Origin of the sequence: Pseudoalteromonas sp. S4741, from assembly GCF_005886135.1 — a bacterium.
Taxonomy (GTDB): Bacteria; Pseudomonadota; Gammaproteobacteria; order Enterobacterales; family Alteromonadaceae; genus Pseudoalteromonas; species Pseudoalteromonas tetraodonis.
Genome location: NZ_PNCN01000085.1, coordinates 1 through 57,671 on the forward strand (window position 1 = coordinate 1; position 57,671 = coordinate 57,671).

The 57,671-nt window shown below is 40.8% G+C and carries 50 protein-coding genes, 1 tRNA gene, 1 pseudogene and 1 riboswitch; of the genes and pseudogenes, 16 read left to right on the forward strand and 36 right to left on the reverse strand.

Annotated elements, in window-relative coordinates; genetic code table 11:
• Positions 1 to 118 precede the first annotated feature (118 nt).
• Together CWC30_RS12505 and orn are read right to left on the reverse strand one after the other, a co-directional pair.
• A tRNA-Gly gene (locus tag CWC30_RS12505) sits at positions 119 to 194 on the reverse strand.
• 147 nt (positions 195 to 341) lie between these two features.
• Positions 342 to 887 carry an oligoribonuclease gene (gene orn / locus CWC30_RS12510; RefSeq protein WP_028834530.1) on the reverse strand — a complete coding sequence of 182 codons (546 nt, stop codon included), beginning with the start codon at positions 885 to 887 and terminating at the stop codon, positions 342 to 344.
• Positions 888 to 1,009: 122 nt separating this feature from the next.
• Here orn and rsgA point away from each other — a divergent pair, with 122 nt between their 5' ends.
• Positions 1,010 to 2,068, forward strand: coding sequence for a small ribosomal subunit biogenesis GTPase RsgA (gene rsgA / locus CWC30_RS12515; protein ID WP_138627246.1), 1,059 nt, complete (start codon positions 1,010 to 1,012; stop codon positions 2,066 to 2,068).
• 14 nt (positions 2,069 to 2,082) lie between these two features.
• Positions 2,083 to 2,949, forward strand: a complete 867-nt coding sequence (gene asd, locus CWC30_RS12520) for an archaetidylserine decarboxylase (RefSeq protein WP_171034716.1) — start codon at positions 2,083 to 2,085, stop codon at positions 2,947 to 2,949.
• 106 nt (positions 2,950 to 3,055) lie between these two features.
• Here asd and CWC30_RS12525 read toward each other — a convergent pair whose 3' ends face one another.
• The 8 genes from CWC30_RS12525 to CWC30_RS12560 all read right to left on the reverse strand — a co-directional run bounded on the left by CWC30_RS12525 (position 3,056) and on the right by CWC30_RS12560 (position 10,668).
• Positions 3,056 to 3,811 carry a HesA/MoeB/ThiF family protein gene (locus tag CWC30_RS12525; protein WP_171034718.1) on the reverse strand — a complete coding sequence of 252 codons (756 nt, stop codon included), beginning with the start codon at positions 3,809 to 3,811 and terminating at the stop codon, positions 3,056 to 3,058.
• A gap of 4 nt (positions 3,812 to 3,815) precedes the next feature.
• Entirely contained in the window at positions 3,816 to 5,342 is a 1,527-nt protein-coding gene (gene thiE / locus CWC30_RS12530; RefSeq protein WP_138627247.1) for a thiamine phosphate synthase, read from the reverse strand.
• 12 nt (positions 5,343 to 5,354) lie between these two features.
• Positions 5,355 to 6,146, reverse strand: coding sequence for a thiazole synthase (locus CWC30_RS12535; RefSeq protein WP_069438876.1), 792 nt, complete (start codon positions 6,144 to 6,146; stop codon positions 5,355 to 5,357).
• A 4-nt stretch (positions 6,147 to 6,150) separates the two neighbouring features.
• Entirely contained in the window at positions 6,151 to 6,345 is a 195-nt protein-coding gene (thiS, locus tag CWC30_RS12540) for a sulfur carrier protein ThiS (protein WP_138627248.1), read from the reverse strand.
• 7 nt (positions 6,346 to 6,352) lie between these two features.
• Positions 6,353 to 7,354, reverse strand: coding sequence for an FAD-dependent oxidoreductase (locus CWC30_RS12545; protein ID WP_036981187.1), 1,002 nt, complete (start codon positions 7,352 to 7,354; stop codon positions 6,353 to 6,355).
• 103 nt (positions 7,355 to 7,457) lie between these two features.
• Positions 7,458 to 9,410 carry a phosphomethylpyrimidine synthase ThiC gene (gene thiC / locus CWC30_RS12550; protein WP_138627249.1) on the reverse strand — a complete coding sequence of 651 codons (1,953 nt, stop codon included), beginning with the start codon at positions 9,408 to 9,410 and terminating at the stop codon, positions 7,458 to 7,460.
• A 140-nt stretch (positions 9,411 to 9,550) separates the two neighbouring features.
• Positions 9,551 to 9,657: riboswitch (TPP riboswitch) on the reverse strand.
• Between the two features lie 98 nt (positions 9,658 to 9,755).
• On the reverse strand, positions 9,756 to 10,154 hold the full coding sequence (locus CWC30_RS12555; RefSeq protein ID WP_283956818.1) for an META domain-containing protein: 399 nt from the start codon (positions 10,152 to 10,154) through the stop codon (positions 9,756 to 9,758).
• Positions 10,155 to 10,269: 115 nt separating this feature from the next.
• Entirely contained in the window at positions 10,270 to 10,668 is a 399-nt protein-coding gene (locus tag CWC30_RS12560) for an acyl-CoA thioesterase (protein WP_138627250.1), read from the reverse strand.
• Between the two features lie 84 nt (positions 10,669 to 10,752).
• Here CWC30_RS12560 and CWC30_RS12565 point away from each other — a divergent pair, with 84 nt between their 5' ends.
• Positions 10,753 to 12,876, forward strand: a complete 2,124-nt coding sequence (locus tag CWC30_RS12565) for a TonB-dependent receptor (protein ID WP_249929865.1) — start codon at positions 10,753 to 10,755, stop codon at positions 12,874 to 12,876.
• A 223-nt stretch (positions 12,877 to 13,099) separates the two neighbouring features.
• On the opposite strand, the gene epmA is transcribed toward CWC30_RS12565, so the two are convergent.
• Both epmA and efp read right to left on the reverse strand, forming a co-directional pair.
• Positions 13,100 to 14,074: an elongation factor P--(R)-beta-lysine ligase gene (epmA, locus tag CWC30_RS12570; protein WP_069438847.1), complete on the reverse strand. Its 975-nt coding sequence runs from the start codon at positions 14,072 to 14,074 to the stop codon at positions 13,100 to 13,102.
• A 60-nt stretch (positions 14,075 to 14,134) separates the two neighbouring features.
• A complete protein-coding gene (efp, locus tag CWC30_RS12575; RefSeq protein ID WP_010390517.1) occupies positions 14,135 to 14,701 on the reverse strand; it encodes an elongation factor P in 567 nt (188 codons plus the stop codon).
• 40 nt (positions 14,702 to 14,741) lie between these two features.
• On the opposite strand from efp, the gene epmB reads away from it, so the two are divergent.
• Positions 14,742 to 15,755, forward strand: a complete 1,014-nt coding sequence (gene epmB, locus CWC30_RS12580) for an EF-P beta-lysylation protein EpmB (RefSeq protein WP_138627251.1) — start codon at positions 14,742 to 14,744, stop codon at positions 15,753 to 15,755.
• Here epmB and CWC30_RS12585 read toward each other — a convergent pair.
• Positions 15,752 to 15,961, reverse strand: coding sequence for a hypothetical protein (locus CWC30_RS12585; protein ID WP_036981174.1), 210 nt, complete (start codon positions 15,959 to 15,961; stop codon positions 15,752 to 15,754). The two genes, epmB and CWC30_RS12585, sit on opposite strands and share 4 nt — an antisense overlap.
• A 116-nt stretch (positions 15,962 to 16,077) precedes the next feature.
• On the opposite strand from CWC30_RS12585, the gene CWC30_RS12590 reads away from it, so the two are divergent.
• Complete coding sequence (locus CWC30_RS12590) at positions 16,078 to 16,368, forward strand: hypothetical protein (protein ID WP_010390514.1); 291 nt, start codon at positions 16,078 to 16,080, stop codon at positions 16,366 to 16,368.
• Between the two features lie 55 nt (positions 16,369 to 16,423).
• Here the strand turns inward: CWC30_RS12590 and CWC30_RS12595 are convergent, their stop codons facing one another.
• Positions 16,424 to 16,909, reverse strand: a complete 486-nt coding sequence (locus CWC30_RS12595) for a DUF3016 domain-containing protein (protein WP_138627252.1) — start codon at positions 16,907 to 16,909, stop codon at positions 16,424 to 16,426.
• A 251-nt stretch (positions 16,910 to 17,160) separates the two neighbouring features.
• On the opposite strand from CWC30_RS12595, the gene galE reads away from it, so the two are divergent.
• Positions 17,161 to 18,177 (forward strand): UDP-glucose 4-epimerase GalE, encoded by a 1,017-nt coding sequence (gene galE, locus CWC30_RS12600; RefSeq protein WP_069438844.1) that lies wholly within the window; start codon positions 17,161 to 17,163, stop codon positions 18,175 to 18,177.
• A gap of 72 nt (positions 18,178 to 18,249) precedes the next feature.
• Here galE and zapE read toward each other — a convergent pair whose 3' ends face one another.
• Positions 18,250 to 19,359, reverse strand: coding sequence for a cell division protein ZapE (gene zapE / locus CWC30_RS12605; RefSeq protein ID WP_138627253.1), 1,110 nt, complete (start codon positions 19,357 to 19,359; stop codon positions 18,250 to 18,252).
• Between the two features lie 58 nt (positions 19,360 to 19,417).
• Here zapE and rsuA point away from each other — a divergent pair, with 58 nt between their 5' ends.
• A complete protein-coding gene (gene rsuA / locus CWC30_RS12610) occupies positions 19,418 to 20,116 on the forward strand; it encodes a 16S rRNA pseudouridine(516) synthase RsuA (RefSeq protein WP_036981158.1) in 699 nt (232 codons plus the stop codon).
• A gap of 134 nt (positions 20,117 to 20,250) precedes the next feature.
• On the opposite strand, the gene CWC30_RS12615 is transcribed toward rsuA, so the two are convergent.
• Positions 20,251 to 21,024, reverse strand: a complete 774-nt coding sequence (locus tag CWC30_RS12615; RefSeq protein ID WP_008115461.1) for a YggN family protein — start codon at positions 21,022 to 21,024, stop codon at positions 20,251 to 20,253.
• A 140-nt stretch (positions 21,025 to 21,164) separates the two neighbouring features.
• Complete coding sequence (locus CWC30_RS12620; RefSeq protein ID WP_138627254.1) at positions 21,165 to 23,594, reverse strand: zinc-dependent metalloprotease; 2,430 nt, start codon at positions 23,592 to 23,594, stop codon at positions 21,165 to 21,167.
• A 155-nt stretch (positions 23,595 to 23,749) separates the two neighbouring features.
• On the opposite strand from CWC30_RS12620, the gene CWC30_RS12625 reads away from it, so the two are divergent.
• On the forward strand, positions 23,750 to 24,718 hold the full coding sequence (locus CWC30_RS12625) for a class 1 fructose-bisphosphatase (RefSeq protein ID WP_008115459.1): 969 nt from the start codon (positions 23,750 to 23,752) through the stop codon (positions 24,716 to 24,718).
• Between the two features lie 119 nt (positions 24,719 to 24,837).
• Here CWC30_RS12625 and CWC30_RS12630 read toward each other — a convergent pair whose 3' ends face one another.
• Positions 24,838 to 25,158: a hypothetical protein gene (locus CWC30_RS12630; RefSeq protein WP_036981155.1), complete on the reverse strand. Its 321-nt coding sequence runs from the start codon at positions 25,156 to 25,158 to the stop codon at positions 24,838 to 24,840.
• Positions 25,159 to 25,201: 43 nt separating this feature from the next.
• On the opposite strand from CWC30_RS12630, the gene CWC30_RS12635 reads away from it, so the two are divergent.
• Positions 25,202 to 25,552, forward strand: a complete 351-nt coding sequence (locus CWC30_RS12635; protein ID WP_069438840.1) for a DUF5522 domain-containing protein — start codon at positions 25,202 to 25,204, stop codon at positions 25,550 to 25,552.
• Between the two features lies 1 nt (position 25,553).
• Here CWC30_RS12635 and CWC30_RS12640 read toward each other — a convergent pair whose 3' ends face one another.
• A complete protein-coding gene (locus CWC30_RS12640; RefSeq protein ID WP_138627255.1) occupies positions 25,554 to 26,384 on the reverse strand; it encodes a sulfurtransferase in 831 nt (276 codons plus the stop codon).
• Positions 26,385 to 26,558: 174 nt separating this feature from the next.
• Here CWC30_RS12640 and CWC30_RS12645 point away from each other — a divergent pair, with 174 nt between their 5' ends.
• Positions 26,559 to 27,302: a glycosyltransferase family 25 protein gene (locus CWC30_RS12645; protein ID WP_138627256.1), complete on the forward strand. Its 744-nt coding sequence runs from the start codon at positions 26,559 to 26,561 to the stop codon at positions 27,300 to 27,302.
• A gap of 41 nt (positions 27,303 to 27,343) precedes the next feature.
• Here CWC30_RS12645 and CWC30_RS12650 read toward each other — a convergent pair whose 3' ends face one another.
• The 5 genes from CWC30_RS12650 to CWC30_RS12670 form a co-directional block, all read right to left on the reverse strand.
• The gene (locus CWC30_RS12650; RefSeq protein ID WP_138627257.1) at positions 27,344 to 27,763 is read right to left on the reverse strand and encodes a group I truncated hemoglobin; all 420 of its coding nucleotides are present in this window, start codon (positions 27,761 to 27,763) and stop codon (positions 27,344 to 27,346) included.
• Positions 27,763 to 28,593: a DUF3034 family protein gene (locus tag CWC30_RS12655; RefSeq protein ID WP_138627258.1), complete on the reverse strand. Its 831-nt coding sequence runs from the start codon at positions 28,591 to 28,593 to the stop codon at positions 27,763 to 27,765. Before CWC30_RS12655 ends, CWC30_RS12650 begins: the two co-directional genes overlap by 1 nt.
• Positions 28,583 to 30,898: a bifunctional diguanylate cyclase/phosphodiesterase gene (locus CWC30_RS12660; RefSeq protein ID WP_138627259.1), complete on the reverse strand. Its 2,316-nt coding sequence runs from the start codon at positions 30,896 to 30,898 to the stop codon at positions 28,583 to 28,585. The genes CWC30_RS12655 and CWC30_RS12660 overlap by 11 nt, the downstream gene beginning before the upstream one ends.
• On the reverse strand, positions 30,888 to 31,553 hold the full coding sequence (locus CWC30_RS12665) for a methylamine utilization protein (protein WP_138627260.1): 666 nt from the start codon (positions 31,551 to 31,553) through the stop codon (positions 30,888 to 30,890). Before CWC30_RS12665 ends, CWC30_RS12660 begins: the two co-directional genes overlap by 11 nt.
• A 137-nt stretch (positions 31,554 to 31,690) precedes the next feature.
• Positions 31,691 to 32,794 (reverse strand): phosphoribosylaminoimidazolesuccinocarboxamide synthase, encoded by a 1,104-nt coding sequence (locus CWC30_RS12670; protein WP_138627261.1) that lies wholly within the window; start codon positions 32,792 to 32,794, stop codon positions 31,691 to 31,693.
• A gap of 217 nt (positions 32,795 to 33,011) precedes the next feature.
• Here CWC30_RS12670 and CWC30_RS12675 point away from each other — a divergent pair, with 217 nt between their 5' ends.
• The 4 genes from CWC30_RS12675 to CWC30_RS12690 are packed head-to-tail and all read left to right on the forward strand — an operon-like array spanning position 33,012 to position 36,495.
• Positions 33,012 to 34,043 carry a CDP-glycerol glycerophosphotransferase family protein gene (locus tag CWC30_RS12675; protein WP_138627273.1) on the forward strand — a complete coding sequence of 344 codons (1,032 nt, stop codon included), beginning with the start codon at positions 33,012 to 33,014 and terminating at the stop codon, positions 34,041 to 34,043.
• Between the two features lie 6 nt (positions 34,044 to 34,049).
• Positions 34,050 to 34,736: an ABC transporter ATP-binding protein gene (locus tag CWC30_RS12680; protein ID WP_138627262.1), complete on the forward strand. Its 687-nt coding sequence runs from the start codon at positions 34,050 to 34,052 to the stop codon at positions 34,734 to 34,736.
• The gene (locus CWC30_RS12685; protein WP_138627263.1) at positions 34,733 to 35,980 is read left to right on the forward strand and encodes an ABC transporter permease; all 1,248 of its coding nucleotides are present in this window, start codon (positions 34,733 to 34,735) and stop codon (positions 35,978 to 35,980) included. The genes CWC30_RS12680 and CWC30_RS12685 overlap by 4 nt, the downstream gene beginning before the upstream one ends.
• A 14-nt stretch (positions 35,981 to 35,994) precedes the next feature.
• The gene (locus tag CWC30_RS12690) at positions 35,995 to 36,495 is read left to right on the forward strand and encodes a DUF3299 domain-containing protein (protein WP_028834506.1); all 501 of its coding nucleotides are present in this window, start codon (positions 35,995 to 35,997) and stop codon (positions 36,493 to 36,495) included.
• A gap of 61 nt (positions 36,496 to 36,556) precedes the next feature.
• On the opposite strand, the gene tldD is transcribed toward CWC30_RS12690, so the two are convergent.
• The 9 genes and pseudogenes from tldD to CWC30_RS12735 form a co-directional block, all read right to left on the reverse strand.
• Complete coding sequence (gene tldD, locus CWC30_RS12695) at positions 36,557 to 37,996, reverse strand: metalloprotease TldD (RefSeq protein WP_036981136.1); 1,440 nt, start codon at positions 37,994 to 37,996, stop codon at positions 36,557 to 36,559.
• Positions 37,993 to 38,832: a carbon-nitrogen hydrolase family protein gene (locus CWC30_RS12700; protein WP_138561375.1), complete on the reverse strand. Its 840-nt coding sequence runs from the start codon at positions 38,830 to 38,832 to the stop codon at positions 37,993 to 37,995. The genes tldD and CWC30_RS12700 overlap by 4 nt, the downstream gene beginning before the upstream one ends.
• On the reverse strand, positions 38,829 to 42,677 hold the full coding sequence (locus tag CWC30_RS12705; RefSeq protein WP_138627264.1) for a YhdP family protein: 3,849 nt from the start codon (positions 42,675 to 42,677) through the stop codon (positions 38,829 to 38,831). Before CWC30_RS12705 ends, CWC30_RS12700 begins: the two co-directional genes overlap by 4 nt.
• Positions 42,677 to 44,149, reverse strand: coding sequence for a ribonuclease G (rng, locus tag CWC30_RS12710; protein ID WP_013463925.1), 1,473 nt, complete (start codon positions 44,147 to 44,149; stop codon positions 42,677 to 42,679). The genes CWC30_RS12705 and rng overlap by 1 nt, the downstream gene beginning before the upstream one ends.
• A 1-nt stretch (position 44,150) precedes the next feature.
• Positions 44,151 to 44,720: a Maf family protein gene (locus CWC30_RS12715; protein WP_069438829.1), complete on the reverse strand. Its 570-nt coding sequence runs from the start codon at positions 44,718 to 44,720 to the stop codon at positions 44,151 to 44,153.
• Entirely contained in the window at positions 44,720 to 45,199 is a 480-nt protein-coding gene (mreD, locus tag CWC30_RS12720; RefSeq protein WP_036981128.1) for a rod shape-determining protein MreD, read from the reverse strand. Before mreD ends, CWC30_RS12715 begins: the two co-directional genes overlap by 1 nt.
• Positions 45,192 to 46,034 (reverse strand): rod shape-determining protein MreC, encoded by an 843-nt coding sequence (gene mreC / locus CWC30_RS12725; RefSeq protein ID WP_171034717.1) that lies wholly within the window; start codon positions 46,032 to 46,034, stop codon positions 45,192 to 45,194. The genes mreD and mreC overlap by 8 nt, the downstream gene beginning before the upstream one ends.
• Positions 46,034 to 47,077, reverse strand: coding sequence for a rod shape-determining protein (locus CWC30_RS12730; protein ID WP_036981126.1), 1,044 nt, complete (start codon positions 47,075 to 47,077; stop codon positions 46,034 to 46,036). Before CWC30_RS12730 ends, mreC begins: the two co-directional genes overlap by 1 nt.
• Positions 47,078 to 47,211: 134 nt before the next feature.
• Positions 47,212 to 49,135: pseudogene (locus CWC30_RS12735) on the reverse strand (SUMF1/EgtB/PvdO family nonheme iron enzyme).
• Between the two features lie 337 nt (positions 49,136 to 49,472).
• Between CWC30_RS12735 and CWC30_RS12740 the strand changes: the two are divergent.
• Positions 49,473 to 50,381: a 1-aminocyclopropane-1-carboxylate deaminase/D-cysteine desulfhydrase gene (locus tag CWC30_RS12740; RefSeq protein WP_036981123.1), complete on the forward strand. Its 909-nt coding sequence runs from the start codon at positions 49,473 to 49,475 to the stop codon at positions 50,379 to 50,381.
• A 29-nt stretch (positions 50,382 to 50,410) separates the two neighbouring features.
• On the opposite strand, the gene CWC30_RS12745 is transcribed toward CWC30_RS12740, so the two are convergent.
• The 3 genes from CWC30_RS12745 to CWC30_RS12755 all read right to left on the reverse strand — a co-directional run bounded on the left by CWC30_RS12745 (position 50,411) and on the right by CWC30_RS12755 (position 54,523).
• Positions 50,411 to 52,057, reverse strand: coding sequence for an EAL domain-containing protein (locus CWC30_RS12745; RefSeq protein ID WP_138627265.1), 1,647 nt, complete (start codon positions 52,055 to 52,057; stop codon positions 50,411 to 50,413).
• 376 nt (positions 52,058 to 52,433) lie between these two features.
• Entirely contained in the window at positions 52,434 to 53,135 is a 702-nt protein-coding gene (gene ssb, locus CWC30_RS12750) for a single-stranded DNA-binding protein (RefSeq protein WP_138627266.1), read from the reverse strand.
• Positions 53,136 to 53,155: 20 nt separating this feature from the next.
• On the reverse strand, positions 53,156 to 54,523 hold the full coding sequence (locus CWC30_RS12755) for an MFS transporter (protein ID WP_138627267.1): 1,368 nt from the start codon (positions 54,521 to 54,523) through the stop codon (positions 53,156 to 53,158).
• Positions 54,524 to 54,686: 163 nt separating this feature from the next.
• Here CWC30_RS12755 and uvrA point away from each other — a divergent pair, with 163 nt between their 5' ends.
• Complete coding sequence (uvrA, locus tag CWC30_RS12760; RefSeq protein WP_138627268.1) at positions 54,687 to 57,512, forward strand: excinuclease ABC subunit UvrA; 2,826 nt, start codon at positions 54,687 to 54,689, stop codon at positions 57,510 to 57,512.
• The last annotated feature ends 159 nt before the right edge of the window (positions 57,513 to 57,671 follow it).

The following is a 57,671-nucleotide window of genomic DNA, read 5'->3' on the forward strand; positions in this document are numbered from 1 at the left end:
TCTGGCAACTGAGCTAGTGCCTCATTCTAGGTTCTAGGTTCTAGGTTCTGTCAAAATTAAACCTTGTTCCTTTCATCTTGAATCTTTATTTCTACTACAATTTCTTTTGGTGAGAAATTGGAGCGGCACACGAGGCTCGAACTCGTGACCTCGACCTTGGCAAGGTCGCGCTCTACCAACTGAGCTAGTGCCGCATTCTAGGTTCTAGGTTCTATCAATATTAAACCTTGTTCCTTTAACCTTGAATCTTTAACTTAAGCTCAAACACACTAACCCCGCGGGGGTTATCGTCTTGAGCGGGGCAGGATTCTACAATAATTAGGGTGCTTTGCAAGTATTTTTTATAAATTAAAAAACTTTTCTCGGTAAACCTTTAATTCCATAATCGAATCTTTAATGTCGTCTAACGCTAAATGTGACCCTTTTTTATTCACTTGAGCCAATACATCTGGTTTCCAACGACGAGCAAGTTCTTTAATGGTACTTACATCTAAATTACGGTAATGAAAAAAGTCTTCAAGCTCACGCATATACTTATTCATAAAACGGCGATCTTGGCCAATCGAGTTACCACACATAGGTGAAGCACCCGCTGGCACCCATTGCTTTAAAAACGCGAGGGTTTGATCAACGGCATAAGCTTCATCGAAAGTACTTGCCTTACAACGCGCTGTAAGCCCTGATTTGCCATGCTGAGTTGTACACCACTCATCCATACCATCAAGTAGTTCATCACTTTGATGAATGGCAATGGTTGGACCTTCGGCTAATATATTCAGATCAGCGTCAGTGACAACAGTTGCAATTTCAAGTATTTTGTCAGTCTCTGGTTCAAGTCCGGTCATTTCCAGATCGAGCCAAATTAAATTTGATTTATTAATAGTCATAATTACCTTAAACGGTGCTTTTCTTTAGATCCAACGCATTTCGATATATCATATTAGCATCAACCGTCGAGCTAAAGCTTTTTTTGGCAAACTCGGCATTTAACTCAGGTTATAGGCCTCAAGTGGCAAAACAGAAAAAATTAAGTAAAGGCCAATCCCGAAGGATCAAGGCCAATCATCAAAAGCGCTTATCGAATGCCGATACAAAACCGGCAAAAGTCGGCGCGCAAGAATGGCAAACAGATAATTTAGGTCAACTGGAAAATGCGATTGTTATTAGCCGCTTTGGACAACATGCCGATGTAGAAACACAAAACGGTGATGTATTACGTTGTAATATTCGTCGTACCGTATCGAACTTGGTTTGCGGCGATGAAGTATTGTTTCGCCGTGCAAAAGTAAGTGCAGGTGATTTAGCGGGTGTTATTGAAGCAACTCAAGAGCGCCGTTCACAACTCACGCGCCCCGATTTTTATGATGGGGTTAAAGTGATTGCCGCTAATATTGATCAAATTTTAATGGTTTCAGCGGTACTGCCAGAGTTTACCCCGAGCATTATTGACCGCTATTTAATTGCCTGTGAAGACATGGGTATCGAACCCATTTTAGTACTGAATAAAATTGATTTAATTGATGAGGCTAGTTTAAACGAAATACAACAAATCCTCGACATTTACCGTAAGCTTAATTATCAGGTGCTGCTAGTTAGTAATATAACTGGCGAAGGCATTAATGAGTTAAAAGAAGTACTTGCGGGCAAAAACAATATTTTTGTTGGTCAAAGTGGCGTGGGTAAATCTACCTTAGTTAACACTGTACTGCCGGATGCTGAAATTTTGACTAAAGAAGTATCTGAAAACAGCGGGCTTGGCCAGCACACCACCACGGTATCACGCCTTCATCATTTACCGAGCGGGGGTAATTTAATTGACTCACCGGGGATTCGTGAATTTGGCCTATGGCATTTAGATGTTGAACGCGTCACTTGGTGCTTTAAAGAATTTAGAGAATTTATAGGCGGATGCCGGTTTAGAGATTGTAAACATTTAAACGATCCGGGCTGTATAATTAAACAAGCGGTAGCCGATGGCGATATTTCAAAATTACGCTTTGAAAGCTACCACCGTATTTTAGAAACTATGGCCGATGGCCGTGCAGGCGCTCGTGCGCCCCGCGTATAATAAGGGAATAACCTGTGAGTTTAGATAAATTTAAAATCGCCATGCAGTATGCCATGCCAAAACACTTTATTTCTCGTGTGGTAGGTAAACTTGCTGCAGCAAAAGCCGGTGTGTTAACAACCACATTAATTAAATTATTTATTAAACAATATAAAATAGATATGAGCGAAGCTAAATATTCAGATCCGGCTCATTACAAAAGCTTTAATGAATTTTTTACCCGTCCGTTAAAAGACGGTGTGCGTCCTATGGTTGAAGATGACGATATTATTATTCATCCAGTAGACGGCGCAATTAGCCAGCTAGGCGACATTGTTGATGGTCAACTTATTCAAGCTAAAGGCCACGATTACAGCTTACAAGCATTGTTAGGTGGATCACAAGACGACACAACCCCGTTTTTAGGCGGTAAATTTGCAACTATTTACTTAGCCCCAAAAGATTACCACCGTATTCATATGCCAATTGATGGCACGCTAAGCAAAATGATTTATGTACCGGGCGATTTATTTTCAGTAAACCCACTTACCGCTCAAAACGTACCAAATTTATTTGCCCGTAACGAGCGTGTAGTGGCTATTTTTGAAACTGAAATTGGTCCTTTAGCTATGGTCTTGGTAGGCGCAACCATTGTTGCCAGCATAGAAACTATTTGGGCTGGCACAGTGACTCCACCAGCTGACAGTGATGTGTTTAGCTGGAACTACCCAACTAAAGGCGAAAACGCGATCACCCTTAAGAAAGGGGAAGAAATGGGTCGCTTTAAATTAGGCTCAACGGTTGTACTTGCATGGGGTGCGAACAAAGCAGAAATATTAGACGATCAATTCCCAGAGGTAGTTACTCGTTTAGGCACTGCCTTTGCAAAAATTGATGATTAATAGGTAGTGTCAGTTCGAGCTTAAAAAAACACCGCGTTTATTTTCAATAACCGCGGTGTTTTCTTGTAAACGTAGAGCTTACTCACGTTAAAAGCCAAGCTTTTCATTACTCATACCCGCCACACTCTTTACACGCTAAATCCTTAGTCATCTTAAAATGCTGTTGCTTTAAGCTTAATGCGTCAAACGTTATAAACACATTCCCCTTAAAATGACCTAACAACATATTGAGGGTTAATTGTGCCTGCATTGACCCAACAATCCCAAGTAAAGGGCTAATTACCCCGGCATTACTACAATTTATAACCGGTGCATCGCTACTTTGAGGGAAAACACAGCCGTAACATGGGCTGTCACTTTGTCTAAAATCAAACCCCATTAATTGCCCTTGAGTTGCCAGCGCAGCCCCTGTAATTAAGCGAGTGTTTTTAGCAATGCAATAGCGATTAACCGCATAACGGGTACTAAAGTTATCAGAGCAATCAAGCACTATGTCGGCGTTTTTTAAGAGCAACGCACTGTTGGTATCATCCAGCTTTTGAGTGTGGGTTATTATATTTATTTGATTGTTAAGGCTCGCAAGCACTTTTCTAGCCGCGCGAACTTTGTTTTGCCCCAAATGATTTACTTTATAGAGCACTTGGCGCTGCAAGTTAGACAGTTCAACTACATCGTCATCAATTAAAATAAGCGACCCAATGCCAGCTGCCGCTAAATACAGCAGCGCAGGACTACCTAAGCCACCTGCACCAACTACGGCAACCGTTGAACGTTTCAGCATTAACTGCCCGTTAAGCCCCACTTCATCAAGTAATATATGGCGGCTATAACGCAAGGTTTCTTTGTCATTTAACGTTTGCAACGTATCAGTCATGTTTTGTATTAATCGCGGTTTGCAGTGATCGAATTGCTGAAACATGATCAGACGCTTCACTAATGGCACGTACCACAGCTACGCTACCAACCCCCGTATTTGCTACTTCAGTTGCGCGGCTTAAATCAATACCGCCAATAGCGACTGTAGGGTAACTCTGCATAAGCGGTACAAATTTATTGAGCTTTTCAAGCCCTTGTATTTGCCCTGTCATGTCTTTGGTCGTCGTTGGGTAAATAGCACCAAACGCCATGTAGCTTGGGCGATAATTATGCGCGCGTAGCATTTCATAAAACCCATGGGTAGAGAGACCAAGTCGCAGGCCTGCTTCTTTTATAGCAACTAAGCTTGCACTCTCTAAGTCTTCTTGCCCTAAATGCACCCCATAGGCGCCATGTTTGATGGCAAGTTGCCAGTAATCATTTATAAATACCTGCGCATTATACTGCTCACCCAAGGTGACCGCTTTGGCAATCAGTTCATCTAGCTCATTCTGCGTTTTATTTTTAACACGAAGCTGAGCTGTTTTAATTCCTTGCTGTAAGCACTTTTCTAGCCATTCAATGCTATCAACCACGCCATAGAGGCCAAGCTTTTTACTTTCACAGGCTGCAAAATCAGCAGCCATATTAAAATCAAGCGGCACATCAAAATCCAACTCATCACCTAACCAGCTACCCGGTTCAATCACCTGAGGGTAATGCGCTAAATCGGTAGGAAACTGCGTTTGTGCGACGGGCCCTATACCCTCGCCATAGCGAACTGATTGCTTTAAACCTTGGTTTATATAGGCTTTAGCTAAAATAAACGCATCTTTTAACGGGTAGTCTTTTGCAAGACACGCAGCAATTACCGACGCCATACTGCACCCTGTACCATGGCTATGAGGAACTTGAATTTTTTCATTACCTAGCCAATAGTCTTCACCGTTTTGTGTGCAGTAATCAATGCAATACCCGCTTGGGTAATCCCAATGTCCGCCTTTAATCACCACCGCTTTTGCGCCCCACGCCATCAGCTTACTCGCCGCTTCTTTAATCGCTGCAGGGCCAATTAAATACACACCCGTTAATAACTGTGTTTCGTGGGTATTTGGGGTAATTACATCCACCAGCGGTAATAAACATTCTTTTATTGCGCTTACGGTGTCTTCTTCTGTTAGTAAGTCACCGCTTGAGGCAATAGCCACAGGGTCATACACAATAACCGGCGGGGTTGGCCATTTGGTTTTGTAGTGGCTTATGTGCTCACTAATTAACTGAATTTGCTGCACATTAGCAAGCATGCCAATTTTTATCACTTTGGCTTTCATGTCTTTTTCAAGTGCAAGCAACTGAGATTCAATAATATCGGTAGACACTGCATTAATGGCCTCTACACCTAAGCTATTTTGAGCGGTAAGCGCGGTGATTGCTGTACAAGCATGTACACCAAAACTTTGCATTGCCTTGATATCGGCTTGAATACCCGCGCCGCCGCCAGAATCAGAGCCAGCAATTGTCCACACTACGTTTGTCATATTTTTATTTCCTTACTGCTGATGCCAAAATGGCATACCCATTGTTGGGGTTGAGGGGGTTGCAACGTCTTTTTCGGGCATTGCTTTGGCATTGTATGCAAAGCGCCCTGCTTCTACCGCAACTTTAAATGCACGGCTCATAGTCACTGGGCAACCCGCTCCTGCAATGGCTGAATTTAATAATACCGCATCATATCCTAATTCAAGTGCTTGGCAGGCATGCGATGGTAAACCTAACCCGGCATCAACAATTAATGTTGTATTAGGCAGGCGCTCTCTAATGGTTTTTAAATTATAACTATTTAACAATCCTTTACCGGTGCCAATAGGCGCGCCCCAAGGCATTAGCACCTCACAGCCTAATTCATTCAAGCGCTGACACAGCACTAAATCATCAGTGCAATAAGGCAGTACTTTAAACCCATCATCAATCAATATTTTTGTGGCTTCAAGTAATGCAAATGGATCGGGCTGTAAATTATAATCATCGCCTATTAATTCAAGTTTTATCCAATCGGTAGCAAATACTTCTCGGCACATTTTAGCTAGGTTAATAGCCTCTTTGACACTGTGGCATCCGGCAGTATTAGGCAGTATTTTTAAACCGGTGTTTTTAATTAATTGCCAAAAATCATTCCCTGCTGCCGCATTTTGCTGTCGTCTAAGTGACACGGTGACTATTTCAGCACCTGAGGCTTTAATTGATTGCGTCATTATATCTGGTGATGGGTATAACGCAGATCCAATTAACAAGCGGCTATTGATTGGCTCACCATAAATTGTTAAACAGTCTTTGCTTTGCATAGCACTATCCACCTTGGATAGGTGACAATAACTCAATACTGTCACCTTCATTTATAACAACGTGGCTATGGCGACTCTGAGGAATAAACTCTCCATTTACAGCCACGGCATAAGGCGCTATTGCACCCACGTTTTTTACTATTTCCAGCAGCGCTTGGCTAGTCACATTTAAAGGCTCACCATTAATTGTAATGTTCATTTAATACTCACTCTATTTGCGATAATGCTTGTGCCACAAGCGCGGGGGCCAACATATAACCGTGGCGATACAAGCCATTGATACTGATAACCTTGCTCGTTTTTTTTACCTGTGGGCGATTATCGCTAAACGCTGGGCGTAAGCCTGTTTGAATATTTAATAATCGCGCTTCGGCAAAACCACTGTGAACGGTGTAGGCCGCCGATAATAGTTCAAGGGTTGAGCGCACAGTTGCAGGACCTGTATCTTGCGATTCGATCTCCGTTGCCCCTATGACATATTCATGATTAGGTTTAGGTGCAATATAAATAGGGTAACGCGGATGCATTAACCGCACAGGCCGCGTTAAGTTAACCTCAGGGGCGTATAACCTTGCCACTTCCCCGCGCACACCTCGAAGTGGCTGTTCTTGCTTGGCTCCAAGCCCTCTGCAATCAATAATGTAATCAAACTCTCGATTATTCACTTTATTATCAAAAATACTGACGCGTTGATTAAATACAAACTTTACTTTACGTTTATTGAGGGTTTTAAAACTGGCTTTATAAAAAGCCTGATTATCAATTTGTCCTTCACCGGGTAAAAATAGCCCTTGATTAAAACGCCCTGTAAGCTCAGGTTCTAAATCCGCTATTTGCTGCGCATTAACCGCTTTGGCACTAAAATTTAGTAACGGCTTTATTCGCTGTGCAAAACTTTGTAAGTCGGCTTTATCTTGCGTATGAGCAACCACCAAGGTGCCCTGCTGTTGAAAGAACACCTCACTGTTTAACTCATCTAAAATAGCAGGCCAGCGAGCAATAGAATCTACTCCCAATAGCGCTAAATCATGTTCACACATAACCGATTCAGCTAGCGGTGCCAGCATAGCCGCCGCCACTTTACCCGCACTATTTTGGGTATGCTCATCATCAGCTTCAAATACAGTAATACGGTGCTGCTTACTTAATTCAAGCGCCGCCAACCGCCCTGCTAAACCAAAGCCCACCACAGCAATGTCATAAAACATAAACACTCCTACATTTAGCTGCGCGCTGCGGATCTCCGGCTTCGAGCAACAAGATGTTAAGATAAACATTTCGCTACTCGATGCTCGCAACTCGCAGCCTATTTTATATTGCTTTATGGTAAATCTCTGAGCCTGTTTGCTTAAACTCTTCAGATTTGGCTTTCATCTCGGCCTCTACATCAACCATTTTGATTTCAATGGCATCACCTACGTTATTAGGATCAATACCGCGCGCTTTTAGATCTTTGGCGTAGTCACGTACTTCTTGGGTTATTTTCATCGAACAAAATTTAGGACCACACATGGAGCAAAAGTGGGCTACTTTTCCTGATTCTTGCGGCAGTGTTTCATCATGATATTCACGAGCGCGAACAGGGTCTAAACCAATGTTGAATTGGTCGTGCCATCTAAATTCAAAGCGTGCTTTTGATAAAGCATTGTCTCGCTCTTGTGCACCGGGGTGACCTTTGGCTAAATCGGCGGCATGAGCGGCAATTTTATAGGTGATAAGGCCTTCTTTAACGTCTTCTTTATTTGGCAAACCTAAATGTTCTTTCGGTGTTACATAACACAGCATGGCACAGCCATACCAAGCTATTTGCGCAGCCCCAATCCCTGAGGTTATATGGTCGTACCCTGGGGCAATATCGGTGGTGAGTGGGCCTAAGGTATAAAACGGTGCTTCATCACAATGTTTAAGTTGCTCTTCCATATTGGCTTTGATCATATGCATAGGCACATGCCCAGGGCCTTCTATGAACACTTGTACATCATGCTTCCAAGCTATTTTAGTCAGTTCGCCTAAGGTACGAAGCTCACTAAATTGCGCTTCATCGTTGGCATCGGCAATAGAGCCCGGGCGAAGGCCATCGCCTAGTGAAAAACACACATCGTATTGTTTTAAAATTTCACAAATATCTTCAAAGTGCGTGTATAAAAAGTTCTCTTTATGGTGCGCTAAACACCATTTGGCCATAATTGAGCCACCGCGCGACACAATACCGGTTACGCGTTTTGCTGTCATAGGCACATAGCGCAAAAGCACGCCGGCATGAATAGTAAAGTAGTCAACTCCCTGCTCTGCTTGTTCAATTAAGGTATCGCGGAATATTTCCCAGGTTAGGTCTTCCGCTACACCGTTTACTTTTTCAAGGGCCTGATAAATGGGTACAGTACCAATAGGGACTGGCGAATTACGCACTAGCCATTCACGGGTTTCGTGAATGTAACGTCCAGTTGATAAATCCATTACAGTGTCGGCGCCCCAACGGGTTGACCACACCATTTTTTCAACTTCTTCTTCGATAGATGAACCGACTGATGAATTACCAATATTGGCATTTACTTTAACTAAAAAGTTGCGACCAACAATCATAGGTTCGGTTTCTGGATGATTAATGTTGTTAGGTAAAATAGCGCGACCACGCGCTATTTCAGCACGCACAAATTCAGGAGTAATAAACTCAGGGATACTCGCGCCAAACGACTCCCCTTTATGCTGCGCAGCTAATAACTCTTCACGTATTTGCGCGCGCCCCATGTTTTCACGTATCGCTACATATTCCATTTCTGGGGTGACTATTCCTTGGCGAGCATAATGCATTTGGGTGACATTTTTACCTGCTTTTGCACGGCGTATTTTTGGAAGGTGTTCAAAGCGAATATGATCTAGCCCATCATCAGCCATACGCTGCTGTGCAAACTGTGAGGTTACCGACTCGAGTACTTCGGTATCATTACGGCTCTCAATCCATTGTTCACGGTATTTATTAAGTCCCTTGCGCACATCCAATTTAAATTCAGGGTCGGTATATGGGCCTGATGTATCGTAAACACGCAGTGGTGCATTTGACTCATACACTGGGTTTTGTTCATCACCACCAATAAAAGTATCGCTCAATGTGATTTCACGCATACCCACACGTACATTTTCTTGCGTGCCTTCAACATACACTTTATGAGAACTTGGGAATGGTTGCCCTGTAAGGTTATAAATATAATCTGATGCGGCCGCACGAGTTTCGCGACGGGTGGCTTTATTTGTTGTATTTGACATGACTTACCTCATTGCTAAAGGGTTGTCTTGTCAGATATTCCGCTGAGGAATAGAGAAAGATCGTAAAGTGCTTTATGCGACTTTGCGGCCTAAAACGGATGTTGCTTTTTTGTGCGCATAAAAAAAGACGCACAAGCGTCCTAGTTAGGCAGCTTGTTCCCTACGCAGGTATTAACCTGATCAGGTTCACGGATCCCGCTTTCGCGATCTCAGCCTAAATAAAACTTAGGCACTCCGACAAGTATTTGAATTGTTCGTTGATTTGATAATGTTTTGATCAAATCTGCGATGAGTGTACGTCAGTTGAAAATTCCCTGCAAGGGGCTGTTTTTCAAAACTCAAAAATTATTTTGGGATAAACACAAATTTTTGCTCGCCTTGCATCACCAATGTTTGGTCTTGCATGTTAAGCACTGCACCTTGCTGCAGAGCTTGTAAAAACTGTTGTTCAAACTCATCCAGTTCAGGGCCGCATGATTTACGTGTCATACCTAATTTGCTTACGCTCAGGCTACTGTCTTCAAGTGAGCCTTCACCAAAAAACTTATTACATCCGGCAAAGCCGTTTATTTGTAGCGCTTCTATAAAACTCATTGATGCTTTAAAGGACGCGGGAATAGCCAAATCATCAACCTTTGATAATTGCCATTGTGTATATTTTAGCTGCTCAGTGGTAACTGTCCCTGTTGATGCGCAACCAACACATAAACCGATTACGAGCATCGGTATTGCTGCTAATTTCATGTTACTACTAACTTATTGTCTAATTAATGTAATAGTATCAATATTTGTCAGGTTTATCCGTTAAAAATGCATATTTTAAATGTAAATTTTTGTTTAAAATTCATGCTATTTAAAACTATGCAACGGCTTGGAATAAGTTATCTATCTGTGGTGGTAAAAATGGACGACCTTTCTCATTAACCGATGTACCAATAACTAAGGCATTGAGCATCACTTTTTCATCTAGTTTGCGCACTACCGTTTGTTTAAATGCAAACTTAAGACGACTAATACGCACAGGCTCTACCGCCACATAAAACTCATCCCCTGGTAGTAGGGAATGTTTGTAATCCATTTCACTGCGTATCACTACTAAGTTAATTTTATCTTTCGCAAGTTGTGCAAAATCAACGCCGTGTGCGTATAAAAATTCGTGGCGAGCGTGCTCAAGATAATTAAAATAAACACTGTTATTCACAATACCTTGTAAGTCACATTCGTAGTCGCGTACCTTAAAGTCTACTTTAAAGGTCATATTAGTAATCCCAATTATTTAACGTATAATTGCCGCGTTTATAGCACAAGTGTTGAAATAATTGCTACCATACAAGTCCCTAAAATGGAGTTAAGTAACCTAATGAACTTACGTTTGTCTTTAATTACAGCCACGTTATTACCCCTGCTCGCAGCACCTATATATGCTAACGCAGATGACACCGAGCTAGAGAAAATCATTGTTACCGGTGACTTTCAGCAAGAAAGCATTCAAACATTAAGCGCCAGTGCCAGCTTATTTTCTGAAAATGAAATGAATCAACGTGGTGCAACGTATTTAGACGAAATGTTAGCCAGTGCAGCCAACGTAAACTTTGCTGCTGGTGCGTCTCGCGGTCGTTATATTCAAATTCGCGGTGTCGGTTTACGCTCGCAGTTTGTTGACCCGATAAACCCATCTGTGGGCTTAGTAATTGACGGTATTAATTATTCAGGCTTAGGTGGTAGTTCATTATTGTTTGATATTGACCAAGTAGAAATTTATCGCGGTCCTCAAGGTACACGTTTTGGTGCAGATGGCATGGCGGGCATGATCCAAATGCAATCAGCTAGTGCAACCAGCGATCCTAGCTTAAAATTACATTTAGGCGCTGGCACTTATAACAGCCACGAAGCAGGCCTTGCTGCTAGTACCGGTTTAACAGATGACACCAGTGCCCGCGTTAGCTACTTTCGCAGAAAGTCTGACGGCTACGTCGATAATCTTTATTTAGATAAACCCACTCAAGATCAAGATGAGCAAGTTGCACGCTTTAAATTAAACAGCCAACTCACAGCTCATTTAAATTCAGAACTTAACCTGCATTATATTGATATTAATAACGGCTACGATGCATTTACTCTTGATAATTCTCGCAACAGCCTTGCTGATCAACCAGGCGAAGATAATCAACAAAGTTATGCTATTGGCCTGAATAATATTTACACTGGTTTTGACGCTTTTGATATGAGCTTAAACCTTTCAGCTATTGATACAGAACTACTTTACAGCTTTGATGAAGATTGGGTATGTAACGATCCGAGCGAGCCACAATTATGTGCAGCGGGCTTAAATCCTTTGGGTTACAGCTATGAAGATGCTTATTATCGTGATCGTGATGATAGAGCCGTTGAGCTGCAACTTAACGGAAAGTCAAAAGATTGGGTTTTAGGCATGTATTATCAAGAGCGTGATATAGATCTTGACCGCCAACGTAGAAAATTTTCTGAGTATCAAAATTTCAACTCTAGATATGAAGTAAGTAATACTGCGATTTATGGCCAAGTTGCAACCCCGATTGGCCCAAAAACTACGTTAATCACGGGTTTACGTGTAGAACAATATCAAGGTGATTACACCGATAGTAACGGCTTTATTGAAGAAACTGATGACGTAATGGTTGGTGGTAAGGTTGCACTTGAATACCAAGTAATTGATCGCACTATGATCTACGCAAGTATTACTCGTGGTTATAAAGCTGGTGGTATTAATTCAGAAGCGCTAGCAAAAGCAAAAGATGAAGGTTTAAGCTTAGATGCTGATTTTTTCAAACAGCATACCAGCTTTGATCCAGAGTACTTGTGGAGTGGTGAGTTTGGCGTTAAAGGTTCATCGCTAGATGACAAGTTTACCCTGCGCTTAGCGGCGTTTTATATGCACCGCGATAATATTCAATTAAAGTCGTGGCAAGTATCAGATCAACAATTTACCGGTTATGTCGCCAATGCCAGCTCTGGCAGCAACTACGGTCTTGAAATTGAAGGCAGCTACTTACTTACTGATAATTTACTCATTAGTGGTAGTGCTGGCTATTTAGATACGAAAATAAACGACTTTGTCACTAAATCAGGCTTAAACCAAGATGGCCGTGAGCAAGCACAAGCGCCTAAATATCAATACGCATTTAGTGCACGCTACAATGTTACTGATGAGCTATATGCTATGTTAGGTGTTGAAGGTAAAGATGATTATTACTTCTCAGACAGCCATAATGCAAAAGCTCCAAACACAAACTTAGTGAATGTAAGCCTTGGCTACGAAGCAGAAAACTGGGCTGTTCGTGCTTGGGCACGTAATGTGTTTGATGAAACCGTTCCAACTCGCGGTTTTGAATTTGGTAACAACCCGTTAGATGGTTATACAAGTCAAACTTACATTCAACTAGGTGAGCCACGTGTGGCCGGCGTTACGTTTACACTCAACTTGTAATACAGCTACCAGTTGTCAGTTAGGGATTTAAAAACACCGCGTTTAATGCAAACGCGGTGTTTTAGTTTTGTGTAGGCGAGTAGCTTGCTGCAGCGCACGCAATCCAAATAGTTAAAGCAAAGTACAGTTAAAAATGTAGCTTTCAGGTTTTGGCGGGGAACGCACATCAGCTCGAATCCCGCCGCCCGAAGCTCGTCGCCGGCAACCCGAAGCGATAATTCACCTAAGCTCTGGCTACATCAAACGCAATCACTTCTTTTATTTTTTGTTTATTGGTTGCTAGCATCACGAGTCTATCAATCCCTAATGCAACCCCTGCACATTGCTCTAAACCATGCTCTAATGCGGCAATTAAACGCGTATCCATAGGTACTTGTTTTAAGCCGTTAGCAGCACGGTAGGCGTTGTCTTCGTTAAACCTTTTTTCTTGTTCTTTAGCATTAGTGAGTTCATTAAAGCCGTTAGCCAGTTCCATATTTTTATAATAAAGCTCAAAGCGCCCTGCTACTCGCTGATCGTGTTCACAAATTTGTGCCAGTGCCGCTTGTGATGCCGGAAAGTGATACACAAAACATGGCTTATCTTGCCCTATTGTTGGCTCTACTTTCATACAAAATAATAATTGCAGCAAGGTATCTTTATGAGTCTCGTTTTTAGCAATATCAGCAAAGCCATGTTCGCATGCGAGTTGTTGTAACTGCGTGATAGATACAGTTAATGGATCGACCCCTAAAGCGCGTTCAAATGCCTTTTGGTAGGTAACGCGCTCTGCAGGCGCAACCTCAAGAATGAGCTGCATGAGCTCATCTATTTCGTCCATTAAAGCAAATTCGTCAAACCCAGGACGATACCATTCAAGCATAGTAAATTCAGGATTATGATGACTACCCGCTTCTTCATTTCTAAATGCCTTACAAAGCTGGAAAATAGCGCCTGAGCCGGCTGCTAACAAGCGTTTCATCGCAAACTCTGGAGATGTTTGCAAAAACAGGGGAAGCCCACCAGCATGACCTGGGCCTACAAATGTAGTATTAAAGCTGGCTAAATGTACATCGGTTACACTGGCAGCACTTAAACTCGGTGTTTCGACTTCCATTACATTACGAACATAAAAGAATTCTCGAATGCTGCGCATAATTGTTGCGCGTTGCTTAAGTATTTCTATACTGGCACTCGGCGCCCAAAGATCAGCTGACATATTTTCTCCAAAAAAAATCCCAGCTTAAGCCGGGATTTAATTAATAAGGCGTGTTACTGCTTACTTAACACGGCTCACGTATTCACCATTACGAGTGTCTACTTTAATTACTTCGCCAATTTGTACGAATAATGGAACACGTACTACAGCACCTGTGCTAAGCGTTGCTGGTTTACCACCCGTGCCTGCTGTATCACCTTTAAGGCCAGGGTCGGTTTCAGTGATCTCAAGCTCAACAAAGTTTGGTGGAGTTACTGCAATTGGGCTGCCGTTCCATAATGTAATAGTACAAACATCGTTTTCAACTAACCATTTGCCAGCATCGCCCAGTGCCTTTTCATCAGCTGCGATTTGTTCAAATGTTTCGTTGTTCATGAAATGCCAAAATTCACCGTCTGTGTATAGGTACGCTAAATCGGTATCCATTACATCAGCACCTTCAACCGATTCACCCGATTTAAAGGTTTTTTCAAGTACCTTGCCAGAGATAAGCTTACGGATACGAACTCGGTTAAACGCTTGGCCTTTACCCGGTTTTACCATTTCATTTTCTAAGATACTGCAAGGTTCGCCGTCCATCATAATTTTTAGGCCGCCCTTGAACTCGTTGGTGCTATAATTCGCCATCGTTTCCTCTATTTATATTTTTCGAGTAATCTACGTGCCAATGATACAAAGAAATGAAGCAAATTTGCATAAAAACTGGCAAAAAGAATTAGTAAATGTAGTTACCTGCCCAAAAGTGTTGCTAGAAATGGTTGGTTTATCGAGCCAAGTCCATGAAAACGACATAAAAGCTCGTAGCTTGTTCCCTGTTCGTGTGCCATTGCCTTTTATAAAAAAAATTCGTCACGGCGATGAAAATGACCCTTTATTGCTGCAAGTTATGCCCCGCCATCAAGAGTTTTTAACTAAGTCGGGGTTTAATAAAGACCCGTTACTTGAGCAAGATAACAATCAACCGGGTCTGTTACATAAATATAAATCGCGTGTTTTAGTCATGTTTAAAACCGGTTGTGCAGTAAATTGCCGCTACTGCTTTAGACGCCACTTTCCTTATCAAGAAAACCAACTGAATAAACGTAGCCTTATTGATGCATTAAGCTATATAAAATCGGATAAAAATATTAACGAAGTGATTTTAAGTGGTGGCGATCCACTAATGGCCAAAGACGATGCTATTAGCTGGTTTTTAGATGAGCTTGAGCAAATACCACAAATTAAACGCATGCGCATACACAGCCGCTTGCCTGTGGTTATTCCTGCACGTATCACTGAGCAATTATGTGAAAGATTAGCAAAGTCACCATTAAAAATTATATTCGTTAATCATATTAACCATGCAAACGAAATAGATAATGACTTTAAAAATGCCATGAACATGCTCAAAAAAGCAGATGTGCTACTGTTAAACCAGGCGGTTATTTTAAAAGATGTGAACGATACAGTTGATGCGCAAATAAACTTAAGTGAAGCGTTGTTTGATGCAAATGTATTGCCTTATTACTTACACTTACTAGATAAAGTAGAGGGCGCAAGTCATTTTGATATTGATGAACAACAAGCAATAAAAATTCAGGCCGAGCTACTAAAAGCCCTGCCTGGATTTTTGGTGCCTAAACTAGTTCGGGAAATAGGAGGTCAAAAAAGTAAAACCCCTATCGACCTCAAATTAGTTTAAACATAAACGTTTATATTATTCCCAAGTGTTGCAGTGACCGACTTAGCCGGTGTTTGCGCACTTGAAGATTGTGTAGCGCCTTCAATAAGTGCCAGTGCAGCGGCACCATCAGCTTGCTGTTGCTTTTTAGATAAAGCAGCAGTTAATACTTCTGCGCCTTGGCCTGCACCAGGCATTGTAGGTAGATTTCCACCTGATATATTCATAACTCACACCTGACTTTTAACTGTAATACACGTATTATAGTTGCTGAATTGGTAAATTACTTTACCAACCCACTTAAGTATTTATCGGCAACATTGCACTAAGCTTTAGGAAAACCATGGATTCTATAATTGAACAACTCAACGCCAACTTAAAAATTGTTTACCGTCAGGCACTTGACGCTGACAAAAAACTCGATGAGTTACAACAGCAAGGTCACGGAAAATTTAAAGCCTTATTTGCCGAGGACGCTGGATTTAGTTTCGAAGCTAAACGCTTTAAGCCTTATGTTTTAGACGTTGCCGCTGATGTAGAAAGCTTATCGAGCGACGGTTTGGATGAAGAAAAACTAAAACAAGCGGTTATTAAACTACAAAATTTACTAACCTTGTTAGCGACCTTTAAATAAAAATGAGCGACTTACTTACAAAGCATCTACTAAAGTAGATGCTTTGCAGTATTAGCTAGATTCGCGGTAAGATTTGTTCACCAAACCACTCTGTTAGTAAGCGTTTTTCATAGTAAAATGCTTCGTCTCGACCCACTTTAATTTTATCCATAAAGCCCATATCTTTTAAACTTACATTATCTTCTTGTGCGACAACGCCACTTTCATCACTAAGCACATAATTAAATTCAATGCGTGGAAAGTGAATAGGTTTAACCACTCGGATTTCGTTAACACCGCCATAGCGTACGTCTCCGGCTAAATCTAAATCGGTTACTTCAATTTTTAAACTGTAATTTTTAGGAAGTTGCTCGCTGAGCTTTGCAAAGTGTTCATCAATACTTTTGGCTATTTGCTTATGGTATGAGCCTTTAGTTTGGTTGGATGGGCGTACATCGCGATAATCATTAAAGTCATGCCATTTCACTTGAGCCTCACCCGCGCAAACAACACTCGGTAGCGCAATACACATCAACATTGCTATTTTTTTAACTAAGTTCATACGTTTCTCCAACGAGTATTTTGATCATTGTGATCAATTGAATATTTTACAAATTGCTATACATCACTTTAGCAATTACATATGAACTATAACTTAATCTTTACGCTGAGGTGTTATTAAAATTGCACAAAATGTAATCAAAAGTACAGCTTGCGATGTTACGATTGCAAAACAAACAAAATAATACATGTAAAAACTCATTATTTATGGTGAAATTAGGGTAATTGAACACAGGTTTCCAAGGAGCATTCATGGCAATTTTAGTAACCGGTGGCGCAGGCTATATTGGCTCACACACCGTTTTAGAACTTTTACAGCAAGGCAGCGACGTTATCGTTATCGATAACTTAAGTAACTCCTCTGAAGAGTCACTTGAGAGAGTGAAAAAAATAACCGGTAAAGCAATTACTTTTTATCAAGGTGATATTTTAGATAAACCCTTTTTAGACTCGGTGTTTGCCAAGCATACCATTGAAAGTGTGATTCATTTTGCTGGCCTAAAAGCCGTGGGAGAATCGGTCGTAAAACCCATTGAGTATTATCAAAATAATGTACAAGGTACACTAACACTCGTTGATGCTATGCGTGATGCGGGTGTATTCAAACTGGTATTTAGCTCATCCGCCACTGTATACGGCGACCCAGCAAGCTTACCAATACGCGAAGACTTCCCCGTTGGCGGTACAACCAACCCATATGGTACGTCAAAACTAATGGTTGAAATGATGTTGCAAGATATCGCTAAATCAGATGAGCGCTTCGCGTTTGCTATTTTGCGCTACTTTAATCCTGTCGGTGCACATGAGTCAGGTTTGATTGGTGAAGACCCTAATGGTATTCCTAATAATTTATTGCCTTTCATTTCACAAGTTGCGGTTGGCAAATTAAAGCAACTTGCTGTATTTGGCGACGATTATGATACGGTTGATGGTACTGGCGTTCGTGATTACATTCACGTTGTAGATTTAGCCCTAGGGCATTTAAAAGCACTTGATAAAATAGCCGCAGAAACCGGTGCGCTTGTTTATAACCTTGGTACAGGTAACGGCTATTCAGTATTACAAATGGTCAATGCGTTTATTAAGGCTAGCGACCAAGCAATCCCTTATGCGGTGTCACCTCGTCGCCCAGGTGATATTGCAGCCTGTTATGCTGCGCCAGAAAAAGCCCTTAGTGAACTAGGTTGGCAAGCTGAGCGTGGTATTGATGTCATGATGCAAGATACTTGGCGCTGGCAATCAAATAATCCAAATGGATATAAGTCGTAAAGGCTTCTTTAAGTTATCAGCTTAAAATTAAAACACCGCATTTAAATTAAATGCGGTGTTTTAATGTTGTACTTACCAATTTTGCATTTCTACAATCCGTGACTGGGTTCGCGCATATTCAAAACATAACTTTTTACCTTGGTATAACTCGTTTATGTCGGCTTGGGCATTAATTACTAGTAATTTGTGGCAATCGTAAAACTCATCGACTAAGGCAATAAAACGCCGTGCTTCATCATCGAGCGTATGCTCATCCAATTGCTGCTTTTCTCGCTGATAGCTATCTTCTATACCATGCACAATAATCTTACCGGTTGCTTCTTTGCCCATTATTGGCACATTCGCGATATATACTACCGAAAACTGTTCTGCTAAAAACATATAGTCATTGGCGCTGCGAGGACCTGAGCACAGTGCCATAAAATCAATCAGTAGTGCATCGTTAGTTTTTAATAAATAGGGAAGTGTTCGGCCATGCACAGTCATTGTATTATCACGCGTTGCTTGAGGGTATGCGGATAAAAACCTAGCCTCAAATTCAGCATCGGGCAAGTTAATAAAATAATGACGACTGCTTCTACCGTACCTGAAGCGGTGGTCTTCCTCCCCCGCTACGTTAATTACATGACAATGCGCATTTATTAAATCGATAGTTGGTAAAAATCGCGCGCGTTGCAAACCGTTGTAATAAAGTTGCTCGGGTTTTGTGTTAGAGGTTGCGACTAGTACCACGCCTTGTTCAAACAAAGCGTTAAATAACCGAGCCATAATCATGGCATCACCAATATCACTAACAAAAAACTCATCAAAGCACAGTACCTTTATCTCTTTGGCCCACTGTTTAGCTATTATTTGTAGCGGATTTTTATCCCCTTGTAACTTGGCTAGTTGAGCATGAACTTTTTCGATAAAATGATGAAAATGCAGGCGCTGCTTTTTCTCTGTGGGTAAGTTTTCATAAAATAAATCCATCAACATAGATTTACCCCGACCAACCGGGCCATATAAATATATTCCCTTAATTAAAGGTGCTTTTTGCCACCAACTTGCAGGCTGATTTAATTGCTCACTTAAAGACTGTAACGCACTCACTGCTAGGTGCTGCGCCGCATCGAAATCAAGCTCTCCTGATGAAACCTTGCTATGGTACAGGCTTAAAATTTCTGTGCTGGGCTCTGTCATGGTATTTCACTATCCGCTATACTCGCGGCCATTGTAGCCGACTAAAAATGTGAACAACATGAAATTTCCTTGCCGTTTAGATAAATTTATTAGCCATTTAGCAGAGATACCACGCTCAAAAGCCCGCGCAGCAATAAAAAGCCAAGTGGCTTGCGTTAATGGCGAGGTGATCACGGCATTTGACTTTCAAGTTACTCAACAAGATGACGTGCTGTTTTATGACGAGCCATTAGTTTTTTTAGGTAAACGCTACTTTATGCTCAATAAGCCGGTAGGTTATGTGTGCGCTAATTCAGATGAGTTACACAAAACCGTATTTGACTTACTCGATGAGCCAAACATGGCCGACTTTCACATTGCTGGGCGTTTAGACATAGACACCACTGGCCTAGTGCTTATTACTAATGATGGCGACTGGTCACACAAAATTACCTCGCCGAAAAAGAATAAGTTTAAAACCTACCTAGTCGAAACCCAAGAACCGATTACCGACGATGCACTTAAACAACTACGCGACGGTGTGCAGTTACACAATGAAAAAGATTTAACTCGCCCTGCTATTGCTGAACGCTTGGGCAGTTACGGTTTACGCTTGTCTATTTCTGAGGGGAAGTATCACCAAGTAAAACGTATGCTAGCAGCGGTAGATAACAAAGTGGTTGAACTACATCGTGAACAAATTGCGGGTATAAAGTTAGGTGAAGATTTGGCTGCAGGTGAATACCGCCCACTAACCGCCGCAGAGATAAAACTGTAAGGCTGTTTAGGTGTTAGGAAATGGCTTCGGGCCACGAGGTTCGGGCTGTTCATCTGCCGCTCTAGGTTCGCTGCTCGTTGCCTTTAATAATCTTGCTTAATATCTGTCTGAAATCTGGCGTTTAACACCTGATCTTACGATTTAATTTGTACTAAATCAAAGTCTGTCATTCCGGGTACAATCGCTTGCAGACGAGATTCAGTAATATCTAAAGAGTTTAAGCATTCACAATATTCAGAGGCTTTAAGTTCTAATTGATGGGCTTTTTTCTGCAACGACTTATCGATTTCTTTAGTGATGATATCCATGCGTTGCCCCATGTCGTTCATGCGGTCTTCTATATTGCCTTCTCGAGATTTAAACGCATCCCCGAGCGACATTAAAATAGCGCCTAAAGATCCATGTACTGCAGAGTGTATTTTTTGGCTAATTTCTTTAGTAAAAAAATCATCAATTTGGGAAAGCGATTGAGGGGCTATAAAAAAGAAGTCGTCGCCACGCTTAAACTTATCCATAAGTGCACGCTCTACATATTGTAATTGCGTTTTTAGCACTTCGGGTTCTTTATCTGACATGCCCTCAACAACATGCTCAATAGCACTAAGCCCAAGGTTTACGCCATCAGTCGCTAAATCGACCAGCTCTGGCACCGTTTGACGAATACCATTGCTAAATTGTTCTAGCACTTTACTTTCGTCGGTACTTAAATCGACCCAGTAGCCTCGAATAAACAGTTGATTATTATTGTTAATTTGCACCCTGGTTTGGCCTTTATCAACAATACGGATCACATCATCGGTAATAATTAAACCATGACGAAGTTCAACATCACATTGTTTTTGTGCGATTGCATTGCAGCTTAAAAGTGCCATTGATAACGCCAATATCGAACGAGATAAAAACGCCATAAACACCTCAAAAAGACTAAAATAGGGGGTGGCTAAGATTAACAAAAAACCAACTTTATGCAAGCAAAAGTAACACCCTAAAAACAAGGCACCATGAAACGTAACGTTTACACAGCGCCTTTATCCTCTGGCTTGTACTATTAAATAGGTGAGCCTGGTGGTATTGGCAGGGCTTTAAAATTATCAGGCCACTGGCCTGTTGTTAAAAACTGATTAATTTGCGCCGCTAAATAGTCTTTAAATGCGCTGTCACCTACTTCAGGATGGCTCAGTAAAGAGTGTTGATTAAACTCATCAGCAAGCTTGCTTAAATAGAAATGTAGTTGCGCTTGCACTTCAGGGCTTAAACCGTCGTTAGCCACAAGATCAGCCATGGTTTTTGCCGTTAGGTACTGTACTCGTTGCGTTACTTTTCCTGTCATGGTGGCAGGCGCTGATACGTTAAACACCTGCTTATTTAACTGTTTAAGTAACTCATCTAGGCTATAAAAGCGGTTATCACGTGCTTGTTGCTGCGCTAATCGGTTTAATCGTTGAGCATTTAGTAATAGCGATAAACTATGCTGCACGGCGACTTCAGGCAATGCAAGTGCATCCATGGTTAAGCCGGTACGCCCCACTATACTTTCTCGTGATTTAGACTCGCCATACGCTTTAGGTACGATTAAGGAAAGTATCGACTCTGGAAGCGTTAAGTTGCTTGCTTTTAGGGTCGCTAAAATGGCATTAACCGCTTGTTGTTGAGCCTCTTTAGTTACAACTTGGGCGCCTTTAACGGGTGCATCACTGCGTATCTCATAGTCATAATCAACGCCCGCGATAAGCTTAGCAACCGCTTCAACTTGATAACGGTGGAACAAATAAAGCGGTACTAGCTTTTCTTCCAATTGCGATAGCGCAACCCCAGTTTTTATATTATTAATACCAAACTGCCCAAGCGCCTGCTTTCGCACATCAAGCACTCTAAGTAATTCTTCACTTGGATTACTACCGTTATCCCAAAGGTGCGCTGTAGGGTGCGCCCCACCTTTGGCACGGGCATCACTGTCAGAAATAAACGCCAAACCTTGCGCTTTATTTTGCTGTAAAATAGCAGCGAGTGCTGCGCTTTCATCTTGTCCGGTAAAGTCGCTGTAGCCATATTTGATCACTTGCTTATCCCATGCGCCCATACCTTTAGCATAACCATCAGATACATTTAACTGACCATTATCAGCAAAACTTAACAACGGATGCGGATAGTCCATCACCGAAGCACGATTATTTACTGACGCAGCAAAGTTGTGCGCAATACCCAGTGTATGACCAATTTCGTGAGCACTGAGTTGACGAATACGATCAAGTGCCATTGCATGTAAAGTGCTTGCCACTTCATTGCCTTTTAAATAAGGCGCCGCCAGTGATTCAGCAATTAAAATATCTTGGCGTACTCGTAGCGATCCTAGTGTCACATGGCCTTTAATAATTTCACCTGTACGTGGGTCTATAATTGAACTGCCATAAGACCAACCACGAGTTGCGCGATGCACCCATTGAATAACGTTGTAGCGCACATCCATAGGATCAGCATTATCTGGTAGCACTTTAACTTTAAAGGCATTTTTATAGCCTGCAGCATTAAAAGCGTCATTCCACCATTGCCCGCCATCTAATAAAGCCGTTTTTACTGGTTCAGGTACCCCAGGATCTAAGTAATAAACAATAGGCTCTACTGGCTCACTAACTGCTAGGCTTGGATCTTTTTTTGCTAAACGATGGCGCGGAATGTAACGCACATACATAGACTCATCGAGCCCTGCTGCATAATTTTTATGCTCCACACTCCAATAACCCGATTGCGGGCTAAATTTACGAGGTGTGTAATTATCATCAGGCAATTGAATAAGTGAATGGTGCATATGCACACTCAAAGCGTAAGGGTCAGCACTCACTTGGCGCACATATTCACCTGGTTTAGACCCTTTAAAGGTGAGAATGGCTTCAAGTTCAGTATTTTTTACAAATGCTTTTGAGCGATTCATAAATACCGCACTGCGTGACTCATCAAGGCTAAACTGCCCTTGCTTGCGCGCAGCTAAAGTTCGGCTTACGCCATGTACATCGCTTAGTAAATAGGGGGTGTAATCAATTAATGCAGCATTGTCATCTTGCGCGACAACTTTAAAACCCGCCAAAATACTGGATGCAAACGCTTCGTTAACGCTTTGCTGCTCTGCTATATTACTAGTGTTAGCACGGTAGTAAGTATTTACAGCGCGCAACATCACCTTATTGCCAAAGCGCTCAAACTGTACTAAATAAGTACCGCCTAATTGGCCTCTATCTAAACCTATGTCGTTAGACCCAACGCCATAAGGTAAGCTGTGTTGTAATAAAAATTGTTGTTCAAGTTTATCGACCTTTAAATACACATTGCCGTTTTGGGTATCGTAAAAGAAAGAAAAATAACCAGGGAAATGGTTCATTTTTTCAGTAAATTCGTCAATAGACTTAATTGCTGCGTGCGCTTGGGTTATCATACAGAGCAGCACAGTAAAGAGTATGTAACTTAATCGTGATATTTTTTGCATAATCTTATCTTTGTTATTAGCGTTTTAAATGCGATGTAGGTACCCCATTATAAGGGGGTTATTTATACAATACAGTTATTTAAGACGAATTTCAGCGCTCTAAACTAATCTCTCTCACATTATGATTAGTTTTAACACGTTATCAGGAAAAAAGAATGCGTAGACTCCCACCAGTATTACTAGAAGATGGCTGTTCAAGAGAACTTTTGTCGTTAATTCGTACTATTTTAGCGGCATGTAAAGAAATTTCATTTCGCGTCGGTCAAGGTGAATTATCGGGCGTATTAGGCTCAACCCTCGATGAAAACATTCAAGGCGAAACACAAAAGAAACTCGATGTACTGTCTAATCAGTTATTAAAAGATATATTGCTGGAGTCAGGCACAGTTAAAGCGATTGCCTCTGAAGAAGAAGATTATACCGTTGCCGGTAACCCAGATGCTGAGTACATTGTTGCATTTGACCCACTTGATGGCTCGTCAAACACCGATATTAACTCGCTAGTAGGTACTATTTTTTCTATTATGAAAGCGCCTGTGGGCTCAGATGCGGCTGATGAAAAGATTTTTATGCAGCCTGGGCATCAACAAGTGGCTGCAGGTTATGTACTGTATGGCCCATCAACTATGCTTGCGCTAACAACGGGTAAAGGTACACGCATGTTTACCTTAGATAAAACCCAAGGTAGCTTTTTACTTACCCAAGATTTTGCCGCTATTCCTGCTAAAACCAATGAATTTGCAATTAACGCCTCAAACCAGCGCCACTGGGAACCGGCGATGCAAAACTACATTAACGACTTACTTGCCGGAGATACAGGCCCTCGCGCTCAAAACTTCAATATGCGCTGGATTGCTGCAATGGTTGGCGATGTACACCGTGTACTTAGCCGTGGTGGTTTATTCACTTACCCAACTGATACTAAAGACCCTAATAAGCCTAATAAGCTGCGTTTACTTTATGAAGCAAACCCAATGGCAATGCTAGTAGAGCAAGCCGGTGGTATTGCTTCAACAGGTACTGAGCGTATTATGGATATTCAGCCTGATGCTATCCATCAGCGTGTTGCGGTTATTTTAGGCTCTAAAGACGAAGTAGAAACTTGCTTGAGCTATCATAAGTAAACTTTAAGAACAGGTTTTAGGTTTCAGGTGTCAGCTAGAGATTAGCCCAGTAGTGGTTACTAACATCTGAAAACTGTTGCTTAAAACCTTTAATATTTTCTGATAACCACCTGCTACTGTTATAATAGTTTTAACAACTGTGCGAGCTTTTGATGAGTCAATTCGCCCATTTGCTCGCTGTTGCTCAGCGCGTAAATAACGCCTTCATGCTCGGCGCAATTTATGTCATCTCGCGACTCAATGACATTTGCCCACAGCTGTAAATCGTCAATATCAATTTCTTTATTAAAACAACGCGTAAGTACATTAATTAGTACAGGCTTTGTGAGTGTATACAGGTAGGTTTGATTGTTTGCTGCGGTTGAAACAATCACACTAATGGCGTTATCTCTTTGCTCCCCAAATGTAATAAATTCAGCCAATGCTTTTTGTATATTCATAATGTTTGTTATTCTTGCTGCTCTACTGTTAATAAGACCTAAAATGACCCAGATAAACTGCAGCCAATGTAATACAACACTTAACTGTAATGTTAATGATATAACCGCATGTTGGTGTTATCAGTTACCTGCTATTTTACCACTCGATGATACAGCAACCAGCTGCTTATGCCGATCATGTACTCTTGCTAAAATTAATTACTATATAGAAACCATATATACTCAGCCAATAAAAGCTCAAATCGCTTTTGCTAAACAATTTAGAAGCCATGATAATTTAATTGAAGGGTTAGATTACACCATGCAGAATAATTACATGGTGTTTAGTAAGTGGTATTTTTTAAAACGGGGTACTTGCTGCAAAAATGGGTGTAAAAATTGTCCCTATAATTAAATTAGTCACCCACAGCAATAGGCAGTGAGCTATCAGCGCCCCACTCACTCCACGAGCCGTCGTAAACACTTAAATTATTATATCCGCATTCATCAGCGAACAATGCAAGCGCACAGGCAGTAACACCTGAACCACAGCTAAATTGCAGCTGTTTTGCATTCCCGACTAATTTATTAAACTGTGCCTGTATAAAGTCGAGTGATTTTGCCTCGCCATTTTCTAATAAGCTAGTTAAAGGTAGCGAATAGCTATTAATAATATGACCGCTGCGCATACCCGCTCTTGGCTCTTTATTTTTACCGGTAAAACGCTCATAAGCACGCGCATCTAAAATGACCGTATTGGTATCCTTAGTAGCACTTAGCACCTGTTTTTTATCAATAAAGTAACCAGGCTGGTATTGAGCAATAAAGTCACCTTTTAGTGATGCTTGTGTATAGCTTGACTCAACCGGAAGCTCTAGTTCAAGCCACTTGGCTAAACCACCACTGAGCACTTTTACGTTATTAAATCCCATGGCTTTAAACATCCACCAGGCTCTAGCTGCACTGAATAACCCCGCATCTTCATAAATCACCACCAATGAGTCGTGATTCACGCCCGCTTTTTGCATCACCTGAGTAAATTGCTCTGCACTACACAAGGTATTGGGTAATGGGTTTGAAGTATCTGCGAGTTCTTTTTTGATATCAAACCGTTGTGCTTTAGGTAGCATAGCAACGGGCGAATATTCCCCTGTAGCTGAGGGGCGTAGCATACCTGCATCAAAAATAACAAAGTTAGTTTGCTCTAAACGCGCATGTAACCATTGTGCACTGACTATATTTTTCATTATCTTGCCAAATTTGAGGAAATGAAATAGCTATATATTATTACAGCCTGTTTATTAACAGAATTTAGACTGGTTACAAATTATAATAATGATAAAATAGCTGCTTTGATATTTCTAAATAAAGTAAAATAATGATAAAATAGCTGCTTTGATATTTCTAAATAAAGTAAAATTATGCCAATCCCTTTTTACATTATCAATATGCAAGGCTGCGAAGACCGCTGGGAAACAACCCTAAAGCGACTTACCAGCCTGCACTTAAATGCTGAACGTTTTGAGGCGACCATTGGCAAAAACCTTAGTGAACAAGAAACCCTCAAGTGGTATTGCCCGAAAAAAAATAAAAAACGTTACAATCGCAACCTATCTGCAGGTGAAATTGGTTGCTATGTAAGCCATATGCGCCTTTGGCAAAAAATGGTCGATGAAAATATCCCTTATTGTGTTGTATTGGAGGATGACCTTTTCATTGAGGCTTCGCTTAAAGATGTTGTTGATGCAGCAATTAAATTGAAAAACTGGGATTTAATAAAATTATCTGACAACAGAAATTTTCCATTTATTGACAGTGCCCCATTAGAAAATAATCTAACAGTCGGTAATTATAAAAAAGCACCAAATGGCACTCAAGGCTATATCATTTCATTAAGTGGGGCTAAAAAACTACTGCAAAGAAAACCATTTTTTAGACCCGTAGATGTCGATATGCAATTTCACACAGAAGTAGGGCTAAGTATGATTGGCATAAAACCCTACCCGGTTGCCGAAGATCGAAGCTTTATTAGTGAAATAACAAGCGCTAATGCAGGTTCACACTCAAACCGCAGTACATTTATCAGAAATTTAATTCATAGATCGAGTATTCATAGGCAAAGACGATATAAAACTGCGGATCTTGCCAAAATTACAAGTGAGTAATGCCAGGCATATTTTTACATGTATATATTTGATTATAAAAATTAAATCTTAATAATTTTGCCACGCAATGGCGCCATTTTAGCTAAAATTTCATTTTGCACTGTATGTGGGATATTTTGCTCATTCATTGCATTTATTAATAAATCGACAACGTGATTGAAGTCTTTTTCGTTTATGTTCATGCCTGTATGAATAGCAACCATAGAGTCACCTTTATATTCACAAGGGCCCTCCACCAGCGAACATAAATGGCTAATAAACCCTTGTCGAAAATGACTGATATTACTGTGCTCAAAGTAATGAAATACCTGCTTGTCATTACCTATTTGTGTAATAAAACTGTCAGTTAACTTTTCAAGCCCAGCTTGTTCGCCTAGTTGCTGATACAAAGAGGTGTTAGGCTGTGTTGTACACCCTAAAAGTAAGCTTAAACAACAAAAAATAAATACACTAATTTTCATTACCAATACCCCGTAACCGATAAATACCAGCCGGTTTGTTTGTCAACACCAGCAATCCGCCCTAAGTCTAAATAGGCCGCCGTTACACTGACATGTTTATTAGGCATCCACGCTATAAATAAATCGCGCCAATCTTGTTCGCCCAACCCTAGGTTATTGGCTTTTTGTCGATACTCAATGCCAATAGCAAGTTCACGACTTACAAACACCGCACTACTTGCTTCTAGTAAAATATGGCTACCTTCATTAGCCCCTCCATATCCTAAAAGCCCTAACTGATTGGCTTTACTGTAACGAGTGGTCACATTCCAAAACCAGTTGTATCCAGCAAGTGCACCCAAATGTAATTTACTGGCTGCTAGGTACACATCTGTACCACTGGTATTTTTTGCACCAACCAAATTTGCTACTGTGCCATCCTCTAGTGATTTATGCTGCACACCCATGCTTAGCTGTGGCCACTGACTATAAACAATATCACCGTATAAACGTACTTTTGCACCAGAAATTGACTGCTCTATTTCTGTATTGAGTGCAGGCACATCAAACTGCTGCACTGCATAACTGAGCTCAACACGATTGAATAGGTTTAGTTGCATGCCGCAGGCATCTAGGCGGTAATCTGTTACATCAGCACGACTACAAAAACCATTAACAGCCCATTCGTCTTCACTGGCATAACCTGCCAATTGTGCCCAAGGAACTAATCCGCCCCCTGCACTTCCTTCAATTTGAGACACCCCAGGTGTTGCTAATAATTTCCCCGTAGCAGCTATACTTAACGTACTACAAAATGAGAGTGCCAAGGCGAATAATAACTTAATGTGCACGCTGATATTCCTCTAACCATTGTTCCAGTTGCTGCGCTTTTAAAGGGCGACTTAAATAGTAACCTTGCGCATGATCGCATTGCATTTCGTGAAGCATTGATAAAGACTCAGCGGTTTCCACCCCTTCAGCCACAACAGAAAACCCCAATTGATGACCCAATGTGATTGAGGAGCGCACTATGTATTGATCTTTTTGTGATTCGTGCAGAGTTAAAATAAAGCATTTATCTAACTTAAGCTCATCAATAGGTAACATTTTTAATCGCCCCAATGATGTTTGCCCGACACCGTAATCGTCTAATGATATTTTAACACCGATAGTTTTTAAGTTCTCTAACGCTTTGATACCTTGAGCTTCATTTTCGATCATATCGCGCTCCGTCAACTCAATAGTGACAGAGCTTGGGTTTACATGATATTTCTTTAAGGTTGCGACCAACAAATTATGAAACCCCGCATGCGCAATATCTTGGGCTGACACATTAATGGCTGCCTGTAAGTGAATCCCTTTTTTATCCCAATCGGCTATTTGCGCAATAACTGTATCGACAACCCAGGCAGTTAGTTCCACAACTAATCCTGACTGCTCAGCTAAATCAATGAACACTTCAGGCGAAACCCAGCTCCCATCATCACGTTGCCAACGAATAAGTGACTCAACCTTATCAATTTTCTGACTTTTAATATTCAACTTAGGCTGATAAGTCATAAACAGTTGCCCGTTATCATCATCAATCGCTTGTTTGAGCTCATCAAGCATTATTAAACGGTCTAAGTGCGCCTCATCTTCACCATCTTGGTAGTAATATAAGCTTTGTTGGCTTGTTGTAGCCGCATCAACAGCAATGAGTACACGCCGCATTAAATCGTCCGCTTTAACGCCTTGTCCAGGGTACTGCACAATCCCAGCGTTAAAACGCAAACTTATTTTTAAGCTTTTAATCTGATAAGGTGCCTGTAATTGCTCAATCAAATCGGCTACAGCACATTTTACTTGGTCAGCCTCCACACTGGGGTAAACCGTTAAAAACTCATCGCCGCCAATTCGTGCATCAAATCCACCAAGCTCATCAGAAAATTGACGAATACGGTTTGCCACCGCAATTAAACACTCATCTCCTACTTGCGGACCAAGCTTGTCGTTTATGTGTCTTAAGCCTTTTATATCAATAGCAACAAGCGTGTAGCATCTATCTTTAGTAAGCTGCTTTGCTAATAAACCTAACATAGCTGAACGGTTATAAAACCCTGTTAAGGTATCGTGATGTGCTTGAAAACTTATTTGCTGCTCACGCTTATTAATATCATTACCCATGTTATTAAAGGCGCTGACTAGCGTTGCTATTTCGCTGCTTTGTTTTTTACCTTCAAATTTAAAACGGTAGTCACCTTTGGCAAATTGCCTTGCGATAACCGCTAACTGTGTAAGTCCGCTGGTTAAGTTATTGGCAAGCAAACTACTGGTGATCACACCAAATAACATAGTTAACACGGCCAATGTAACTAGCGTTAGCAATAGTTGCTCAATATCGCGATAACTCGAGGTTAAATCTGCGCTAAGCAGTAAGGTTATCGGATGCGATTGTAAAGAGGGTAAAGCTATTTGTTCGTTTTCATAGGCCAAATATTCGGCAAAAAAACGAGCCGTAGTTTTATTTTCAAAGTACTCCATAGGTTGAAATTTTTCAGGTTGAGGTGCAAACGAGCTTGCAGCAAAACTATCTAATTGCGCAACAAAACTAACCTCCATTCCGGTTAAGCTTTTTAGCTCAGTGGCCACTGCAGATGTTATTTTAAATCCGACCAAACTGTAAGCTATGATTCTGGGAGTTTTAACGGGCAATAAAATCACTTGGTACAGCTGGTTATTTAACACGACAAAGCTCGATTGCTCAGAATTATTTAATAATTCATCCATTAAGGGTTGTAGGTTATCGGCAAAATTTTGTGCATTCACATTAGCAGACACTAACCGCCCTGATAAATCGAGCAACAGCATTAAATCGGCATTGATCCGTTGACTGTGGTTGTATAACACACTGCTAATAGTGGCGGCATCACGAGTTGCAACCGCTTGCTTAAAACCAAAATCAGCGGTTAACACCTTTGCAGCGGTTAATAACAAGCTCTCTTTTGATTTTAAATATTGTTTATAAACGCTTTGCGCAACCGTTATATTTTGTTGCACTTTTTCTGCCTGAAATTTACTGGTAGACCACCAAAAGCTCAGTAAACTAACCAAGGTAGTGAGTAATACCAAGCCAACGCAAAGCGTTGTAATACGACTGCGTAAATTATTGGCCATTGCCTTCCCTAAATTGACTACCAAAGGTATTACGTGGTGCAGGGGTAGATGTATTTATAGTTATTGATAACGGGCTGGTTGATTCTATATTAAACTGTTTTTTATTATCCAAGGGAGCAGTTTGCAGTGAATGCCAAACACTGGCTTGCACAGGAAAAGTGTCTACTTGCAGCTTTATCTGGCCTTGCTCGTTACTGGTATACACATGACTACTGTTAGCAACATATATATAGCCCACCATGGAGTCATGAATATTGCAGCCTAGAACAACAACACCTTGATTATCAAACTTAATAGGCTCTTCTGGCTGGCCAGAATAGAGCTTTAATTGAAAAGGTTTAGCTTTTGAAAAAGAATACACATGGTGGCGAATATTATCGCTATTTGGAAAGTTAACGTACTGACCTTGCTGCACAATAAGCAACTCTGGAGAAAACTGTTTATCAACTTGATCCACTACCGCTGTAGGTAAATTACCCTGAGTTTTTGAAGAAGGTAAATGATTTATTTCTACGACAGCATTAGGCAATACTTGGTCATGCTGATCTTTAATAACCAAATTAATGGTATTACCAAAAGCCGATACATTAAACACTACACCCAGTACTAATATATAACGACGTTTTGCAATAACTTGCCATGCTCGCTCTAACATAACCACACCCAAAAATTCACCATAGGTTAAGTTAATTAGAGACGAGCACTAATTGCAAGAATTATAGCTCAGTTAGTTAAAATAAATACTTTTTCATTAGTTAAAATGAGCTTTGCTATATCTGTCTACTTACTACGTTATTTAACGATTAAACCGTAATCAGCATCTAAAATTGCAATCACTTCTTGGCGCGGATCATTGGGTATAACGATCTCTTTACCGATAATTTTGCTAGCAATACCCACATAAGTGTCAGACACTTCAAGCATTACTGACTCAGGTAAAATATAATCTTTTGCTAGCTGCTCACGCTCAGCCATACGGTCTTTATTTAATAACACATCACTCTCTGGCACGTTATTAATTAACAGCTGACGGAAGCCTTCCTTTGAGTTTTCAACAATTTTGCCATTCTTATATGATGCTTCATCCCAAATACGCGATGAATCGGGTGTCCCTACTTCATCAATATAAATAAGTTGCTGAGCACCATTTAAATCTTCTACGTAACCGAATTCAAATTTAGTATCAACGAAAATCTGGCCAAGCTTAGCTAACTCATTACTAATTAGCTCGAACCCTTCTACCAATAATTTTTCGTATTTGGTGACATCGTCAGCCGATTTAAAATTAAAGACATCTAAGTTGTTTGTAATATTTTCACGCGTGATATTTACATCATCAACGGCAGGAATATCAGCAACCCCTTCTATAATACCCTTGGTAGAGGGAGTTATAAGTACTTGCTCAAGCTTTTGATTCGCTTTTAAGCCTTCTGGAAGTTGCAAACCACAAAAGTGTCTTTCGCCTTTGGCGTAATCGCGCCACATACTGCCGGTAATATATTGACGAGCAATCGCTTCAACTTTAACTGTACTGGCTTTACGAACAATCCATACGTATGGATGAGGAATATCAACAATATGATTACCCGCCAAACCGGCTTCATTAAACATGTTAAACCAATGAGCAGCCACTGAGTTTAATGCAATGCCTTTACCCGGCACGCCATTTAGGCCATTTTCACCTTGCCATATGCAATCAAAAGCAGAAATTCTGTCTGAAATAACCATAATGGCTAATTCAGTATCGGCAGGAACGTTATAGCCTTTTTCATTTATTAAGCGTTTACTATCTGCATCGGTTAACCAATAAACTGAACGCACTTTGCCACTGTGTACTTTATCTTTGGTACGAATGGGTAAGTCATCGTTTACGTCTAAAACTTTATAGCTAGTCATGCTATCTCCGGGGTTTGGCATGCTCAAAGAGCAAAGTATGGAATTGGGGTTAGGCGCTCTATAATAATCTAGGCAACCACAAAGCTCAATCTTAGGCTAAAAACAAATCATCTTAGAATATTTATCTAGCTGGCGCATTGGGGTAAACTTGAATGATTACTTGCCCTGAGGAGCTAGCTTGAACTATTTAACTGCCACTAAGAATAAGAAATATTTAATGTATATTTCTCAAAATTATTCCTACGCTATTTTAAGACCTTTGCAAGCAGAAATATTAGCTCAAGGAGGGGAAGTTAAATGGTTTTTAGAGGGTGATGAAGTAGACCCTAAGTTTTTAAAACCAACTGAACATCGCCTTGAATCAGTCAAAAGTATAAAAGATTGGGAACCAGATGCTGTTTTCATACCAGGCAATACTATTCCAAGCTTTATTCCAGGAAAAAAAATAGCTGTATTTCATGGTTTTAATTCTGGAAAACTAAATAGAAAAGGTAAAGAAGACCATTTCAATATTAGGGGTTGTTTTGATTTATATTGTACACAAGGACCTAATACGACTTTAAGGTTTCAAGAGCTTGCTAAAAAGCATGGCTTTTTCCAAGTTTCAGAAACTGGCTGGCCCACACTAGATCCTCTGTTTAATGACCATGCAAGTAATCCTTATTTAAGTAAAGACTCTCGCCCAACGGTATTGGTTTGCTCTACATTTTCAAAACGTTTATCTCTTGCACCTAAACTTTATGAACAAATAAAACACTTTAGTGAAAGCGGTAAATGGCGACTATTAGTTCAGTTTCATCCGAAAATGCCGCAAGAGTGGGTTGATAAATACAAAGCATTAAGTAATGACAATCTAACCTTTGTTGAAACAGACAATGTTATTCCTTTATTACAATCTGCTGATGTAATGCTGTGCGATACTTCATCCATATTACTGATGTTTTTGGTACAACGAAAACCGGTTGTAACGTTTTGCAATAAAGCGCCTGAAAAACACTTACTTGATATTACTGATAAAAATAACGTTGAAGCCGCAATAGACTATGCACTAACCTACCCAAAAGAGCTTATAGATAATATTGAAGCTTTTTGCCAAGAGTTACACCCATACACAGATGGTAAGTCAAGCCAACGAGTACTTTGCGCAACCAATGAACTGTTGCATAGTGATGAAAAGCTCAAAGCTAAACCGCTTAATCTTCTTAGACAATTTAAAATGCGCAAAAGACTTAACTATTGGAGTTGGTAAGCCGTTATGATCAACCTTGAGAATGTCTCTTTCAAATGGCAAAAAAGCGCAGTCACCCCGACTCTCGCTATTAAGCAGCTTACGATTAATGCCGGGGAACATGTTTTTTTACATGGTCCAAGCGGCAGTGGTAAATCTACCTTACTGGCGTTACTGGCAGGCATTAATGTAACCACTAGCGGCCAACTTTGTGTTTTAAACCAAAACCTAAGTGCGCTCACCAACGCACAGCGCGATGCATTGAGAGCTGATCATATTGGCTATATTTTCCAAAACTTTAATTTACTACCTTATTTAACCCCATTAGAAAACGTGTGTTTAGGGTGCCAATTTTCAAAAAAACGTCAGCAACACGTGCTCAGCCAAGCTGATAATTTAGTAAGTGAGGCAGCCCGATTACTCAATGCACTGGGGTTAGAGCCGCACTTTCATAATCAAAATGTTGCCACTTTAAGTATTGGGCAACAACAGCGAGTTGCTGCAGCGCGGGCATTTATAGGCAGCCCTGAACTTATCATTGCCGATGAGCCCACTTCGGCGCTTGATACACAAAATCGTGAAAGCTTTATCAAGCTGCTATTTGAACAAGCCAAAAAAAGTAACAGCACCCTTGTTTTTGTTAGCCACGATGAAACATTAAAACCACTCTTTAGCCGCACAATCGACTTAGTTAATTTACAAGGTGGTGTATGATTTTATTTAAACTCGCCTATAAAAGTTTGCTCAATAGACGTGCCAGTGTATTACTCACATTGCTCACTATTGCGATTAGCGTCATGTTATTACTCAGTATTGAGCGCGTTCGCGTAGATGCTAAAAGTAGTTTTAGTAATACCATTTCGGGTACCGATTTAATTGTTGGCGCACGTACTGGCGATATTCAATTACTCCTCTCCTCGGTGTTTAGAATTGGCCATACCAACAATGGGGTGAGTTGGCAAAGCTATCAATACATAACAAAACAGCGCGGGGTTAAGTGGAGCATTCCTATCAGCCTTGGAGATAGCCACAAAGGCCAAGCAGTCTTAGGCACCACACTCGATTATTTTAAGCGCTATCGATTTGCTAAAAAACAGCCCTTAGCATTTGAACAAGGACAGGCTTTTTCTAGCATCAATGAAGTTGTTATAGGTAGTGATGTTGCAAGTAAACTGGCCTATAAAATTGGTGATGAAATTGTGATTTCTCATGGCATGGGCAATACTAGCTTTCATCATCATGATGATAACCCTTTTAAAGTGGTTGGTATTTTAAAGCCTACCGGTACCCCGGTGGATAAAACCTTGCATGTGCCACTGGCGGCAATTGAGCTGATCCATGGTGGCGGCCATCATGATCATGACGATCATCATGATCACTCGAGCCATGCATTAATTGGGCACCCAAAACAAATTACCGCCTTTTTAATGGGCTTCGACTCACCGCTTTATACGCTACAAATTAGGCGCAACATTAACCAATATAAACAAGAACCTCTATTAGCGATTATGCCCACAGTCACTTTAAAAGAGCTTTGGGAAATGCTGGCAATAATAGAAAAAATACTGCTGTTATTTTCATTTGTGGTGGTCATTATTAGCTTGCTCGGTATGTTAACCACATTACTTGCTAACCTTAATCAACGCCGCAGAGAACTGGCAATACTGCGTTCTGTGGGTGCCCGCCCTTGGCAATTATTTTCGCTGATCAGTATGGAGTCACTACTCACCACCTTTTTAGGTTGCTTAGTAGGTTGCACTCTATTTTATGCGCTTATGGGTACGACCGCGGGTTACTTACAGAGCCAAGCTGGAGTGAGTATTAATATCAGCATGCTCTCTGACTATGAACTCACTTTGATTGGCGTTATTATGGCTGCGGGATTTATTATTGGCTTGATCCCCGCTACACGCGCTTACTTTTATTCTCTCAGTGATGGTATGAGTATAAAAATATAAACTTTAGGATGATCATGACGTTGTTTAAAGTAACTACACACTCTTTAATGCTATTAAGCGCAGTGCTAATTAGCTTTGCTAGCATTGCAAATCCACCCAAGGAAATTTTTTGGGAAGACCTCATACCCGAGGGCCATGTACAAATAGATACTCAAGCACAAGCTAATCACGAAGGCAGTGAACAAAACTGGGTGCAACCTGATTTAGACGCGCCAGTTGTTAAAGCACTTGATGGGCAATCTGTTAGCTTACCTGGTTTTGTTGTACCACTTGAAGGCGATAGCGAACTTATTACCGAGTTTTTATTAGTCCCTTACTTTGGTGCCTGTATTCATGTGCCCCCGCCGCCGCCAAATCAGCTGGTTCATGTGACCATTAAAGGCGGTGTCCCTATCGATAGCTTATACGATGCGATTGTTGTAACGGGTATTATTAAAACGCAAACTTGGTCTGGCGAAATCGCTCAAGTAGGTTACACAATGCAAGCTGTCGGTGTTGCTCCTTTTGAGCTTTAATTCTTAAAATAAAAAAACCGCGTAAAAACGCGGTTTTTTTTATAACGACTTTGTAATAAAATTAAGCCGTGCCACCCACTGTTAGGTTATCTATTTTCAGGCTTGGTTGGCCAACACCTACTGGTACACTTTGACCGTCTTTACCACAAACACCTACACCTTTATCAAGCGCTAAATCATTACCTACCATAGAAATTTGTTGCATAACCTCAGGGCCATTACCAATTAATGTTGCCCCTTTAATTGGCTGGGTGATTTTACCATTTTCAATTAAATACGCTTCTGAGGCACTAAATACAAACTTACCTGAGGTGATATCCACTTGACCACCACCAAAATTGGGAGCAAACACGCCTTTTTTAACCGTGCTGATAATATCAGCTTGGCTATGCTCGCCGCCTAACATGTAAGTGTTGGTCATACGTGGCATAGGTAAATGCGCGTATGACTCACGACGTGCATTACCTGTTGGGTTTACCCCCATCAAACGCGCGTTCATTTTATCTTGCATATAGCCTTTTAAAATACCGTTTTCGATAAGTACGTTATAGGCTGCAGGCGTACCTTCGTCATCTACATTAAGTGAACCACGGCGATCGGCCATAGTACCATCATCAACCACAGTACATAGCTCTGAAGCAACTTTTTGCCCTACTTTACCGCTAAACGCAGACGCGCCTTTACGGTTAAAGTCACCCTCTAGGCCATGACCTACGGCCTCGTGTAACAACACGCCTGGCCAGCCATTACCTAATACCACTTCCATAGTACCCGCAGGGGCATCAATGGCTTCTAAGTTTACTTTAGCTTGACGAACAGCTTCTTCTGCAAAACCCATCCAACGCGGCTTGCCATCAACAAGCTCTTTAAAGTAACCATAATCTAGGCGGGCGCCGCCACCAGCACCGCCACGTTCACGACGACCATTTTTTTCAAGTAATACAGAGCAGTTTAAACGGATCAGTGGGCGAATATCGGTAGCAAAGGTGCCATCACTGGCTGCAATTAATACTTCTTCGTATACCGCAGACATTGAGCTAATAACTTGCTCAGCATCAGGGGCTAATTCGCGAATATAATTTTCAAGCTCACGTAACAAATTAACTTTATCGGTATCGCTCATGCTAGAAATAGGCTGATGTGGCGCATACTGCTGCTTTGCAGCCACATCGCTGAATACTTTAACCGCTTTATCTTCACCGGCATCGGCAATACTACGTGCTGCCGTGGCTGCTTTGTTTAACGCTTCAAGATTGATTGCGTCTGAATACGAAAAACCGGTTTTTTCACCACTAACAGCCCGTACGCCAACACCACGCTCAACATTATAAGACCCTTCTTTAACAAGGCCATCTTCTAATACCCAAGACTCATGATGACTCGATTGAAAATAAAGATCGGCATAATCAACTTTGTGCTGGTGAATATAAGCTAATGTTTTTTCGAGTTCTTCTCGATTTAGCTGGCTGTCGTGTAATAAATGCTGTTCAACCGAATTCATAATAATGGCTCTCTAAATCGTTGGTGAGATTGCAGCGGCATATCTCGTCTAATTTTGTGTAACTGGTTTAAATCTACGGTGCAACTAATAAAACCAAGCCCTGTTGATTTTTCACTTAATGTTTCACCCCAAGGCGATAACATGAGGCTGTGACCATAAGTTTGCCTACCGTTTTCATGCGTTCCATATTGCGCTGCAGCAATAACATAACATTGCGTTTCTATAGCTCGCGCTGCAAGTAGCGGCTGCCAATGCGCTTTACCTGTTGGAACAGTAAACGCACTGGGTACTAATATAATTTCGGCACCTTTGCGAACTAAGGCATTAAATAAACCAGCAAAACGCAAATCATAACACACTGTTAAACCAATTTTACCAAAGGGCGAATCAACAACCACAACCTCATCGCCGGCTTGAGTAAAATCGGATTCTCGGTAGCTACCTGTCTGGTCATCTACCTCAACATCAAATAAATGTATTTTGTTATAGCTTGCAACAATATCGCCTTGGTTATTAAACAAGTGTGAGGCAGCATAATACTTATGCTGGTTATACGGCTCTGGTAGTGTGCCAGCATTTAACCAAATATTGTGCTTACGGCACAATTCACTGAGTTGCTGTTTGTACTGTTCAATACGCTGTGACACTAAAAGCGTATCACCTGCGTGTTTACTAAACACTAAAAATGCTTCTGGTAAACACACTAGCAGCGGACGAGCTGTCGGTAAGATTTGTAAAGCCTGTTTTAATTTTGCAATATTATCATCAGGGTTTAAGCCTGAGCACATTTGCAATGCAATAATCGCAGGGGCTGAATTTATACCTTGTTTATTCATTGTGTGGCGCTAACCTCGGCATCTTTAAGCTTTAACTCTGAGGATGCTTGTGGCTGACTTTGTGCTGCTTGCGGTAAAGTCACCTCTCGACTCTTACGATCTAACTCTTGTACCTGAGGATCGTTCATTTTGCCTGTTACTTTAAAGTTGATCTCTGAGATCACTCGGGCAGAGTGAATCACTTTATCAATTGCTAAAGCTGCAAGCCCCGTTACTGGATTAACCATCCAAGCCACAATCACCGGAATGCTCGAGGTTACTTGTGGTGCCACGGCTAAGTCGTAGTCAATTTCGAGAGTATTTAAATTTGCATACCCTTTTATAGAGAGATCGGCAGGTACCCCATCCATTTTAGTATCTTGGGTATAGGCAATGCCTTTATCTATCTGCATGGTGCCTTGCATGCTGTTATAAAAAAAACCTTTAGAAAATACATCTCTAAAATCAAGCTTTAGCTTACGCACTAATGAATCAAGGCTCAGTAATGAGAATACGCGTGCACCTCCATCACTGATTTCAGTTAAATGGCCTTCGCCTAAATCCCAGCTAATTTCGCCATCTAAACTGGCAATGTCTAAATCATAAGGTGCCGCTTGCCAATTTAGCTGATAATTTAGATTGGCGTTTGAGTCTTTAATAGTGGTGGTAATATCAAACTCATTAAATAAGGCGCCAATATCATCACTTTTAAGTTCACCACTCATCGCCGTTAGGCCATTCTGCCATTGCCCTTTAGTCCGTAATATATGGTCGCCCTTATCAACCACTAGCTCAGAAATAAGCAGCTTTTTACCATCGCCTAACAATGAGGCGCTTACCTTATCAAGCTGATAATGACTTACTTTACAATCGGCACATTCAAATTCAATAGCCGGTAATTTTGTAAGCCATGCAAGTTGTTCAGGGGTTGATTTTTCGCTCAGTCGCTCTGATTCTGTATCTAAAAAATTAAGCCTTAAATAATCGCTATTAATTCGAATCGGCTGACTTGATTGCCCGCTAGGTATAAATACTTCGGCTCTTAACTCTTTGGCATTGAGCTTTAATTGCAAATTATTATTTAGGGGCGATAAACGCATATCAAAATCATTAAACTGCATGTCACTCACGTTAAAAGAGTTAATATTCGCAACCACTTCATGTAAAGGCGGCATCACGCCCGGCGATGCATTCTCAGGCTGCGCTTTAGCTACATTAATAATTTGATCAATTAAATCAATCCAAGGTAATAACTCACTCTGCGCTAAATTAATACTCACCGCTAAATTTTGTGAGTTAAGCCCTAAGTCTTTTTCACCGATGATAAAATGAGCGTTGGTAAACTGCGATTGAGTATTGTCTAGAATGGCATTGAAATAAAATAACTCATTAATATTTGCAGTGATCAGATTAGAGATATCATCACCTTGAATAACCGCACTCAGAGGCCAAATTTGCTCACTGCTTTTTGTGTATACTCCTGGCAAGGAACTATTTAAGCCAATAAGTGGCGATTCAACTTCGGCACGATAGTTAAACCCTTGCTCGGTAAAATTAAGCTCTAAAGCAATATCAACGTCACTTTGCCCGCTTAAGTAACCATCTAAAATGCCTTGACCATGGTTTATGAGTGTTTGCGCATCAAGCTGAGCATTTATATTTATATTAGCGCGATAATCCTCTGCGTTTGCGTCACTAGTGTAGTTAATCGTTAATGGCATACCAAGCCATGTAGCCGTAGCATCGGTGAGGTTTATTTGTTGATTATTAAAGCTAAGTTCACCCTTTAAATGCTCAAGCGAAATACCGGGAGCAGAAATATAAAGAGGTAAATCAAGTAAATTAACCTTACCAGTTACACTCGCTCCCCCCTCAAATTGTGAACCGATTAGCAATTCAATGTTTGCGCTGGCAAGCCCCTGTCCCTGCACAATATTAAAAATATCAGCCAAAGGATTTGCTAAAGGTGTGGCGACAAAAAAATCGTGCATTTTTTCAAGCTCAGCTTGCTTATCAATACTAACCACCAATGGCGCATCGCCCATTAAGTCATCAATACTCACATGTACACTACTGCCAACGTCAAGGTTTACAAGTTGGCCTTGCTGGCTATAAATATCCATTCGCTCATTTGCAAAATGCAGCTTTACACTGGCATTTGTGACTGCTGGCCAAGCCGGATCGAATTGATAGGTAGCATTATCTATTTGCGCTAAAACATCAAACTGCCCAGAACCATCGTCAAATGGAAAGCCTGATAATGGACCAGAAAATAACACCTGGGCATTTGTTACTTCACCTGATTTTATTGCGCCATTTAAATAACTAACTAACTCAGGGCTCATTAACGTTAAAGGAAAATAATGACCGGCAACACTGGCATCGGGGGCAAATGCTTCGGCATATAAATCTAAGCGAGGCGTCTTACCTAAACTTAATTTCATCTGTGCGCTTAAGGTCACTTCATTGTTATCAAACCACAGGTTATCACTACTAATATGCCAATCGCCTGAGCGCTTCGCTAAATCTAATTCAATGTTTAGCTGGTTATAGTTAATATTATTACTAAAACTAGCACCTGTAATTAAATGGCTGTTTTCACCAAAAATAGTGATCCGCCCATATTGCTGATTAACTAATCCATCAACCCTTAAAGATTGAGCGGCGGGTACGGCGTTTTTTTCTTGCCAGCTAATTTCATCGGCTTTAAACCATAGTTGCCATTGCTTTGCATCGGCAAACTCTAGATACGCGTTTTTTATTTCACCACTGGGTTGGCGAGCTAAAAAAGGAGTTAAATCAGTAAAATTAGTTAATTCTGCTAAATCATTTAATAGGGCTAAATCGAGTTGCTGTAGCCATATTTTATTTTTCTTGCCTAATAAAGCTTCAAATTCGAGGCTAGGCCACGTTATTTCGTTGGTACTAAACGCTAAGCCAGTACTTTTTAACCGCCAGCTATTTTGCTCAGGGTATAAATGAAATCCCCCTTCACTTAGGCTGACTTTTTGTGTTTGCTCATTGAGTTGCCAATTTACCGCACTCGGTAACCACTGTACTTTTACGTCACTTACTAAGCCTTGTTCTAACCTAAGCCATGCTTGTAAATTTAAATCACTATGCAGTTGCTGCTTTTGAGTATTTATATACTGGGCTAACCAATTTGACACATCAACCTGATTAGCCTGCACATACAGATCACCTACCATTTGCTCTAAGGTTTCACCTTTGAGCGCAATACGGGCATCAAAATTACCCACAGAAATACCCGGTAGCGCTAGACTACCACTGCCAAGATGCTGTTTATCTTGGTTTTGCCATACAATGTTTTCTAATAACAGTTTACGTTCTTTGTTATCTTCTAGTACAAAGCTGATGCTGGAGTTTTCTATTGCAAAGTGACCGGTTTCGCCTAAAAACAGTCCTTCTATTAATTCTTTTTGCTCAAATGAAACTTCATCTTGATCACCTGCAAATAAATTGGCGACATTAACCTTGGTATGAAAACCATTGATCACAAAGTAATTTGATTTAAACTGCAGCGACTTTAAACTTTCCCAAAGATTTAGCTCTAAACTGGTTTTAGCTATGGTTAAAGAGATAGGGACTGTTTGGTTGTCTTTAAATGATAATTCTTCGAGTACTAAAGCGGGACCACTGCCTTGCCAACTTGCTGATATAGTACCTATAGATAAACTAATATCAAACCTATCATCAAGGTAGCTTTCTATATCTCCTTTATAATCGTTCGCGTAGGGTAAAGTGTATTTTAAAATAGAAACAATCACGGCCAGTAGTACTAAAATTACAGCACTTATTTGCCATAATTTTCGTACACAATAAAAACAGGCCGCTTTAAATTTCATTACATCATTACCACATCAAACTGCTCTTGGCTGTATAAACTTTCAGTTTGAATATTGACCTGCTTTCCAATAAATAGTTCTAATTCGGCGAGGTTATGATACTCATCATTTAATAGCGCTTCACAAACTGCTGGCGAAGCATACACTACAAACTTATCTGCATCGTAAGCGCGATTAACACGTACTATTTCACGAAGAATTTCATAGCAGACCGTTTCAACTGTTTTTTGTGAGCCACGCCCTGAACATGCTGGGCATACATCACACAGTACATGCTCTAGGCTTTCGCGGGTACGTTTGCGGGTCATTTCAACTAAGCCTAATGCCGACAAACCATTGATATTAGATTTGGCACGATCTTTATCGAGTGCAGATTCTAATGAGTGCATTACTCGGCGTTTATGCTCATCGCTTACCATATCAATAAAGTCGATAATAATAATACCGCCCAAATTGCGCAGCCTTAGTTGACGGGCAATAGCAGACGTTGCTTCTACGTTGGTATTAAAAATAGTTTCTTCAAGGTTACGGTGACCAACAAAAGCACCGGTATTAACATCGACAGTGGTCATCGCTTCAGTTTGATCTATGATCAAATAACCACCCGATTTTAAAGTAACTTTACGATGCAGTGCTTTTTGAATTTCACTTTCTACATCAAATAAATCAAAAATGGGACGCTCACCTGGGTAATACTCAAGCACTTGTGATAACAAAGGCACAAACTCTTCAGTAAACAGCTTAAGCTCTTGGTAGGTAAGCTTAGAGTCAACACGAATGCGCTCCATATCTTCACCTACGTAATCACGTAACGTTCTAAAGGCAAGTGTAAGATCTTCATGCAAGATACTGGCTTTGCTTGTTTTTCTGCGTCTAGAGACAATTTTATCCCAGAGCTTTTTTAAAAAAGCTGCATCGTGTCTCAGCTCAGCTTCACTTGCGCCTTCAGCAGCTGTTCTGACAATAAAACTACCATTTTCATCGCCGTATTCGGCTACAATTTTTTTCAGCCTTGCACGCTCTTCTTCCGTTTCGATACGCTGACTCACCCCAACATGTGTCGCATCAGGCATAAACACTAAATACCGTGAAGGTATCGTGATATCAGTGGTTAAACGTGCCCCTTTGCTACCCAAAGGATCTTTAACCACTTGCACCATAATGTACTGACCTTGGCGAACAAGCTCACGAATATCTTGGACTTTTTTAATCGGCTCGTCGTCAACACCCTCAACGATAGAGGCACTATTAACGATATCTGAAGCGTGTAAAAAGGCAGCTTTCTCTAGGCCTATATCAACAAAAGCGGCTTGCATACCTGGTAACACGCGGCTTATTTTACCTAAGTAAATATTACCCACGATACCTAAGTTACCAATACGTTCTAGCTGAATTTCTTGTAATACACCGTTTTCGATTAGGGCAACGCGACTTTCACTTGGCGTGACATTGATCAGTAGTTCTGTACTCATGCTACCCTCTTAAGAATGTATTTAATAATTGTTCTGTCTCATATAAAGGTAAGCCGACAACGGCAAAATAGCTACCCGAAATATGCGTTACAAAGCGCCCACCTAACCCTTGGATACCGTAACCACCGGCTTTATCTTGAGGCTCGCCCGTTTGCCAATAAGCATGTATTTCTTCATCACTGAGCGTTTTAAAGGTGACATCTGTACTGACCACACAACTGAGTACTTTATCTGATGTAGCAAAAGCGATGGCTGTTAACACTTGGTGCGTGCTCCCTGATAAGCGCTTTAAGGTTTGAGTAAAATCGTCTTTATCTCGAGGCTTACATAATGATTGGTTATCCATCACCACCACAGTATCACTACCTAGCACTGGCCGGTCAGTATACCCTTGCTCTACGCCCATTTGCGCCTTTAAACGCGCTAAACGCTCTACATAGTCATGCGGGCGCTCATTAGCAAGCTGACTTTCATCGGCATCAACACTAAACTGTGAAAATTCAATCCCCAATTGGGTTAGAAGCTCTTTACGACGGGGAGACGCGGAGGCTAAATATACTGCGCAAGTCATTATCTGATCCTAAAATGTCTACGGTATTTTCGAAGTAATAAAAATACCCATATCCAGCTCAACATGCCTGTTAATACAGGCCATAAGTAATGTGGGCTAAAATAAACGCCAAGTAAAAAGTGATTTAACCAAAACTGCATTAAGTGGTAAAGCGTTAAGAACAAGCCTATAAGTAGGCTTTGTTGCCACAATGAAAAATTGCGAATTTTTTGGAAGTTACTTGCAGTAATAAAAATACATACTGAATAAGTTAAGGAATTAACACCCAATGAGGAGCCTGTTGCTAAGTCAATTAATAACCCAACAACCCAGGCAGTCCCTATATTTAGTCTATGCGGTAAAGCTAAAGACCAGTACATAAGCACCAACAGCACCCAATCAGGACGAAATGGTTCAAGTGAAAAAGGTAACGGCATTAGCACCATTACTAATGCAAAGAAAATACTTAATGCGATTAAGAGCATATGACGGTTAATCATCACCCATCAACTCCTGCTGATTTAGCCATAATACCACTAGTAACCGAATTCGATCTAATTGAGCTATCGGCTCAGCAAATACTTGAGCAAAAGGTTGGCCTTCATCACGAGTTATTTCGGTGATCACCGCAACCGGATAACCTTCAGGAAAGGTACCACCTAGGCCAGAGGTCACCAGCACATCACCAATACGCACATCTAAGCTATGCGGTACATGTGATAGCTTTAACACGTTAATTTTACCGATACCTTCAACCACTGTGCGCACATCGTTTCGTAATATACGCACCGGTGTTGCATGGGTAGTATCTGTAATTAACAGCACCCGCGAGGTTGTTGAACCAACTTTAGTCAACTGCCCGACCAACCCCATATCATCAATCACCGCTTGGCTTTCGCTTAAACCATCGGTGGTTCCCCGATTTATCACTACTTGGTGACTATAAGGATTTGAATGAACAGAAAGTACTTGAGCAATAATTTTACGATTGGTGTGTTTAGAGGAAGAGCCAAGTAATGCACGAAGTTTTTGATTCTCTTTTGCTAAAAACTCATATTGCTGGATTTGCTCACTTTGCAATACTTGCTTCTTTTTGAGTGCTTCGTTTTCGGTTAGTAACTGCTCACGGGTATGCAAACTTTTGGCGCTAAAGCTAAATACTTCGTAAGGTAGGTTAGCAACATAAATAAGTGGACTGACCAATGTATTCAAACTAGTACGAATGTTCTGTCCACCTTGCGTGTACTTGTCTCCAAGGATCAATACGATACTCAAAAGCACTGCGACAAAAAGTCGCAGTTGCAAAGAAACCGTTTTTTCAAACATTGATTTCATTAATCGTAACTAAAAACGTCACCACCGTGCACATCAATCATTTCAAGGGCCTTGCCGCCGCCACGTGCAACACACGTAAGTGGATCATCAGCAACAACCACTGGAATGCCCGTTTCTTCCATTAGCAGGCGATCTAAATCCTTAAGTAATGCGCCGCCGCCAGTTAACACCATACCATGCGCTGAAATATCAGATGCCAGCTCAGGTGGAGACTGCTCAAGCGCCACCATGACAGCGCTTACAATCCCCATTAGTGGTTCTTGTAATGCTTCTAAGATTTCATGCGAGTTAAGCGTAAACGAACGAGGTACGCCTTCTGCAAGGTTACGACCACGCACTTCTATCTCTACTGGCTCGTCTGTTTTAAATGCCGATCCAATTTGGTGTTTAATATTCTCAGCGGTGGCTTCACCGATTAAGCTACCAAAGTTACGACGCACATAATTAATAATGGCTTCATCGAACTTATCACCACCAATGCGTACTGAAGATGAATACACAACACCATTAAGTGAAATAATAGCGACTTCTGTTGTACCGCCACCAATATCAACCACCATAGAACCCGTTGCTTCAGACACCGGTAAACCGGCACCAATTGCAGCTGCCATTGGCTCTTCGATTAAGTAGACTTCGCGAGCACCTGCACCCATTGCTGATTCACGAATTGCACGCTTTTCAACTTGAGTAGCTCCACAAGGAACACAAATAAGCACGCGTGGGCTTGGGCGCATAAAATTATTATTGTGCACTTGTTTGATGAAGTGCTGTAACATTTTTTCAGTAACATAAAAATCAGCAATCACACCGTCTTTCATTGGACGTATAGCTTTAATATTACCAGGCGTACGGCCCAACATTTGCTTAGCTTCTGCACCTACAGATGCAACACTTTTAGGTCCACCAGCACGCTCTTGACGAATAGCAACAACTGAAGGTTCGTTTAATACAATACCTTCTTCTTTTACATAAATTAGTGTGTTGGCTGTACCTAAATCGATCGATAGATCGTTTGAAAAAATACCACGGAGTTTTTTAAACATGAGGCTGGATGACCTTTGAAATTCGTTCTTGTTGTAGTTGCGCTTACTTTAACATTCTCAACACAATGAGCAATGTAAAGCGCAGCCGTCTTTGTAATCATTAAAAAGAGGAAGCGTCGCTTCCCCATTAAATATTATCGTTCGCTCATTAAGCGAAAGCCAATATAATTAGCTCTAAAATCTGGCGCTAAAATTAAACGCGTTGATGCACTAGCAAGGCTTGGGGCAAAATTCCATGCACCTTCGCGAACAACGGCATCTTTTTATTCCCTGTACTACTAGTCCATTCCCATACATTGCCTACAGTATCGCATAAGCCAAATGCATTTGCAGAAAAAGACCCTACCGGAGCCGTGCGTTTATTAGACCACTCGCTACCACACCAACCACAGTTAGCTAGATTTTTACCAATTTCGTTATCCCATGGGTACTCTGTCTCTGTGCCTGTACGCACCGCATATTCCCACTCAACCTCAGTAGGTAAACGATACGTTTGCGCTGCTATATCAAAAAACCATTAAGCGTAAACAATAGCATCATTTTTTTGTCAAACACACAGCAGGAAACTCATTAGTTTGCTCAAATCCTGGAGCTCGCCAATTTAAGCTTTCTTCCCAAACAGGTTCGCCTGTTGAGGTAATATGCGCAACCTTTGCCTTTTTCAGCTTCGGTTTTATATTGCGTTTCGTTTACAAACGCTTCAAATGCGCCAACAGTCACTTCTTTGCTCTGCGTAGCAAAAGATTCACTAATCGTTTTTTAAACCACGGGGCGTTCATTTTCAAGCCCATTGCCGTTTATATCACCCATTTTAAATTTGCCAACGGGGATCATCACTGCTGATGGGTCCACCATAGGTAGGCGTGTATCAACTTCCACTCCTTTTGGGCAATCTGCTTGTATTATTTGCTCGCGCTTTATAAGGGATGTAACCCTCTTTGCGTATTTCTAATTTATGCAAACCACGTGGTAAGTTCGTCACCAAACGAGTAGAACCGACTCAATATCATTAATAAATACTGCATCGCCGTGTACATTAGAGCGTAAGGTTAACTGAACTAATTTATCTTTCTTGTTCTCAGCGACCACTTTAGGCTTTTTATTAACTGTTTTAGCGACAACGGCAGCAGCTTTATTATCCCCATTATCGCTGAATGTTAACTGACTATCAGAGAAAGTAGTACTATAAGCTGGCTGATAAGTATTTGCCAGCGGGGTACCATACTCTAAAAAAAAGCTATTATTCACACTAAGTAAGTGACATAAACGACTGCTGTTTACATCTTCGCGCTTAGTAACGCTTAAATTGGCGTTGTAATCACCTTGCCCGCTAAATGCGCTCTTAATCACGTAACTACTTAAAATTTGTGCTTGTGCCCCAGCCATGTCTCGCTTAGGTTCAACAAGACGTTTTTCTGTATAATTTTCAAATATTTGATCTAAAAAACGTTTAGTTGCCTTTTTCAGTCCTATTTGCTGACCGCTCTGCTCACTTGCCGCCAGTGTTTCAGTGCGCTTACAGTTAATGGTATGGTCAACTTCAAGCGTACCCTCTCGGGTAAATTCACTGCGTAATCGCTCTACACGCGCCGTAATATATTGTACTTTTAAGCTTTCAATCGTGTTTTGAAGTGCATGTTTATCAGCGCGAACTTGCTCAATATCTTTTAGATGGATTCAATTGCCGCCAATTGCATAAAAATATCATTTTTATTTTGTTCTTGATCAACAACGGCTTTTTGATAACGCGATTGTGCAGAGGTAATGTATAGCGACGGATTATCAATGAAACGTCGATACATATCATTCATCGCATCCAACGCTTGGTTTTTTTCTTTATCAAGCTGTGTGGAACGCGTTCTCAGCAATTCAAGTTGTGTTTGAAGTTGATTCTCTTCTTTTAAATATTTATCGAGCATCGTCGTTGAACGAGTGTATTCTGTTTGTTTCGCATTAATCTCTGATTCAATTCTGTTTACAGTAGTTGTATCTTGTGCAAATACTGTGCTTGCAAAAAAAGCTAGCATAAATTAACAGAGATAAAGGGGCGATTCGCATATATTTCAGTCCCAAAAAAGCGGCAATTATTTGGTTATTATTATTTTTTATAATAATAACCTTATGCTATTTACTTGAAGCACAAAACACAAGCTTTGTTCATTTATTATCTCAGTTTACAACTATTATCCCGTTTCATGCCAGTAAATAACCGTTTCATTTGTACTAAATAGCTAATTTATTTAACAACACCGAGATTTATCTGTATTTTACGCTATAGAAGATGCCAATTTAGCCGCGTATTCATATTTTTTAGTTTGCTTAAGTAATAAAAACTGAGTCAAAATAACGCTATTACACAGCACATTCATAATGTAACTAATGAAAAAGGGTGATAATGCCAATACCATTCAGTATTAATGAACATAGCTATTTACAAACAATTACCAGTGAATTATTAACAGACAAGAAAATAACTTTAACTATTAAGCGCGATGATTTATTGCATCCACTTATCAGTGGTAATAAATGGCGAAAGCTCAAATACAATTTAGTTCGTATGCAACAACTGGGTAAATCTGAATTACTTACATTTGGTGGGGCCTTTTCAAATCATATTCATGCGTGCGCCGCTGCTGGTAAAGAGTTTAACTTAACAACCCACGCAATTGTGCGCGGCCCACAGCTTGATCTAAATAATCCTACTCTAAAATTTGCACAGCAATGTGGTATGCAGTTACATGCAGTCAATCGTATAGAGTACAAACAACGACATGATGAAGCCTATTTAGCCGCATTACAGGCACGCTTTCCAAACGCATACATTCTACCTGAAGGAGGCACTAACGAGTTTGCTATAGAGGGATGTAAAGAGCTTGCCCAGAGTTTACCTGAGCACGACTACTTAATCTGTCCAACTGGCAGTGGCGGCACCTTGGCTGGATTGATAGAGGGCAGCTCAAATAAAATCAACCTACTAGGGATTGCTGTTTTAAAGCAAGCCGATTACCTGCGGGACGAAATACGCGCTCTTAGCCCTAAAGCAAAATCACAAAATAACTGGCAACTACTTACGCAATTTCACGGTGGTGGATATGGTCGTTTTACAGCTGAGTTATGGCAGTTTTGCCAACACATGCAGCAGCAACATCAATTACCCTTGGAGCCTATTTACAGTGGTAAAATGATGTACGCACTTTGGCAGCTCATCAATAATGATTACTTTGCCCCTAACAGCAAAATTATTGCAATACATACTGGTGGGTTGCAAGGTTTAGAAGGGCTAAAATATCGCAAATTAGTGTAGAGTATATTTAACTTGTTAATTGCTTAGCATTAGTGAAATGCGACTTGAGTATAGTTGGGGAGTAATTTAGAAAAATATCCTCCTTGCGCGCCGCTAATGCCTATTACTTTTAAAAGTTGTAGCTCCTGAGGCGTCTCCACATCAAGTGCAAATACTGACAAGCTCAATAATCTACCCATATGCACAATCCCCCTAACGTATTTTTGTTGTGAATTACTGCGCTCTATCCCATGGACAAGTTCAGAAGCTAAGTTAAGCCCTGATATTTGTTTATTAAGCGTAAACTTAAAGATATTTTTACTGCTTCTCACATCATCAATTACAATATTGCAGTTTAGTGCCGCTATTGCTGCAAAAGCGCCTTGCAAACGTAATTGATTATTTAAGAATTCTGATTCATTTATAGAAAATTGCATTGTATGTTGGTTTTTTAAGTCATTGATATAAGCAGTTAACCAGCTCCAAAACTCGTTATTAAACCAGTTTTTAGGATGTAACTTAATGCTAATAACTGACGATGATTTATCTATAAGCAATAGTTTTTTTACTTGCATAACTACCGCTTGATCGTGCAATAGCGCCTCACCTTCGTTATAAAATTGACTGATACTTTCTTGATTAAGTAATTGTTTATTTCCCCTGTCATTACTTTTAATTGATACGTAATGCTTAATAATAGCGCCGCTATCGAGCTCGTATACGGGTTGAAATAAAATAGCCAATTTTTGCTTTTTAATTCGTTGTGGTATTGAGTGTCTATCGAGCTTTTGGACATGACCATAATTTAACGCTAATTGGTGATAATGCTTAACTCGATTTTGCTGCGAAAGAGTAAGTGCCGACTTTGCCAACTGATACACCATAACCTGATCAGCCTCTGAATAATAAGTACATAAACCTATTTTTACATGCCTCTGTGCAGTTCTTGGCGCCAATACATGAGCGGCACTTACAATGCATTGATGTAAATATTTAGCGCAATTGAGTTTATCAATTGCATCAATCCCTTTGAGAGTAAAAGCGAAATTGCCTGCAGTTAATAACTTAACGGATATTTCAGTCGTATTAATAAAGTCTTTTGCCAATAAGACTTTAAAGGTCGCTTGTAAGTCAGTGTTTGCATCAAAATGACATTCACACTGAATAAGTGCAAATACATTATATTTAATTGCTTCCTGCACATTAGTTGTCGCTATTGGAGCGAGCTGTAAAGAACTCACTTTGGGTGCATAACGCACTTTCTTATTATTAAAGTGCTGCTGACGTTTAGAGGCTATTGTGCTGTTTTTTATTGTTTTAGGCTTTTTAAAACGTCGAATACAAAGCATAGCGAGCAAAAAAAACGCGTTTATTATTAAAAACAAATAGCTATAGCTATACCAAACTGGCCATGAGTAGAGCAAAATTCCTTTTGAGTTAGCGCTAAAATAATGTTTTTGTTTTTCTATATAAATAGAGTTTTTATTAGGGGCGAGCGTAAAAGGCGTATTTGCAATAAGTTGATTTTCATTGGCCAATGGCTGTTGCAATTGCTTCGCTAGCTTTAAACCAACTTGCTCGTTTTGATGCTGTAAAACCAAACTTAAACCGCTATTAATAATCACTAGCAAGGCGATACACAGAGCATAAAACAAAGCATTTGAATAATTGGTAAAGTGAAATTTACTGGCTTTCATAACCCACCGGCACATCAAATAAGTTATTAAAGTGTTGTCTACTATTTGCAATTGTACAAGCCAACAATAAAAGTTTAGCAGAGGTTTAAAAGTTAGTACTTAATGTTATAAACATTATATTTAGCCTTTAATTAGTTAACTAAACAGCTGTCATTATTTATATATTAGTTTGAACAAAGGAGGGCTTGGCTTAAAAAATAAAAACACCAGTATCACAGTGCTTTTTACACATTCATATGTTTACTTTAGGAAGTATTTATTCAGATTTAAAAACTGTAGAAATGGAATACGGTCATTTTTTTAATAATAAAAGCCGCTTAATAGCGGCTTTCTAGAAGATTTTTCAACATTCTTACACTTTTAAATAAACTATGATCTAAAACGGGATATCGTCATCAAAGTCGATTGTTGGTTCCATAGGGTTTGATGCGCCACCTTGCGGTGCATTTTGTGGCTTAGGTGCAAACCCGCCTTGCTGTTGTGGTGCACTATTTTGCTGAGGTGCAAAACCACCTTGCTGCTGTGGTTGATACTGGTTATTTTGTTGTGGAGCCGGCTGCTGAGCAGGTGCAGATTGCTGCTGTGGAGCATAACTGCCTTGCTGGCTATTTTGGCCTTGGTTATTTTGACCATAGCTACCGCTTTGCTGTCCGCCTTGGTTACCTTGATAACCGCCACTTTGTTGACCACCTTGGTTACCTTGATAGCCACCGCCTTGTTGGTCGCCACCGCGTGCACCTAGCATTTGCATTTGACCCGTAAAGCCATCAACAACGATTTCTGTAGTGTATTTTTCTTGGCCTTGTTGATCAGTCCATTTACGGGTTTGAAGTTTTCCTTCTACGTAAATTTGTGATCCCTTGCGGCAGTATTCACCCACAATTTCAGCTAACTTGCCAAAAAATACCACACGGTGCCACTCAGTTTTATCAACCATTTGGCCAGTGTTTTTATCTTTATAGCTATCTGAAGTTGCTAAGGTAATATTTGCTACACCATTACCATTAGGCATGTAACGAACTTCAGGATCTTGCCCTAAATTACCAACCAAAATTACTTTGTTCACACCGCGTGCCATGGAACCATCTCCTATAAACGTTAGATTAAACCAGCCACTCTTCGGGCTTGGTCTAGGTCAAATTCTTTATCATTAATCTTTAAGTAGCTACGACTTTCATCGCGAACTACGGTTGCTTCTATTACGCCGGGTAAAGCAACTAACTGAGAAGCCAGTGTTTGTGCCTGCTCTTCAGAATCTAATTGGGTCATTAAACTAATAACTTTGCTTTTCGGTGGGACTTGCATTTTCCACGCAATAATAAGCCATATTACCCCAACAAGTGCCGCCGCCGCAAACACAGCTTGCGTACTAGTTGTTTGTGCTACATACCCGCCAAGCATGCCGCCTAAAAAAGCGCCTAAAAACTGGCTCGATGAATACCCCCCCATGGCTGAGCCTTTTTGGCTTGCTGGAGCAATACGCGACACAAGAGCCGGCATAGTGGCTTCTAAAAAGTTAAACGCAACAAAATATAACAGCATACAAACCGCAATACCAACAACGCTGTTTGCCCACATAGACATACTTAACATGCTGACTATTAAAACCATAACAGAACCAATAAAGGCTTGTTTTTCTCTCTCTTTTTTAATTGCCACTATCATTACTGGCACCATTAAAAAAAACGCCAAAAATAAAACCGGAATATAAAGCTGCCAATGGTTTTCGGCCACTAAGCCATCTTTAATTAATTGGCTTGGTAATACTACAAAAATAGTCGTTAATGTTAGATGCAGCAATAATACGCCTACATTTAAACGTGCCAGCTGTGGGTGTTTAATCAATTTTTTGATGTCACTAAAACTGGCAAGCGTATCGCCTTTAGGGGCTTTATTTATTGCACTGGGAACGAGCATAGTGACTATAAAAATACCACACACAGCCAAAATAGCCGTTAGCCAAAATACGCCTGCAATGCCCCATGAAGCTGCCACTATCGGCCCTAATAACATCGCAAACGCAAAGCTCATGCCGATGCTCATGCCGATCACCGCCATCACTTTGGGGCGCTGTTCATCACGGCTTAAATCTGATGCAAACGCTAATAATGCGCTGGCGATAGCTCCCATGCCTTGTAACGCACGCCCTACCGTCACCATTTGAATAGACTCTGCCAAAGCGGCAATCACTGAGCCCAAAGCAAACACCGCCAAACCACCGACTATGACTTTTTTACGACCTATTTTATCGGAAAGTCTCCCCATTGGGATTTGTAATACGGCCTGAGTTAAACCATACGCACCAATTGCAAAACCAATCCAGATAGGTGAAAAGCCTTCAAGCTCTTGACCATAAATAGCTAAAACAGGCATCAGCATAAACAAGCCGAGCATTCTAAATGCAAACACACTCGCTAACGATACGGCGGCGCGTTTTTCTCGTGAATTAAGTGAAGATGCGGTCATTATTTGCGTGATCTTACTGTGTTAAAAAATTAGGCAAGGATTCTATCACAAGCTTGGCAATAATTAATCGTCTATAACTAAGGATTTTTTCGATGATCAAGGATTAATATTGCAGCGTATTATGCGATACTGAACAAATAATTTTGGCAATAAACGAGATAGCATGGAAAACATTGAAGTCCGAGGCGCCCGCACGCACAATTTAAAAGACATCAGCCTAACCATCCCACGTGATAAACTAATTGTTATTACTGGCTTATCTGGTTCAGGTAAGTCATCACTTGCATTTGATACGCTGTATGCAGAAGGGCAACGCCGGTATGTTGAATCACTCTCTGCTTATGCAAGGCAGTTTTTGTCATTAATGGAAAAGCCCGATGTAGATCATATTGAAGGCCTTTCTCCTGCTATTTCCATAGAACAAAAATCAACCTCGCATAACCCACGTTCAACCGTGGGAACTATTACTGAAATCTACGATTATTTACGCTTGATGTTTGCACGCGTTGGCGAACCTCGCTGTCCGACTCATGATTTACCGCTCGCGGCGCAAACAATCAGCCAAATGGTCGATACCACACTGGCGCTGCCTGAAGGCACAAAGTTAATGCTCTTGGCGCCTGTTGTTAAAGACCGTAAAGGCGAACATGTAAAGCTATTAGAGCAGCTTGCAAGCCAAGGCTACATTCGCGCACGTATTGATGGCGAAGTGTGCGACCTATCTGATCCACCATCACTAGATCTACATAAAAAGCACACAATTGAAGTCGTGGTTGATCGCTTTAAAGTCAAAGACGGCCAGCAACAACGTCTCGCGGAATCATTCGAAACAGCACTTGAAATGTCAGGCGGCGTTGCCAACATTGCGTTTATGGACGATAGCAATGCTCAAGAAATGCTGTTTTCAGCAAATTTTGCCTGTCCAACCTGTGGCTATGCGATGACAGAGCTTGAACCGCGTTTATTTTCGTTCAACAATCCTGCAGGGGCTTGTCAAAGCTGTGATGGTTTAGGCGTAAGACAATACTTTGACCCTAATCGCGTGGTCCATAATCCTGAAATAAGCTTAGCTGGCGGTGCAATTAAAGGTTGGGATAAACGCAGCTTTTACTACTATCAAATGTTGCAAGCAGTTGCACAACATTACGAGTTTGATTTAGATGTTCCTTATCAAGAGCTTGCAAAAGAACATAAGAAAATTATTCTAGATGGCTCGGGTGATACTAAAATTGCATTTAATTACCGTAATGACCGCGGTGATTTAATTACACGTAATCATGTATTTGAAGGCGTGTTAAATAATATGAACCGCCGCTACCGCGAAACTGAATCAAACTCTGTGCGTGAAGAGCTAGCTAAGTATCAAACTAGTCAAGCGTGTCCTAGTTGTAAAGGTTCGCGCCTTCGCCAAGAAGCACGCAATGTATTTATTGGTCAAACTAACTTGCCAACCATTACGCATATGAGTATTGGTGAGGCAATGAGCTTTTTTGAAGGCTTGCATTTGACTGGGCAAAAAGGCCAAATCGCCGAGAAGATACTAAAAGAAATTCGCGACCGGTTATCGTTCTTAATAAATGTAGGTCTAAATTACTTATCACTTGAGCGCAGCGCCGACACACTTTCAGGCGGTGAGGCACAACGTATTCGCTTAGCGAGTCAAATTGGTGCTGGGTTAGTGGGTGTTATGTATGTACTGGATGAACCTTCAATTGGTTTACACCAACGTGATAACGACCGTTTATTGAAAACCTTAGTTCATTTACGTGATTTAGGTAACACCGTTATTGTTGTAGAACACGATGAAGACGCCATTCGTGCCGCTGATCATATTATTGATATTGGCCCAGGTGCTGGCGTACATGGCGGCCATGTTATTGCTCAAGGTACACGCGATGATATTTTAGCAAGCAAAGACTCGGTTACCGGCCAGTTTTTATCGGGCGTGCGTAAAATAGAAGTACCTAAAGAGCGCCATGCTACTAACGAGAAATGGTTAGAACTGTTTGGTGCTACTGGTAATAACTTAAAAAATGTTGATTTAAAAATACCTTTTGGCTTAATGACCTGTATTACCGGCGTATCTGGTTCGGGTAAATCTACACTCATTAACGATACCTTATTTAAACTCGCTCACACTGAGCTTAATGGAGCCACAACCGCAGAAGCGGCACCTTACAAATCAATTGCAGGCCTTGAGCACTTTGATAAAGTAATTGATATTGACCAAAGTCCTATTGGCCGCACACCTCGTTCAAACCCTGCCACTTATACTGGTATTTTCACTGGTATTCGTGAGCTATTTGCAGGTACTCAAGAAGCCCGTTCACGTGGTTACAAAGTAGGTCGCTTTAGTTTTAATGTTAAAGGTGGGCGTTGTGAGGCATGCCAAGGTGATGGCGTTATTAAAGTAGAAATGCACTTTTTACCAGACGTTTATGTACCGTGTGATGTGTGTAAGGGTAAACGTTATAATCGCGAAACCTTAGAAGTACAATATAAAGGCAAAAACATCAACCAAGTGCTCGACATGACCGTTGAAGATGCCCATGACTACTTTGATAAAATACCGGCTATTGCACGCAAACTTAAAACCCTGATGGATGTTGGACTTTCTTATATCCGTTTAGGCCAAGCCGCTACAACACTTTCTGGTGGTGAAGCACAGCGAATTAAGTTAGCACGTGAGCTTTCTAAGCGTGATACCGGTAAAACGCTATACATATTAGATGAGCCAACAACAGGCCTGCACTTTGCAGATATAGAGCAGTTATTAGTAGTACTGCATCGTCTGCGCGATCATGGCAATACCATTGTAGTGATTGAGCACAATTTAGATGTAATCAAAACAGCCGACTGGATCGTTGATTTAGGCCCTGAAGGTGGTGCTGGCGGCGGTGAAATACTGATTGCAGGTACACCTGAAGAAGTGGCTGAATGCCAGCGCTCTCATACTGGGCACTACTTAAAACCGTTATTAAATAAATAACGGTAATACGCTTTAGATAAGGAAAGTCGGTGTTAAGGTATTTAAAATTGCAAAATGGCGTGCTAATAAGCAGTTTAAGCAACAGCAAAAAAGCTGGCAACCACACCAAGTTAAACTGCTTAGCCATATAAAAAGCATATGGTTTAACCTTAACACCGC

Coding starts and splice junctions, on each gene's coding strand:
- CWC30_RS12665 (WP_138627260.1), bottom strand. CDS start 31,553: ATGTTAGAGCGAGCATGGCAAGTTATTGCAAAACGTCGTTATATATTA.
- uvrA (WP_138627268.1), top strand. CDS start 54,687: ATGGAAAACATTGAAGTCCGAGGCGCCCGCACGCACAATTTAAAAGAC.
- CWC30_RS12645 (WP_138627256.1), top strand. CDS start 26,559: ATGCCAATCCCTTTTTACATTATCAATATGCAAGGCTGCGAAGACCGC.
- thiS (WP_138627248.1), bottom strand. CDS start 6,345: ATGAACATTACAATTAATGGTGAGCCTTTAAATGTGACTAGCCAAGCG.
- CWC30_RS12640 (WP_138627255.1), bottom strand. CDS start 26,384: ATGAAAAATATAGTCAGTGCACAATGGTTACATGCGCGTTTAGAGCAA.
- CWC30_RS12615 (WP_008115461.1), bottom strand. CDS start 21,024: ATGGCGTTTTTATCTCGTTCGATATTGGCGTTATCAATGGCACTTTTA.
- galE (WP_069438844.1), top strand. CDS start 17,161: ATGGCAATTTTAGTAACCGGTGGCGCAGGCTATATTGGCTCACACACC.
- CWC30_RS12565 (WP_249929865.1), top strand. CDS start 10,753: ATGGAGTTAAGTAACCTAATGAACTTACGTTTGTCTTTAATTACAGCC.
- mreC (WP_171034717.1), bottom strand. CDS start 46,034: ATGAAATCAATGTTTGAAAAAACGGTTTCTTTGCAACTGCGACTTTTT.
- CWC30_RS12545 (WP_036981187.1), bottom strand. CDS start 7,354: ATGTTTTATGACATTGCTGTGGTGGGCTTTGGTTTAGCAGGGCGGTTG.
- CWC30_RS12705 (WP_138627264.1), bottom strand. CDS start 42,677: ATGAAATTTAAAGCGGCCTGTTTTTATTGTGTACGAAAATTATGGCAA.
- CWC30_RS12595 (WP_138627252.1), bottom strand. CDS start 16,909: ATGAACTTAGTTAAAAAAATAGCAATGTTGATGTGTATTGCGCTACCG.
- CWC30_RS12660 (WP_138627259.1), bottom strand. CDS start 30,898: ATGGCCAATAATTTACGCAGTCGTATTACAACGCTTTGCGTTGGCTTG.
- CWC30_RS12700 (WP_138561375.1), bottom strand. CDS start 38,832: ATGAATAAACAAGGTATAAATTCAGCCCCTGCGATTATTGCATTGCAA.
- thiE (WP_138627247.1), bottom strand. CDS start 5,342: ATGACAAACGTAGTGTGGACAATTGCTGGCTCTGATTCTGGCGGCGGC.
- CWC30_RS12585 (WP_036981174.1), bottom strand. CDS start 15,961: ATGAATATATCAGGTGGAAATCTACCTACAATGCCTGGTGCAGGCCAA.
- CWC30_RS12635 (WP_069438840.1), top strand. CDS start 25,202: ATGACCCAGATAAACTGCAGCCAATGTAATACAACACTTAACTGTAAT.
- CWC30_RS12680 (WP_138627262.1), top strand. CDS start 34,050: ATGATCAACCTTGAGAATGTCTCTTTCAAATGGCAAAAAAGCGCAGTC.
- CWC30_RS12745 (WP_138627265.1), bottom strand. CDS start 52,057: ATGAAAGCCAGTAAATTTCACTTTACCAATTATTCAAATGCTTTGTTT.
- CWC30_RS12670 (WP_138627261.1), bottom strand. CDS start 32,794: ATGACTAGCTATAAAGTTTTAGACGTAAACGATGACTTACCCATTCGT.
- CWC30_RS12715 (WP_069438829.1), bottom strand. CDS start 44,720: ATGACTTGCGCAGTATATTTAGCCTCCGCGTCTCCCCGTCGTAAAGAG.
- CWC30_RS12630 (WP_036981155.1), bottom strand. CDS start 25,158: ATGAATATACAAAAAGCATTGGCTGAATTTATTACATTTGGGGAGCAA.
- thiC (WP_138627249.1), bottom strand. CDS start 9,410: ATGTCAAATACAACAAATAAAGCCACCCGTCGCGAAACTCGTGCGGCC.
- CWC30_RS12650 (WP_138627257.1), bottom strand. CDS start 27,763: ATGAAAATTAGTGTATTTATTTTTTGTTGTTTAAGCTTACTTTTAGGG.
- tldD (WP_036981136.1), bottom strand. CDS start 37,996: ATGAATTCGGTTGAACAGCATTTATTACACGACAGCCAGCTAAATCGA.
- CWC30_RS12690 (WP_028834506.1), top strand. CDS start 35,995: ATGACGTTGTTTAAAGTAACTACACACTCTTTAATGCTATTAAGCGCA.
- rsuA (WP_036981158.1), top strand. CDS start 19,418: ATGAAATTTCCTTGCCGTTTAGATAAATTTATTAGCCATTTAGCAGAG.
- efp (WP_010390517.1), bottom strand. CDS start 14,701: ATGGCGAATTATAGCACCAACGAGTTCAAGGGCGGCCTAAAAATTATG.
- epmB (WP_138627251.1), top strand. CDS start 14,742: ATGATACAAAGAAATGAAGCAAATTTGCATAAAAACTGGCAAAAAGAA.
- zapE (WP_138627253.1), bottom strand. CDS start 19,359: ATGACAGAGCCCAGCACAGAAATTTTAAGCCTGTACCATAGCAAGGTT.
- mreD (WP_036981128.1), bottom strand. CDS start 45,199: ATGATTAACCGTCATATGCTCTTAATCGCATTAAGTATTTTCTTTGCA.
- ssb (WP_138627266.1), bottom strand. CDS start 53,135: ATGGCACGCGGTGTGAACAAAGTAATTTTGGTTGGTAATTTAGGGCAA.
- epmA (WP_069438847.1), bottom strand. CDS start 14,074: ATGTCAGCTGATCTTTGGGCGCCGAGTGCCAGTATAGAAATACTTAAG.
- CWC30_RS12560 (WP_138627250.1), bottom strand. CDS start 10,668: ATGACCTTTAAAGTAGACTTTAAGGTACGCGACTACGAATGTGACTTA.
- CWC30_RS12755 (WP_138627267.1), bottom strand. CDS start 54,523: ATGACCGCATCTTCACTTAATTCACGAGAAAAACGCGCCGCCGTATCG.
- CWC30_RS12620 (WP_138627254.1), bottom strand. CDS start 23,594: ATGCAAAAAATATCACGATTAAGTTACATACTCTTTACTGTGCTGCTC.
- CWC30_RS12590 (WP_010390514.1), top strand. CDS start 16,078: ATGGATTCTATAATTGAACAACTCAACGCCAACTTAAAAATTGTTTAC.
- CWC30_RS12555 (WP_283956818.1), bottom strand. CDS start 10,154: ATGAAATTAGCAGCAATACCGATGCTCGTAATCGGTTTATGTGTTGGT.
- CWC30_RS12625 (WP_008115459.1), top strand. CDS start 23,750: ATGCGTAGACTCCCACCAGTATTACTAGAAGATGGCTGTTCAAGAGAA.
- CWC30_RS12730 (WP_036981126.1), bottom strand. CDS start 47,077: ATGTTTAAAAAACTCCGTGGTATTTTTTCAAACGATCTATCGATCGAT.
- CWC30_RS12535 (WP_069438876.1), bottom strand. CDS start 6,146: ATGCAAAGCAAAGACTGTTTAACAATTTATGGTGAGCCAATCAATAGC.
- CWC30_RS12685 (WP_138627263.1), top strand. CDS start 34,733: ATGATTTTATTTAAACTCGCCTATAAAAGTTTGCTCAATAGACGTGCC.
- CWC30_RS12740 (WP_036981123.1), top strand. CDS start 49,473: ATGCCAATACCATTCAGTATTAATGAACATAGCTATTTACAAACAATT.
- CWC30_RS12675 (WP_138627273.1), top strand. CDS start 33,012: ATGTATATTTCTCAAAATTATTCCTACGCTATTTTAAGACCTTTGCAA.
- rng (WP_013463925.1), bottom strand. CDS start 44,149: ATGAGTACAGAACTACTGATCAATGTCACGCCAAGTGAAAGTCGCGTT.
- orn (WP_028834530.1), bottom strand. CDS start 887: ATGACTATTAATAAATCAAATTTAATTTGGCTCGATCTGGAAATGACC.